This is a genomic window from Novosphingobium sp., from assembly GCF_020852455.1.
Taxonomy (GTDB): Bacteria; Pseudomonadota; Alphaproteobacteria; order Sphingomonadales; family Sphingomonadaceae; genus Novosphingobium.
Genome location: NZ_JADZAT010000006.1, coordinates 54,279 through 109,344 on the forward strand (window position 1 = coordinate 54,279; position 55,066 = coordinate 109,344).

A 55,066-nucleotide genomic window follows, 5' to 3' on the forward strand; every position below is an offset into this window, starting at 1 on the left:
CCTAGCCTGCCGGGCATGGCTGACACTCCGCATTACCACATCAACCTGTTCTGGTACCCGGTCGAGCGGTGTTGGGTGGCGGATGTGCCGGATCTGCGGCCATGCTCTGCGCAAGGCGCAACGCCGGCCGAAGCGGCAGCGGCGGTCAGCGCAGCGATTGAGGCGTGGATTGCGGCGGCGCGCTCGGCTGAGCTGCCGGTGCCGGAGCCGTGCTACAGCCCTGCGCTCTACGCTGCGGCCTGAGGGCAAGGCGGCAACCGCTGGGGATTGAACGAGGCTGGGCACCCTTCCCTCGGGCAATGCAGCGCTCTAGGCTGCGCACCATGAGCGACACCGCTGGCCCCACTTTTTCCCGCAGGACATTCGCGCTGGGCGGCGGGGCGGCCACTGCGGCACTACCGGCTGCACCTGCCATGCGCGGGATCGTCTCGGTTTCCGCCAATGTCGGCAGCGGGTTGGATCGGCTGACCGCCAGGGCCGCCCTCGCCGGGAGCGAAACCGCCTATGCCCTGCTGACCCACGCCGGCGCGACCGACCGGCAGGGTCGCCGCTCGGCCGATCTGGTCAAGGGTGTGCTGGGCGATCGGCTGGTGGCACTGCTGGCGCCCGAGCATGGCCTGTCGGGCCAGGCCGCTGCGGGTGAGAATGTTGGTGACGGGCATGACAAGGCCACCGGTCTGCCAGTCTACAGCCTGTACGGCGAACGCCGCGAGCCACCGGCTGACCTGCTCGCGCGGATCGGGTGCCTGATCATTGACCTGCAGGATGTTGGCCTGCGCCCCTTCACCTATGCCGCGACGATGGTCGATGCGATGCGCGCGGCTGCGGCCAGCGGCGTGCGCGTGCTGGTGCTCGACCGGCCGAATCCGTTGGGCGGGCTGAGGATCGACGGGCCGCTGCCCGAACCCGGCTTCAGCTCGCACGTCAGCGCACTGCAGGTGCCGTTCCGCCACGGGATGACCATGGGCGAGATCGCCCGGCTGGTGCACTGGCAGGAGAAGCTTTCCAACCGGCTCAACGTGGTGAAATGCATCGGCTGGTCGCGCCGGTTTGGCACCAATATCTTCCGCGGCAAGACCGCGATGGCCTTCACCCCGCCGTCTCCCAACCTGCGCAGCCCGCAGGCAGTGCTGGCCTATGCCGCCACGGTGCTGATCGAAGGCACCAACCTGTCCGAAGGGCGCGGCACCGATCGCCCGTTCGAGACCGTGGGCGCGCCGTGGTGCCAGGGTGAGGCGCTGGCCCGGGCGATGACCGCGCTTGACCTGCCCGGCGTCAGCTTCGCGCCGCTGCGCTTCACTCCCACCAGTTCAAAACATCAGGGCCAACCGTGCGACGGCCTGCGGATCGAGGTGCGGGTCGAACAGGTCTTTGACCCGCTGCTGACCGGCCTGTCGCTGATCGCCACGCTGCGCCGGATGCACCCGGAGCGGTTCGCCTTCCTGCCCGGCAAACCGCCGTTTTTCGATCTGCTGATCGGCAATGCCTGGGTGCGCGAGGCGCTGCTGGCGGGCCAGACGCCCGCCGCGATCGTCAGGCGCTGGCCAGGCGAAGTCAGCGCATTCGAGAAGCTGCGCCGGCCAGCGCTGATCTACTAGGGTTTGTCCTGTTTAGGTTGAAGCACTTGAGCCCTTCCCCCTGGGGAAGGGTTGGGATGGGGTACGGCTCTCCCGCCGGCGTGGAACCCCCACCCCCTACCCCTCCCCAAGGGGAGGGGAGTTTCCATTTTAACAGGACAAACCCTGGAAGGTTTCCGCTCAGGCCGCCTTGACGTGGCTGAGGAATTCGTCGGCCTGGCTGCGCAGCGCTTCGGCGCGCTGTTCGAGTTCCTTGGAGGAAACCAGCACCTGGCCGGCAGCGGCGCCGGTGGCCATGGCGGTTTCGCGGACCTGGACGAAATTGTCCGATACTTCGGCGGTGTTGCGCGCGGCGGTGTCGATCGAGCGGGCCAGCTCGCGCCCGGTGACCGACTGTTCGTCAACCGCGGTGGCGATCGAAATTGAAGTCGCTTCGAGCTCCTGGACTTGCCGGGCGATCTCGCGCAGGGCGGCGACGCTGGCGCTGGTGCTGTCCTGCATCGCGCTGATCTGGTCGGCCACGTTCTGGGTGGCGCGACCGGTCTGCATCGCCAGATCCTTGACCTCGGCAGCGACCACCGCAAAGCCACGCCCGGCCTCGCCCCCGCGCGCCGCCTCGATCGAGGCGTTGAGCGCCAGCAGGTTGGTGCGCTGGGCAATCTGCGAGATCATGTCGACCACTTCGCCCACTTGCGCGGCCGAACTGGCCAGGGCCGAAATCGTGATGTCGGCTCCGTTGGCGGCCTGCTTGGCCTTGCGGGCAAGGTCGGCGGATGAGGCGGCCTGACGGCTGATTTCACCGATCGACAGCGCGAACTGGTCGCAGGCCTGCGCCGCCTCGGTCACCCCTTGCGAAGCCTGGCCCAGGCTGTTGGTGGCCGCACCCGCCTGGCTCGATGACTGTTCGGCTGCGCTGGCCATCGATGATGCGGTGACCTGCAACTGGCTGGAGGCAGAGGCCACCCCGCCAACCACGTCACCAATGGTCGCTTCAAAGCGTTGGGCCAGCTCGCGCAGCATCTCGGCATGGACGTTGCGCTGCGCCTCGCGGTTCTGCGCGGCCTCGGCCTTGCGTTCCATCATGGTCACGAACTGGCGCGAGTATTGTTTGAGTTCTTCCAGCGCGCGGGCCACCTCGCCGATTTCGTCGTCGCGTTCGGCACCGATCACTTCAAAGTCCTGGCCGCCTGAAGTCAGGTGGACCAGTCCGTCGCGCGCGGCCACGATCGGCTTGACCAGATGGCGCCGTACCGCCCGGCGCGCACCGAAGAAGGTATAGATCGCTGCCAGCATGAGGATCGCTTCGAACGCCATCATCGCCTTGATGCTGGGCAGCAGTCCGTCGGCGGTGGCGGCATTCTGGCGGTCAATCGCCTGGCGGACCTTGCGCGCTTTTTCCATCAGGTTGAGCGCCTGAAACTCCACATCGTGGTCGATTGTTACTGCCCGATCGACAGTGCTTTGCATGAAGCTGACCTTTTGGCGCAGCGAGGCAAATTCGCTCTGGGCCATCCCCAATTTGTCAAGCTGGCGTCCAAGCGTCTCGGTGTCCGCAGCGATCCGGGCCGCGCGCTTTGCCAGCCCTGCTTGATCAGCCTTGGCGTTGCTACCGTTCGAAACCCGGGCCTGAATCAGGATGCCGGCCGCCTCATCCTCGATCTGGACAGCGGCCTGATTGGCGAAGCGCACAATCTCGGCATGGCCGGCTGCCTTCAACCCCCACAGCCCGCCAATCATCGCGAAAACGCCCATGATCAAGGCGAATGCAGTGGGAATGCCAAACAGGCGACTGGTCTTCTGATCGATCTTACCCTTGAGAAATCGATCGATCAGCGGGGTACGGTTTGCCATCTGCGAAGCCACCACGTTTCCTGAAAACGCGGCAGCTTAGGCTGAACTTGGTTAAGGCGCGGTAACCATGAGCAGCCAGGCTCTTGGCGGAAATCACACTTTCCCGAATTTCGCCTCGAAGCCGGCGACGTCCCCGGCGGCAAGGAACTTGGCCTGTTCGACCCAGCCATCGCGCACCGGGCGACCGGCAAACGGCCCCAGCTTGGGGTCGAGTTCGGCCAGATCGGCATCGGTCATGGCAGCGATCTGGGCAAAGCTGGTGATCCCCAGGGTGGGCAGCAGCGCCTGCAGCTTTGGCCCCAGCCCCTTGATCCGGGCCAGATCGTCGGCACCGGACGCTTCGGGCGGAGCAGGCTCGGGTTCAGGTTCCGGCTCGGGTTCAGGCTCGGGCTCCGGCTCTGGTTCGGGCTCAGGCTCAGGCTCAGGCTCAGGCTCTGGTTCGGGTTCGGGTTCGGGCTCGGGAACCTCAACCGGCGGCGGAGGCGGAGGCGGAGGCGGAGGCGGAGGCGGCGGCGGAGCAGGCTCTGCCACTTCCGGCTCGGCAGCGCGGGCCTCAAGCTCCTCGACCTCGTCCTGCGCGGCCACGGCGACGATCTCGCCAATTCCGCCAAGCGCATCCGAGGCTGGCGGTGGCAGAACCACTTCGGCGGCCGGCTTGGCATCGATCAGCGCCTGATTGCGCTGCGCTGGGCCGACCCCTTCGTCAAGCACATCGGGCTTGTATTCGCGCACCCGCGCGCCCTTGCTGGCACGGCCGAACAGCCACCAGGCGACCAGCAAGGCCAGCAGCAGGACCGCGCCGAAGCTGATCCAGTTGGTCATGATCCCGTCCAGCACGTCCGCCATCGCATGCACTCCTGCCTAGTGTGGCGAGCAGAGCATTATCGCGGCGGCAAATTCAAGTCCCGCGCCGGGGTTTGCAACAATTGCGGTCGCGGGTCAGAGATCGGCCTGGGCGGCAACGCGCTTGGCCCGGCCTTCGGCCGCGCTCTTTTCCAGCTTGCTCTGGAATGACAGCATCGCCCCCAGCGAGGTGACCGTCAGTGCCAGCGCCACCAATGCACCGATCCATTGGGCGGAAGTAAGGTTTTTCATCGCAGCTCTCCTGAATGTGGCCTTGATGAATGATATGTTATGTTATTATATTTGGCCTGTCGAGTCCGATTGCATCACGGTCGGTCCCGGCGGTTCAGCCGCTCACGTTCCGCCGGAACAGCACGCGATCCTCGGGCCCGAACCCGCGATGCCAGATCACGAAGCCATAAGTGGCGAGGATTGTCGGCAGCCCCACCAGCAGCGAAAGCCACCAGGGCTGAATTTGCTGGGTCAGCCAGCCGACCAGCACCGCCGGTGCCGCCGCCCAGATCAGCGGCCAGCGCCAGTTGTTGACGCTTGCACCCAGAATCCGCGACAGCAGCCAGGCCTTGGCCAGCGAGGCGACCCCCAGCGAAAGCGCCAGCGCGGCCGCAGCGGCCGCGGCCTGGAACTTGTCGTTCAGGCCCATGTCGCGCATCATCTCGATGCCCACAAAGGTCAGCACCGCCTGCAAGGCGATCGTTGCCAGACTGATCGCCAGATTGGGCATCCGCGCGACATAGACCAGCGCGGCCTCGCTCACCACGGCGGTGGCGGCAACCACTTCGGCGGCCAGCAGGAAGCTGAGCGCACCGGTGCCGCCAACGAAATCCTTGCCGACCAGCCGCATCACATCGGTGCCGGGGATCGCCAGCGCCAGCGCGATTCCCGCCTGCAGCGCGATGATCCAGAACCCGACCTGGCGGACCTGCGCGGCAATCGCGGCGAAATTGCGTTCCTTGAGGTTGCGGGTGATCACCGGGCCCAGGATCGGCTCGAAACTGGTCTTGAGCTTCTGCGGCAGCGAAGCGACCTGCTGGGCGGCGAAATAGACCCCCACCGCGGTTGGCGAGGTCAGGAAGCCCAGGATCGCGATATCAAGCTTGCGCGTGCTCCATTCGACCAGATCGGCCCCCGCCAGCGGGAACGAAAGCAGCGCCAGCCGCCCGATCCGCAACGGATGCGGGCTCCAGTTCTGCGGCAACCCGATCGAACGCAGCAAGGGCGCGAAGGCGACCAGCGCGGCGGCATATTTGGCAACGATGTAGGACAGCGCCAGCCCGCCATCGGGCACCAGCCAGAGGAAGGCCACCGCCGCCAGCGTCTGCACCCAGGGCTCAACCAGCGAGCGGGCGCGCACCGTCGCGCCGATGTTGTACGAATAGGCCAGCGCCGCCAGCGCGACATCGGTCAGCGCATTCGCCACGATCGCGATCGGCAACAGGTGATCGAACAGGCCATATTGTCCGCTGGGGAACATCGGCGCGGGAAACAGGTAGAGCAGCGCCGCGACGGTGGCGGACAGCATGAAGGTCAGCAGCAGCCCGTCGGCAATGACATGCGCCGGTTCGCGCGGATCTTCGGATAGCCGCTGGGCCAGGCCGCGACGCTGGCCGAGCGCGCAAAGCTGCGCCGCCAGTTCGACAATCACCAGCGCCGAGGCATAACGCCCCATCGCTTCGACCCCATAGAACTGTCCGGCGATGAACAGGAACGGCGCGGTACCGCCCAGTCGCAGCACGAAGCCCAGGAAATTGGTCCGCCCGCCCTTGGCCAGCGCCTGGATGTCCTGCTGCTGGCGCTCGCTCACTGGCCGGGCCCTTCGGCCTTGAGCGGGCGGGCCAGCAGTTCGGCGACCACTTGCCGCGCGGGTGCTTCGCCCTTGAGCAGGCGGTTGACCGCCGCGACGATCGGCAGGTCGATCCCGTCGGCTGCGGCAAGGTCGGCCAGCACCGGCGCGGTATGCGCGCCTTCGGCAACCGAATTCTTGCCATCAAGCGCCTCGGCGGCGGACAGCCCTTCGCCCAGCGCCTTGCCGAGCGAGAAATTGCGGCTGGAGGTGGACGAACAGGTCAGCACCAGATCGCCAAGCCCGCACAGGCCCGCCAGCGTTTCCGCCCGCGCCCCGCGCGCCAGGCCAAAGCGCAGCATTTCGGCATAGCCGCGCGCGATCAGTGCAGCGCGGGCGTTCTGGCCCAGTCCCAGGCCATCGACCACCCCGCAGGCGATCGCCAGCACGTTCTTGACCGCGCCGCCGATCTCCGCCCCGGTAACATCGTCCGAATAATAGGGCCTGAGCGACGGGCGCGAGATCGCCGGAGCCAGCCGCGCCCATTGCTCCTCCCCCCCGGCACAGGCCAGGGTTACCGCCGTGGGCAAGCCGGCGACGACTTCATGCGCAAAGGTCGGGCCGGACAGCACCGCCAGCGTGGCCTGCGGCGCAGCGGCAGCGGCGACATCGGCCATCAGCCGCCCGGTGCCAGCCTCGATCCCCTTGGAACACAGCACCAGATCGCGCTGCCCCGCTGGCAGGCCTGACAGCACGCGGGCCAGATGCTGGGCCGGGGTGACCACCAGCAGCACCGGCAGGTCAGCAAGATCGCCCAGATCGCTGGTCGCCCGGATCTGCGGCGCCAGACTGGCGCTGGGCAGGAACAGGCTGTTGGTGTGGCGAGTGTTGATTTCCTCGACCAGTTCGGCCTCGCGCGCCCAGATCGTCACCGCTCCGCCCTGACTGGCCATGGCCTGGGCCAGCGCGGTACCCCAGGCTCCCGCCCCGATGACGCCGATCGGCTTCATGCCTTGACCCCCGCGCCGCGCACCGGGGCGGCATCGGGATCGAGCGGCCAGCGCGGGCGCGCCATGAAATCGAGCGGATCAGACTGGCCCAGCCGTTCGATCCCGGCCCAGGCGATCATCGCCGCATTATCGGTGCACAGCGCCAGTGGCGGCGCCACGAAGGGCAGGCCGTGTTCGCCCGCCAGAGCTTCCAGCGCGCCGCGCACCGCCTGGTTGGCCGCAACTCCGCCCGCCACCACCAGCGCACTGGGCGCATCGGCCAGGCTCAGCGCCAGGCGGGTCCGGTCAATCACGCAATCGAGCGCAGCCTGCTGGAACGCGGCGGCGATATCGGCATCCTGATGGATTCCGGCCTGCTTGGCCCGCAAGACTGCGCTTTTGAGCCCGGCAAAGCTGAAATGCGGTTCGGCACTGCCCAGCAGCGGGCGCGGCAGCGGCACGGCGCGGGGGTTCCCCTCACGCGCCAGCCGCTCCACCGCCGGGCCGCCGGGAAAGCCCAGCCCCAGCACCTTGGCGGTCTTGTCAAACGCCTCGCCCAGCGCATCGTCGATCGTGGTGCCCAGCCGGCGATAGCGGCCCACTCCTTCGACCAGCAGCAACTGGCAATGCCCGCCCGAAACCAGCAGCAGCAGATAGGGAAATTGCAGCGCCGGATCGGCCAGCCGCGGCGACAGCGCGTGCCCTTCCAGATGGTTGATCGCGATCAGCGGCTTGTCGCTGGCCATGGCGAGCGCCTTGGCCGTCACCAGCCCGACCATCACCCCGCCGATCAGCCCCGGCCCGGCGGTGGCGGCCACGGCATCGACCTCGCCCAATGCCATCCCGGCATCGGCCAGCGTCGCCTCGATCAGGGGCGCGAGTCGCTCGGCATGGGCGCGCGCAGCGATTTCGGGGACCACTCCGCCATAGGGGCGATGAAAATCGTCCTGCGAAGCGATCCGCTGCGCAAGAATCGTGCGACCGCTATCGACCAATGCGGCTGCGGTTTCGTCGCAAGACGATTCAATTCCGAGGACAATCCCCATCCCCACTTTCCCTTAAAGAGATTGCGCACTAGCACAAGCGGCCATGCTTGAACGTCCACTAAGGCTCGGTACCCGCAAGTCCCCTCTGGCCATGGCCCAGGCCGAGGAAGCGCGCGACCGGTTGGTGGCGGCGCACCCCGGCCTGACGGTCGAACTGGTCCCGGTTACCGCCAGCGGTGACAAGGTGCTTGACCGCCCGCTGGCCGAAATCGGCGGCAAGGCGCTGTGGACCAAGGAGCTCGACGCCTGGCTGCTGGGGGGTGAGATCGACCTGGCGGTCCATTCGCTGAAAGACGTCGAAACGCTGCGCCCGGCGGAAATCACGATTGCGGCGATCCTGCCGCGCGAGGATGTGCGTGACGTGCTGGTCGGCGCGGCTTCGCTGGACGAACTGCCAGCCGGCACGCGGATCGGCACCAGCGCCCCGCGCCGCGCGGCACAGGCGCTGCATTTGCGGCCCGATTGCCAGGTGGTCGGCTTTCGCGGCAACGTCCAGACCCGGCTGGCCAAGCTTGCAGCCGGCGAGGCTGACGTGACCCTGCTGGCACTGGCCGGGCTCAACCGGCTGGGCAATGCTGCGGTCGGCACCCCGCTCAACCCGCGCGAGTGGCTGCCCGCGCCGGGCCAGGGCGCGATCGCGATCGAGTGCCGCGCTGCCGATGACGCGACCCGCCAGCTGCTCGCCGCGATCGACCATCTGCCCAGCCGCCAGGCAGTAGCGGCCGAACGGGCGCTGCTGGCCGCGCTGGGCGGCAATTGCCACAGCCCGATCGCGGTCTTTACCGAAGTGGTGGGTGACCGGCTGGCGATGCGCGCCGCGCTGCTCAGCCCCGATGGTTCCGACAAGGTGGAAGCGCGGCACAGTTTCGCACCCGGCGATCCGCAGGGCCCACGCGACCTTGCCACCCAGCTGCTGGCCCAGGCCGGCCCGGCGATCCGCGCCCATTTCGATCCACCGGAGGCGGGCTGAGCGATGGTGCCGCTGGTCATCATCCGCCCCGAGCCTGGCAATGCGGCAAGTGTCGCTGCTGCCCAGACGCTGCGGATGGAGGCCCACGGCTTCGCGCTGTTCGAAGTGGCGGCGAAAAGCTGGGAGGCGGTCCCGCCGGACCAGTTTGATGCGCTGCTGATCGGCAGCGCCAACGTGTTCCGCCACGGCGGCCGCGGGCTCTCCGCACTGAAGGGCCTGCCGGTCTATGCCGTGGGCGAAGCAACCGCCCAGGCCGCGCGCGATGCCGGTTTCACGGTCAGCCAGATCGGCGAGGGCAACATGCAGGCGCTGCTCGCCCAGCTCGATCCCGCACATCGCCGCCTGTTACGGCTGGCCGGCGATGAGCGCGTCCCGCTGACGCTGCCCCGGGGCGTGACCATGGAAGAACGCGTGGTCTACGCCAGCATCTCCCGGCCCTTCCCGCCCGAACTGGTCGAACTGCTGAGCGAACCGGCGATCATTGCCGTCCATTCGGTCGAAGCTGCCCGGCACCTTTCCGCGCAATGCGTCAGCCACGCGATCAAGCGTGCACCGCTGCGGATCGCCGCGCTGTCAAACCGGATTGCCAGCGCGGCCGGCGATGGCTGGGGCGAAGTGGCAGTGGCCAGCCTGCCGCAAGACAAGGCATTGCTGGCGCTCGCCCGCCAGATGTGCCAAGACCCCTGGCCTGCGGGTCGCACTGCAGGCCGTTAGACAAGCGAAACCATGCCCGAAGATTACTCTGCCCTTCCCCCTGTGCGCAAAGGCTCGTCGCTGAAGACGCTGCTGGCCACGGTGGTGCTGTCATTCGCCGGCGGGGCCGCGTTGCTGGGCTATCTGGTGTGGGATGGGCGGATCGATCTTGGCCAGTCCGCCGCGCCGCAGCCGGTGGCCAGCCTGCCGGCCAGCGGTTCGCAAACGCCCGCTGCGCTGCCCAGCCCGGCAACCACCACGCTGGAAACCAAGCTGGCCGATCTTGAGCGCCGGATGGCGCAGCTTGATTTGCAGGCTGCCGCCTTTGGCGGCACGTCGGCCCGGGCCGAAGGCTTGCTGGTGGCCATGGCCGCGCGCCGCGCGATCGAACAGGGCAAGCCGCTGGGCTATCTGGAAGGCCAGCTCAAGACCCGCTTCAGCGCTGCGCGCCCCGATGCGGTCAACACCCTGCTGGCCAGCGCCCGCGCGCCGGTTACGCTCGATATGCTGGCTGCGCAGTTGGATGACCTTGGTCCCGCCCTGCTGGGCACGCCGCGCAACGAAGGTGGCTGGGATCGCTTCACCCGCGAACTGTCCGGCCTGTTCGTGATCCGCCGCCAGGAAGGCCCGGTCCACAAGCCCACACAGCGGCTCGATCATGCCAGGATGTTGCTACGCGGCGGGCGGATCGACGAGGCAATTGCCGAAGTTTCCAAGATGCCCGGCAATGCCGCCGCCAAGGACTGGATCGTCCAGGCCCAGCGCTATGCCGCGGCCCAGGCCGCGCTTGGCCAGATCGAGGAAGCCGCGCTGAATGAGCCCGAGCGATTGAAGAGCGCCACAGGCGAGGCTGTGCAGCAACCGGGCCTGGCGGCCACGGCGACGCCGGCTCCTACGCTTACGCCTACGCCCTGAGCAGGCTGGGCAGGTCGCCCGACATTCCGCGCGCTTCGTCCATGAAGAAGCGTTTGAGCCAGCCCGAACGCTGGACCATGCCCATGCCGGTGCGGCGGACCAGACTGGGGATCCGCCCGCGCACCCCGAACAGGCGGACCAGCGCGTCGGTGGTGGCCATCACGGTGGTGGCATCAAGGCTGCGCCAGCGTTCGTACCGCGCCAGCAGCTGGGCATCGCCCGGGTCGAGACCCAGCCGCATGCCATCGGCCAGAACCTCGACCAGGCAGCCGACGTCGCGCAGCCCAAGATTGAGCCCCTGCCCGGCAATCGGGTGCATGCCGTGCGCCGCATCGCCGACCAGCGCCAGCCGGCTCTCAACGATCCGCGCGGCGTGGTGGAAATTGAGCGGATAGCTCAACCGCGGGGCGCAAAGTTCGGTCTTGCCGAAGATTTCGGCCATCCGTCCGGTGATTTCGGACAGGAACTGCGCATCGCTGAGCGCGATCACGCCTTTCGCGTCCTTCTCGTCAACCGTCCAGACCACCGCCGACCGGTGCCGCCCGTCGGGCAGGTCCAGCAAGGGCAGCAGCGCCAGCGGGCCGGTGGGGAAGAAGATTTCCCAGGCCACGCCGTGGTGCGGCAATTCGTGGGTGATCGCGGTGACCATGGCGCGGTGGCTGTAATCCCACTTGGCCGACTTGAGCCCGGCCTCTAACCGGGTCGGCGATTGCCGCCCCTCGGCCCCGACCAGCAGGCTTGCCGCCAGCACGCGCCCGTCGCTCAGCGTCACGCTCACACCATGTTCGCCGCGCTCACGGCTGACCGGCTCAACCCCGCTGGACCAGGCGATCAGCGGCTCTGCGCGCGCGGCTTCGAACAGCGCCAGGCGGATGTCGCGGTTGGCGTACATCCGGCCCAAGGTGCCTTGGTGCGGCTCGGGCTTGAAATCGATCCGGCCGGGCTTCATCGCATCGGTCACCGCGATCGCTTCGATCGCGCAGCCCAGCGGGGCCAGCCGTTCAGCCAGGCCGATATTGGTGAACAGGTTCCAGCTGGCGGTCGAAATCGCCGAAGCGCGGCCATCGACACCCTCGGCGGTCAGCTCCTCGGGCCGGGCCTTGTCGACCACGTGGCTGGAAATTCCCTGGCGTGCGGCGGCCAGGGCCAGGGTCATGCCGACCAGCCCGCCGCCCAGGATCGCCAGGTCACGCCGGTCGGTCATGATCCGCAAGTGTTCCCTTCGCCGCCATCGAGATCGAGGCAGCGCCCGTCGAAGGCGCCGTCGGGCACCCTTAGCCCAAGGATCGCCACCAGCGTTGGTGCGATATCAACCGTTTCGACCGGGTGCGGCTGTTCAAAGCTGCGCATGCCGCGCCGCCAGAACAGCATCGGCACCCGCCGGTCATAATCCCAGACGCTGCCGTGGGTGGCGATATAGGCGCCGGGCATCGGTTCGGGGATCGGGGTGATGCCGCGTTCCAGCAGGATCACCACATCGCCCGAACGGGCCGGATCGAACGAGGCCCGCGCGCGTTCCTTGATCGTCCAGTCCTGCGGGCTGCCGGCCGGAAGCGGGGTCTTGGCCAGTTCCTCGCTGGAATAGGCGGCGGCAACCTGCGGATTGGCGCGCACGATCGTCAGCAGGGCATCGACCACGCGCTTGCGCTGGTCGGCCGGAACCGCACGGTTTACATAGTAGTCGCCGCCATCGGCAACGACCAGCGGTCCGTCGAGCAGGACCACGCCAGACTTGACGCCGGCCGCCTTGGACAGCACTTCGGGGCTGAGCGAGGTATCGACCCGGGCAGCGCGCGGATAGGCCTGCTGATCAAGCCGTTCCGGCATGTCGAGCCCGCCATGGTCAGAGCTCAGCACCACCATATAGTCGATCCCCTTCTTGTCGAGGTGATCGAGCAGACGACCGATCTGCCAATCGAGCTGCGCCATCTGGATGCACATCTCACTGCCTTCGGTGCCGGTGGCGTGGCCGATATAGTCAGTTGCCGACAGACTGACCGAGAGCACATCAGGCGCCGCACCTTTGCCCAGGTTCATCTCATCGACCAGCGCGGTGGCCAGATCGACCGTGGCCGCATCCATCCGCGGTGAGGTGCGGAACAGGTCGGGCTTGTTGGGCGGCAGGGCGAAAGCACCGTTACCGGCGAAACCCTTGCCGACCGGAATAGGGCGATTGGCCGCAGTGCAGTTGGCCGGCAGGACAAAGGGTTTGGCTCCCTTGCCCAGCAGCGTGGTGACATTGGCGTTGACCCTGACTGCGGCAGGCGAAAGCTGGCGGCCGTTCAGCGTGACAAAGCCCGCTCCCTTCCACCAGTATCCGGCGTCGATCTGGTGCCCGCCCATCATCATCACCGCGCGGTCCTTGGCCGAAACCGCGACATTGCGCGAGGCCGGGTTGGCGGCCTTCATGTATTCGCCCAGCGTCGGCACCTTGAGGTGGAAAGCCGAGACTACCGGATTGCGCGGGCTGGAGGCCGGATCGCGTTCATCCTCGGCGCAATAGATCGGCTTGGTCTTGCGCGGACCATCGGGTTCGAACCAGGTGTTGGCGATGATCCCGTTGCGGGCCGGGCGCGTGCCGGTCAGCAAGGTGGAATGGCCCGGGCAAGTCTCGGTCGCGGCGTGCGACTGGAACCCGGCGGGAAAGACCGCGCCCTGCCCCAATCGCGCCAGGCCATAACGATAGGTGGGCCGGTATTGCGCATAGAGATCGCCCGAGAACTGATCGACCGAGATCGCAACGATCAGCCGTGGTGGTCCGGTCGGCGCGACCGGAACCGGCTTGGCCTGCCCCTGGACCGCGACCACGCCAAGCGCGGTGGTGAGCGAAAGGGCAAGCGGAGCAAGCAGACGACGCATCTCGGTTCCTTGAAAAGTTCGTGCGTAACGGGCAGAGCCTTGATGGCCGGGGCACGGGCAATAGGCAAGTGCGCCGTGGCCGGAAAATTGCGAAGGACCTGCCCGATGCGGCGCTATCGCCCGATCATTGCCGTTGTGTTGCAGATGCTGGCCATGCTGCTGGCCGCACCGGCGCTGGCCGCGCCCAGCCATATCAAGGCCGAACTGGTGGTCGAAGGTCCCGTGGCGCCCGGCGGTGAGGTGACGCTGGCGGTGCTGATGAAGCCCGAGGCCGGCTGGCATGGCTATTGGCAGAACCCGGGCGATGCCGGGCTGGGCCTGACGATCGACTGGACCCTGCCGGCCGGGGCCAGCACCGGGGCGCTGCGTTATCCGACGCCCGAAACGCTGCTGATCTCGGGCCTGATGAACCATGTTTACGAGCATGACTATGCCGTGCTGGTGCCGCTGAAAGTACCTGCCACCCTGCCAGCGGGTTCCAGTTTCACGGTCCGGGCCAAGGCGCAGTGGCTGGCCTGCACCGACAAGATCTGCGTGCCCGAACGCGGCGAACTGTCCGCAGTAGTCAAGCTGCGTCCACCGGGCAGGGGCGATCCCCGCTTCGACCAGTGGCGCGCCGCCCTGCCCGCGCCGCTGGGCAGCCCGGCCACTTTCGCGATCGTCGGCGGCAAGGTGCGTGTCGCGGTGCCACTGCCCGCCGGGGTCGCGCTGGAGCGCCCGCACCTGTTCGTCGCCGACGACCGCGTGGTCGATTACGCCGCCCCGCAGGCCTTCTTCCGCGATGGCGACCGGCTGGTGGTGGAACTGCCGCGCGGCAAGTTCGAACCGGTGACGCCCGGCGCGCTCCATGCCGTGCTGCGCCTCAACCAGGCGGGCGATGGGGTGAGCCTGGAGGCCGCACCGGGCGAAGTTCCGACAGGCGGGACGCCGCTGGCCGCTGGCACCGAAGCCGCCGGCCTGCCCTGGCTGCTGCTGTCTGCGCTGCTTGGCGGGCTGCTGCTCAACGTGATGCCCTGCGTCTTCCCGATCCTCAGCCTCAAGGCACTGAGCCTGGCCCGCGCCGGTGAGAGCGAGGCCCAGGCCCGCGCCGAAGGGCTGGCCTATACCGCAGGGGTGGTGCTGGCCTGCCTGGCGCTGGGCGGCCTGCTGCTGGCGCTGCGCGCTGGCGGCGAACAGGTCGGCTGGGCATTCCAGTTGCAGGAGCCGCTGGTGGTGGCGGGATTGCTGCTGCTCGCCACCGCGATCACCGCCAACCTGCTCGGCCTGTTCGAATTTGCCGTGCCCGGCTTTGCCAGCGAAGGATCACCGCAGGGCGCCTTCGCGACCGGGTTGCTTGCCGCCTTCGTTGCCACCCCTTGCACCGGCCCGTTCATGGCCGCGGCGATGGGCGCGGCGCTGCTGTTGCCGGTCGCTCCGGCGCTGGCGCTGTTTGGCATGCTGGGGCTGGGACTGGCGCTGCCATTCCTCGCGCTGGCCTTCGTGCCGGCGCTCCGCCGCATGCTGCCCCGGCCCGGCGCCTGGATGGACCGGTTCCGCAAGGCGATGGCCGTGCCGATGGCACTGACCGCGCTCGCGCTGCTGTGGCTGGCCAGCCGGGTCGCCGGCAACGGCTTCGCGCTCGCTGCCGGCCTGTTCGCCTTGATCCTGATCGCCGTGCTGGTGATCACCGGGCGGCGCCAGCGTCACGGACTTGCGGCGGGTGCGCCGGTCTGGGCGGCGCTGGGGGTTATGGCGCTGGCCTTTGCGCTGGGCATGCCGGGCATGGTCCGCCAGCCCCTGGCGGCCGAGGCCGATCTGCTGGGCGCGCAACCGTTCAGTCAGGCCGCGCTCGACAAGGCGCGCGCGACGGGCAAGCCGGTCTTCGTCTATTTCACCGCCGACTGGTGCCTGACCTGCAAGGTCAACGAGAAGGTCGCGCTGGAAGCTGCTGACACGCTGTACAACTTCAAGCGTGCCGGGGTGATTGTCCTGCGCGGCGACTGGACCCGGCGCGATCCGGCCATTTCACGCTTCCTCGCTGCTCACGGTGCGGCAGGTGTGCCGCTCTATCTGTGGTATCCGCCCAAGGGCTCCGCCGCGCAGCAATTGCCGCAGGTCCTCACCCCGCAATTGCTGGGCGATCTGGTCAAACAAACCAGAACCGGTTGACCCCGCGTTCGCCTTCCTCGATCCGCACCGGGCGGCCAAAGACCTTGCCCTTGCGCAGCTCGGCGCAGATCGCCGGGTCGGCCGAATTGGCGAGCACCCGGGCATCTCCCACCCGGGCCACCAGCGTGGCGGTCTCGCCGGTCTTGCCCGGCTGGATCGTGAAGGTTTCGGCCACGGCCTCACCATCATGGGCATCCAGCACGCGCCAGTGCGGCTTGATCTTTTCCAGGCTTTGCCAACGGCTTGCCGACCAGTCCGCAGGTTCTGTCGAATAGACCCCGGCGGCATATTTGCTCATGATCCCGCCGTTCGCACCGACCAGCACCTTGTCGCCCGGTTGGGCACGGCAGCGCTGGACGGCTTCGGCGATCGAGTGGCCGACGTAATTGTTCCCGGCTCCGCCGAAAAACGGCAGTCCGCCGGTCAGCGTCCAGCCGCGCGGATCGTCGCGATCGAGCCCGAAGGCATCGAGCAAGTTGAAAACCGGGATTGCAAAGCACGAATAAAGATCTGTCGCGGAAAGCTTTTCCCAGCTCGTCCCGGCAAGCTCAAGCGCGGTTGAGATTGCCGCGACTGCCGCCGGGCTCTTCTCGATGCTTTCGCGCGTCAGCATCGAGGGTTCGGCGCAGTCGGCGACCCCGTGCACATAGACCCAGCGGTCACTCGGCACCCCCAGACGGCGTGCCTCCCCGGCACTTGCGAGTACCACCGCAGCCCCCTGGTTGACCTGATCGCGCGACACCACCAGCCGGCCATAGGGTTCGGCGACCAGCCGGTTGCGATCGGTCAGCGTGGCAAGCTCTTCCGCGCTGCGTTCGGTCGGCGCGGCGCTGTGCGGATTGGCGGCGGCAACCCGGGTGAAGGGGGCAAACAGCTTGCCGATCTCCAGCCGATAGTCGGCCAGGCTCAGCCCCAGCCGTTCGCGCCGGACATTCTCGGCCAGGGCATAGCCGCCGATCGGCGCACCCACGCCGTGACGGATCGAGGTCATATCGACCACCCCGTCATAACCGGGTCCGCGATCCTCCAGGCTGCCGCGCCGCCGCTCGCTCCAGTCGCGGGTCTCGCCCCGGGCCAGCAGCGCGCGCATGGTCGAAATCGCTTCGGAGCCAACGATCGCGGCCAGCTTGCTGCGCCCGGCGGCGATCTCGGCCGCCAGTTCGCCGACCAGCCGCTGCGGCCCCTGCCCGCCAACCACTTCGAGGATCGCCCGGTCCGGATTGGCGCCGGCCCGCCGCGCAATCGCGCGCGGGGTGTTGTTGGCATGGCCGAACGGCGCGGTGTAGCGGGTGGCCGAAATTTCGAACTGGCGGATCGCGGCGATCGTATCGAGACTCTTCGCCAGACTGCGCTTGGCCCGGGCATCGGCAAAGGCCGCGCGCAGCGCAGCGCCGGCCAGGTCCATATGGCTCATCTCGGCATAGCCCGGTTCGCCCACGCGTTCCGAATATTGCCTGACCCCAATGATTACGGGGGTGTTGTCGGCTACGGTCATCACAGCACCTGCCCGTCATCTACGGTCAGCACCGACCCGGTGATATGCGCCGAGGCATCCGAAGCCAGCAGCAGCAACGGCGCGTCGAGCGCGTCGATCGGACACATCCGCTTGCGGTGGAAGGCCGCGATCTGGGCCTTGCCGCCCTCGCTCTCGAACCAGTCGCCATCGATCTCGGTGCGGATATAGCCGGGCTCGATCGTGTTGACGTTGATCCCCTGGCGCACCCATTCGCGCGCGAACTGCCGACCCAGGTGGGCAACCCCGGCCTTGGTCGCGGCATAGGCGGCATCGCCCTGCCCGGTCATCTGGGCAGTGATCGAGCCGATCAGCACCACCCGCCCGCGCCCATGCGCCTTGAACCCGGCCGCGATCATCCGTCGCCCGCCTTCGCGCGCAGTCAGATAGACCCCGGTGAAATTGGTGTTCACGACATTGGCCACATCGGCCAGCGGCAGGTCGATCGAGCGCCCGGCGGTCGCGATCCCGGCGTTGGCCACCACGGTATCGACCGTGCCCCACTTCGCCTCTGCCGCGTCATAGGCGGCCATGATCGAAATTTCGTCAGTCACGTCGATCGCCACCGGCAGCGCCGCTTCGCCGAGCTCTGCGGCCAGCGCCGCAACCCGGTCCACCCGCCGCGCGCCGATCACCACTTTCGCGCCTTCGCGCACGAACAGCCGCGCGAAATGCGCGCCGAAGCCCGATGATGCACCGGTAATCAGGGCGATCCGCCCCGTCATTGCCTGCCTGTCCACTGATCCCTCGCCTGATTGCCGTTTTCCCGATCAAGAGCGGAGAGCGGCCAGACGATCAAGCAAAATTGCGCAAGTTTGACATTGGTCAAGGCAAAGCCTGCTGCGGCGGATCAAATCTGCCCGCAAGGAACCGACAGGCTCCATTCCAAATTCACAGTTCTCCCCACCTGGAGCGGCCAAACACGTGATGGCCGCTCTCTTTTTTGTGCCGCAATGGCGAGTCAGGGATGGCTGCCCCTCTCCATTTTCGCGCAGCGCAAATGCGGAGGTGGATCGTCCGCAGGACGAGACGGAGGGGCCTTGAACGCTGATGCCGACACCCCTCCGTCAGCGGCTGACGCCGCTGCCACCTCCCCATTTGCGGCATTCGCCGAAAATGGAGAGGGTCTGGTGAGGCCTAGACCGCCGAACTGAACCGGCGAACCGAATCCTGGCGATAGGGATCGAACAGCGCCGCGACGGTGCGGGCATAGGGCAGGCCATCGGGCGCGATGGTCAGCGTGTCACCTGACAGGCTGGCAATGCCGCGTTCGATGAACGGGGCCAGCCGGGCCGCCGCCTCGCTGGCCAGATCGGGATCGAGACTGGCAGTGCCATGGCACAGCAGCGCCTCGATCACCGCGCCGCGGCGCTGGTCATCGCGCGAACGCCGCACCCCGTGCGCGGCGGGCAGCATGTCCTGCGACAGCAGCATGCGATAGCGTCCGGCGTTCTTCTCGTTCTGGACCAGCAGATCGGGGAAACAGCCGATTGCCGATGCGCCCAGCCCGACCAGCACTTCGGCCTGATCATCGGTGAAGCCCTGGAAATTGCGCCGCAGCGTGGCGTTGCGGACTGCCTTGGCCATCGGATCGCCGGGCTTGGCGAAATGGTCGAAGCCCACCGGCACATAGCCGGCCTCGGTCAGCAGGCGATAGCCGAACTGGGCCATGGCAAAGCGTTCGGCCTGGCCGGGCAGGTTGCTGCCATCGATCCGCCGCTGGCGCGGCAGCATGTGCGGGACATGGGCATAGCCGAACAGCGCGATCCGGTCGGCGCCCAGTTCGATCGTGCGCAGCAGCGTGGCTTCGAGTTCGACCAGCGTCTGGCCCGGCAGGCCATACATCAGATCGAAATTGAGCGAGGTTACGCCGTGGGTGCGCAGCAGGTCGGTCGCGCGGGCCAGCAACTCATCGGGCTGGACCCGCCCGATCGCGGCCTGCAATGCGGGATCGAAGGTCTGCACGCCCAGGCTGGCATAGCGCACCCCGACCGCGCCCAGCACCTGCCCCCAGTCGGGCGTCAGGGTGCGCGGATCAAGCTCGATCGAATATTCCGGGTTTTCGAGCGGCATGTGCAGCGTGAGCGCATCGAGCAGCCGCAGGAAATCGATCGGGCTGATCGCATTGGGACTGCCCCCGCCAAAAGCGACGCGGCGCACCCCGGCGGCGTGGCCCAGCCGGACCCCGGTGATCGCAATCTCCCGGTGCAGCGAATCGAGGTAGTTCGACAGCCGCTGGGTCTTGTTCGCGGCGCCGGTGTTGCAGCCGCAGTACCAGCAGATCTTCTCGCAGAACGGGATGTGGAGATAGAGCGACACATCGCCGCTGGCCTTGCGCAGCGCGGCATCGGCATCGGCCGCGCCGACATCGCCCTTGAATTCGGCAGCGGTCGGAAAGCTGGTGTAGCGCGGGACCGGCGTTTCGAGCAGTTCGGGATAATACTTCCACATGCTGGCTGGTTAAACGATTCCGGCCAAGCCAATCATTGCGATGGCTCAAAATCCTTCTGCATCCGTTTCCGGCTGGAACCCGAATGGCACCCCTTGGCGCAGCAGCCATTTTCGCCGCCTTGGGGGGCTGGCGGTTGCCCCGGAACCTCAACCATCCGCACCTGGCCATCCCCGGTGCACAGCGGCATCATCAGCCCGCCGGCCGCAGCCGGAGCGGCCACGTTGAGCGCGGCGGGAACGAGCGCGATCAGGCCGAACAGTGCGCGCCGCCTCATTCCACCTCATCCTCTTCATCGATCAGGATCCGTGCCGCCGCGCCGTCAAGATCTTCAAACTGACCGCGTTTCAGCGCCCAGAAGAAGGCCACCAGCCCCAGCAGGCCCAGGCCCAGCGCGACCGGGATCAGCACCGCCAGCCCGGTCATCTGCCCACTCCGGCCAGCCGCAGCGAATTGCCGATCACCAGCAGCGAGCTGGTCGACATCGCCACCGCCGCGATCAGCGGGGTCACCAGGCCGGCCATCGCCAGCGGCACTGCCAGCAGGTTATAGCCGATCGCCATCACGAAATTCTGCTTCACCACCCGCATCGTGGAGCGCGCGGTGCGCACCGCCAGCGGCAATGCTTCCAGCGAATCGCCCAGGAACACCAGATCCGCCGCCTGCCGCCCGACATCGCTGGCTGTGCCCGGCGCGATCGAGGCATTGGCGGCGGCCAGCGCGGGGCCATCGTTCAGCCCGTCGCCCGCCATCAGCACCTTGTGCCCGGCACCCTGCAGCCGCGCGATCGCTTCCTGCTTGTCCTGCGGCGAGGCATTGCCTTGCCCGGTCAGCCCGGTTTCGCGCGCAACCTCGGCCACCGCGCCAGGATTGTCACCCGACAGGATTGAAGGTTCGATGCCGAGGCGGCGCAGCTTGTCGAGCGCGGCTGCGGCATCGGGGCGCAGGCGATCGGCAAAGGGGATCAGCCAGACCGGCTGGCCTTCGATATCGAGCGTGGTGGCGATCCCGCTGGCGCTGTCGGGGCGGCGCAGTGCAACCTTGCGGCCCTGCCACAGCGCGGACAGGCCCTGCCCCGCTTCCTCACCCACTTCGGTCAATTCGGCCGGCTTGATCCCGCGGGCAGCCAGCGCCTCGACCAGTGCGCGCGACAGCGGGTGGCGGCTGTGCGAGGCCAGCCCCAGCGCCACGGCGGCGGCATCGGCGGGCAGCGCATCAAGCGTGACCGGATCGGGCAGCGGGCGGCCCAGCGTGAGCGTCCCGGTCTTGTCGAGCAGCGCGCGATCAATATCGGCGATCCGTTCAAGCGCGGCGCCATCCTTGACCATGACTCCGCGCTTCATCAGTGCCGAACAGGCCACAACCTGCGCCACCGGCACCGCCAGCCCCAAGGCGCAGGGGCAGGTGATGATCAGCACCGCGATGGCATAGACCAGCGACTGGTAAACCCCGGCCCCGGCCAGCATCCAGCCCGCGAAGGTCAGCGCGGCAAGCGAATGGACCGCCGGAGCATAGAGCCGCGAAGCGCGATCGGCGATCCGCACATAGGCCGAACGGACCTGGCCAGATGCCTCCATCAGCCGCGCGATTTCAGCCAGCGTGGTGCCCGAACCGGCCGCCGTCACGCGGACATCGACCGGGTTTTCAAGGTTGAGCGTCCCGGCCAGCACCGGATCGCCACTGGCAGCGGCAATCGGCGCGCTTTCGCCGGTCAGCAGCGACTGATCGAACCGGCTTGCGCCGCTCACGACCTCGCCATCGGCGGCGAGCCGTTCACCGGCGGCGACACGCATGACCATGCCGGGGACGAGATCAGTCGAAGGAAGCCATTGCAGTCCCCCTTCCTTCGCCACGACCATCGCCCCCGGAGCTGCCTGGCGCAGCAGCGCATCGACACCGGCGCGCGCGCGATCACGCATCGCCGCGTCGAGCGCGCGCCCGGCGAGCAGAAACAGCAGCAGCATCAGGGTTCCATCGAACCAGGCATCCTGCCCGTGATTCATCGTTTCATAGAGCGACAGCGCGGTCGCCAGTGTGACCCCGATCGAGATCGGCACATCCATGTTGGTGGTGCGCTTGCTCAGCGCAGACCAGGCCGAGCGGAAGAACGGCATACCCGAATAGATGATCGCCGGCACACCGATCGCGGCGGACAGCCAGTGGAACAGTTCCTTGGTGGCCCCTTCGGCGCCCGACCAGATGCTGACCGACAGCAGCATCACGTTCATGCAGGCAAAGCCCGCCACCGCCAGCGCCGGCAGCAGCGGCTTGACCGCCGAGGGCGGCGGCGCAACCTCTTCGCCGCGCGGCTGGCTGGCAAAGCCGACCGCGCTCAGCGCATCGACCAGCGCCGGAACCTCAAGCGCGGGATCGTGCTCAACCCGCACTTGCCGCGCGGTCAGGTTGACGCGGGCTTCCTCCACTCCGTCAAGCGCGGCAAGCGCGCGTTCGACCTTGGCCATGCAGCCCGCGCAATGCATGCCGGGCACGACCATCACGGTCGTGACCGGGGCAGCATCGGGCTGAAGGCGCGCGGTGGCGGTCACTTGAAGTCCTGTTCCTCACGCCAGCGCTGGTTGCCCAGCTGCGCCTCGATCCGCAGCTTCCAGCGTTCGATCGGCAGCGGCTGGTTCGAAACGAAGCTGCCGTCGGCCTGGCGCTGGAAGGTCAGCGCCTGATCGGGCATCTGGCCCAGCGGATGGCGGGCCAGCGCGCTCAGCGTCAGACCGCTGCCCGGCACCCCGGCCATGGTAATCGCCACCCGGCCATCGGCCAGACGGCTGCTTTTCGCGGTCCAGCCCAGCGCTTTCTGGCGTTTGGCTTCTTCCAGCCAGCGGTTGTAGTGCTGGCTGGCGACATAGGAGTTATCGACTACCACCCCGCCAAAGGTGCGGATCGCGGCCCGCGCCATCACCAGGTTGACCCCGATCACCACCGCGAAGAAGGCAACGATGATGATCGCGATATGCTTGCCGGTGAACGGCCCGGTGGTCAGTGCGCGGATCATTGGTTGCCTCCCTCGGCGTTTTCTTCAGGCGCATCGAAGCGCACTTCGCTCATGTCACCGCCGCCTTCCTTGTCGGTCGCGACCAGGTTGAAGCGGATTTTCTGCGGCGCGGTGGTGCCCGGCGCGATGACATAGACTCTGAGCGGTTCGACCTGATCGGCCGGTACCTGAACGTCGATCATCGCGGCCGCCTTGTCGCGCGGCATATCATCGGTCCACATCAGCCCGCCCTTCAGGCCTTCCAGGCTGACCCGCATCGGCCGCGGACGGCCTTCCATGTTGAGCAGCTTGACGGTGTAGTCGTTGCGCACCTCGCCGGAGGGTTCGGTGGTATAGGGCGGATTGCGGTCCTTCTGCACCGAGATGTCGATGTGCTTGCGGGCGCCCAGTGCGAACAGCAGGGCAAAGCCGATCGACGCCCAGACGCCGACATAGATCAGCGTGCGGGTGTGGAACAGCGCCTTGCTGATCGGCCGCGGTTCACCGCCCTCACGCTCGATCTTGCAGTCTTCGAGCGTGGCATAGTCGATCAGGCCGCGCGGACGACCCAGCTGGGTCATCACGCTGTCGCAGGCATCGATGCACAGCGCGCAGGTGATGCAGGCGATATCGGGCCCGTTGCGGATGTCATAGCCGGTCGGGCAGACATTGACGCACTGGTTGCAATCGACGCAGTCGCCGATCCCGCCGGGGTTCTTTTCCTTCTTCTTGGCACTGCCGCGCGGCTCGCCGCGCCAGTCCTTGTAGGTAACGATCAGGCTCTTTTCATCGAGCATCGCGGTCTGGATCCGCGGCCAGGGGCACATGTAGATGCACACCTGTTCGCGCATGAAGCCGCCGAAGATGAAGGTGGTCGCGGTCAGCACGCCGACGGTGGCATAGGCCACCGGATCGGCCTGGCCGGTCCAGAAATCGACCGTCAGCGTCGGCGCATCGGCAAAGTACATGATCCAGGCGCCGCCGGTCCAGAAGCTGATCGCCAGGTAGATCGACCACTTGAGGGCGCGCTTGAAGATCTTCTGCGCCCCCCACGGGGCGTTTTCCAGCCGCTGCTGGGCATTGCGATCGCCATCGACCAGCCGGTCAACGTGCTGGAACAGGTCGGTCCAGACCGTCTGCGGGCAGGAATAGCCGCACCAGGCGCGCCCCACCGCGCTGGTAATCACGAACAGGCCGATCCCGGCCATGATCAGCAGGCCGGCCACGAAATAGAATTCCTGCGGCCAGATCTCGATCCCGAACATGTAGAACCGGCGGTGGGCCAGATCGACCAGCACCGCCTGGTTCGGGGCATAGGGTCCGCGGTCCCAGCGCAGCCATGGCGTGATGTAATAGACGCCCAGAGTGAGCGCCATCACCAGCCATTTGAAGCGGCGGAAGCGGCCGTCTACCGCTTTGGGGAAGACGGCCTTGCGCTTCGCATAGAGACTTGCAGATACGGACTTCTGATCAGGGTTTAGCATTTCCGGTACCATCCGCAGGAGGTGCAGCAGCTGCAGGCGCAGCTGCCTGGAACTTCTCACCGCCCCCCAGCGAGTGGACATAGACTGCCAGCATCTTGATCGTCACCGCATCAAGCTTGCCCGCCCAGGCCGGCATCACCCCGGCATGCGCCTTGGAAATGCTGGCCGAGACCTGTTCCTGGCTGCCGCCATAGAGCCACACGCCATCGGCCAGGTTGGGTGCGCCAAACTGGCGCAGGCCCTTGCCGTCGGTGCCGTGGCAGGCCACGCAGTTGGCGGCAAAGACCGCTGCACCGCGCTGGGCCGCCGCGTCATTCGGCGCCTTGCCCGAAAGCGAGCGGACATAGCTGGTAACGTCAGCGATCTGGCCGCCCTGCAGCACGCCGTCCTTGCCGAAGCTGGGCATCAGGCTGGTACGCGTGGTATCGACACCAGGCGAGCGGATCCCGTGAGTGATCGTGAACTCGATATCCTGGGCGCTGCCACCCCACAGCCAGTCGGCATCCTTGAGGTTGGGATAGCCGATCCCGCCGGCCGCACCCGCACCGTGACACTGCACGCAGTTCTGCTTGAACGCGGCCTTGCCGCCGGCCTTGGCCTGGTCAAGCATCTTGGGATCGGCCAGGATCGCGTCAAGCGAAGTGGCGGCGATCGCGTCGAGCACCGGCTTGCGCTCGGTCGCTGCCTTGTCCATTTCCGCGGCCAGCTGACCACGGCTGGACCAGCCCCACATCCCTTCGGTGCCGCTCTTGAGCAGCGGGATCGCGGGATAGACCACCATGTAGCCGATCGAGAACACCACACAGAGCCAGAAGGTGGTCACCCACCAGCGCGGCAAGGGGTTGTTCAGTTCCTCGATGCCATCCCATTCGTGACCGACGGTTTCGATGCCGGTCGGCTCGTCAATGCGCTTATTCGCCATTGTCGTCACCTTTGAAAATCATGTTCGCGGCCGCTTCGTTGTCTTCCCTGGCGCCCGGCCGGAATGGCCAGGCCGCCAGGATCACGAAGACAACGACCATTCCGGCCAGCCCCCAGCTGTCGGCAAAGTGCCGCAGCGTCTCGTAGGTCGAATGCGGGCTCAACGCCCCTTCTCCTTGGCGAGGTCTTCCTGCGCCGCGGCGGAGTTGACATCAACCATGGTGCCCAGGACCTGCAGGTAAGCAACCAGCGCATCCATTTCGGTCAGGCGATCGGGATTTCCGTCGAAATCGCGCACCTGCGCCTTGGGATAGCGCTTTTGCAGATCAGTGGCATCGGCCATCGGATCGGCCTGGTTCTTCAGGTCGTCGTTGGCCTTGTCGATGTCGGTCTGGGTGTAGGGCACCCCGACCACATTGAGCGTCTTGAGTTCGGCAGACATGTCGCCGGCATTGAGATCGCGTTCGGCCAGGAAGGCATATTGCGGCATCACCGAACCGTCGACCATGGCCTGCGGATTCTTGAGATGCTGGACATGCCATTCGTCCGAGTACTTCAGGCCGACGCGTGCCAGGTCAGGCCCGGTCCGCTTCGAGCCCCACTGGAACGGGTGGTCGTACATCGATTCCGCAGCAAGGCTGTAGTGGCCATAGCGTTCGACCTCGTCCCGGAACGGACGGATCATCTGGCTGTGGCAAACATAGCAACCTTCACGGATGTAGATGTCGCGACCGGCCTGTTCGAGCGGGGTGTGGGGGCGAACCCCCGCAACCTTCTCGATCGTGTTGTCGATCCAAAACAGCGGAGCAATTTCCACGATCCCGCCGACGATCACCGCACCGAAAGCCAGAACACCAAGCAGAGCGACGTTCTTCTCGATCTTCTTGTGGCCCGCAAAGGGTACCTTGGTGGTTTCTGCAGTCATTGAAAGGTCCCCCTTATTCAGCCGGCGCCGCAGCGAGCGGACGGTCGGCGTTCGGGTCATAGGCAGCCTGACGCAGCGGCTCTTCCTGACGGAGCTTGCCGGCGATGGTCTGCCACACGTTGAAGGCCATGATCAGCGCACCGGAGAGGTAGAGCACCCCGCCAAAGGCACGCAGCAGGTACATCGGGAACTTGGCCGCAACGGTTTCAACGAAGCTGTAGAGCAGGTAGCCGTCAGAGCCATATTCCCGCCACATCAGGCCTTCCATGATCCCGGTGACCCACATCGCGGAAGCGTAGAACACGATCCCCAGGGTGGCGAGCCAGAAGTGCCAGTTGATCATCCGCAGCGAATACATCCGCTCACGACCCCACAGACGCGGCGCGAGATAGTAGATCGCCGAGAAGGTGATCATCCCGTTCCAGCCGAGCGCACCGGAGTGCACGTGGCCGATCGTCCAGTCGGTGTAGTGCGACAGCGAGTTGACCGACTTGATCGACATCATCGGCCCTTCGAAGGTCGACATGCCGTAGAAGGCCACCGACAGCACCATCATGCGGATGATCGGATCGGTGCGAACCTTGTCCCAGGCGCCGTTCAGCGTCATCAGGCCGTTGATCATCCCGCCCCAGCTGGGCATCCACAGCATGATTGAGAAGACCATGCCGAGGGTCTGCGCCCAATCGGGCAGCGCGGTATAGTGCAGGTGGTGCGGACCAGCCCAGATATACAGGAAGATCAGCCCCCAAAAGTGCACAATCGACAGTCGATAGCTGTAAACCGGGCGTTCGGCCTGCTTTGGGACAAAGTAATACATCATCCCCAGGAAGCCGGCGGTCAGGAAAAAGCCCACCGCGTTGTGGCCGTACCACCACTGCACCAGCGCACCCTGGACCCCACCCCATACCGGATAACTCTTTGAACCAAACAAGCTCACCGGAACAACAGCATTATTGACCAGATGCAGCATTGCCACGGTCAGGATGAAGCTCAGGAAGAACCAGTTGGCCACATAGATGTGGGGTTCCTTGCGCTTCAGGATCGTGCCGACAAAGACCGCAAGGTAGGCAACCCAGACCAGCGTCAGCCACAGATCGACGTACCATTCAGGCTCGGCATATTCCTTGCTCTGGGTGACGCCCAGCAAATAGCCGGTAGCAGCCAGCGCGATGAACAGCTGATAGCCCCAGAACACAAACCGGGCGACACCTGGCAGGGCCAGGCGGGCGCGGCAGGTGCGCTGGACAATATAGAAGCTGGTCGTGATCAGCGCGGTGCCACCGAAGGCAAAGATAACCGCCGAGGTGTGCAGCGGCCGCAGGCGCCCGAAGGTGGTCCATTCCAGCCCCAGGTTGAGTGCCGGGAAGGCCAGCTGGAGCGCAATATAGAGCCCCACCAAGAACCCGACGCAGCCCCAGAAGGTGGCCAGGATCACGCCGGTCCGGATCAGGTCGTCGTCATAACGCGACTGATCGGGCAGCGCCGCGCCGCCAGTGGCAAGCGCCTTGTAGTCGGGCTTGCGCAGGCTGATCACCAGCCCGGCAAGTGCCGCGAGTCCGAAGACCCCCATGTGTATCGCAAACGGGGCATCGACCGCGTTTACGTACATGAAAATAGCAAAAAGAAGCGCGACGAACCAAAGGCCGGCGCGGGTTACCAAAGATTCCATGAGTATGTTCCCCCCTCATGCACGGGCTAAATCAGTAACGGCTAATATACCTGTCACACTCGCATTTCAACTGCCTAGTGCAACGCGGCATTGACCGCGATCAAATTGCGTGCACCGCAACGAAAATTCCCGGAAATCCGCGAAAAATTGCGCGGGATCAATGTTTGCACCTGCAGCATTGGCGCAAAGGCGCAGCGACGTCGCAAGAATCCTTGGCCGCACAGGGTGGCCGCTGCGGCGCAGGATGAGGGAACGATGAAAAAGCTGACGATCGCCGCGGCGCTTGCAGCCGCGACCATGCTCGCCACTCCGGCCTGGGCCGGTTCGGACGAAGGCAAGATCCAGATCAAGGTGCTTGCCACCGGCGTTCTGCCCGATGGCAAGATCGACACGGTCAAGACCGACCTGATCGGCCTGCCGGTTGGCAGCCAGACCGCCGCCAACGACAATGTCGTGCCGACTGTGGCCGTTGAATACTACTTCAACAACAACATCTCGCTCGAAACGATCTGCTGCGTGACCAAGCACAAGGTGCGCGGTGCCGGCGCGCTGCTTGGCACCGACCTGGTCAAGGACGTGCTGATCGTTCCGGCCACCTTCACGCTCAAGTATCATATGCCGCTTGGCCCGGTTAAGCCCTACATCGGGGCCGGCCCGTCGGTGTTCATCATGCTTGATTCGAAGCCGGACGTCGATGCCGTTGGCCTGGGTGCAACCCGCGCCAAGCTGTCGAGCAACATCGGCGTGGCCGTGCAGGCCGGTGTCGATATCGGCATGGGCAATGGCATGGGCATCAGCCTTGACGCCAAGAAGTACTGGATGGGCACCACTGCCAAGTTCTACGCCGGCAATACGCTGGTGCTGGAATCGAAGCACAAGCTTGATCCGTGGGTGCTGTCGGGCGGGATGTATTTCCGCTTCTAAGCTGGAACGGATTTCCGCTTCCCCTCTATAGGAGCGGGATGGGAAGGGTCGGCCGATTTGCTTTCGCAGGCGATCGCCGGCCCTTTCTTGTGCCTGGTATCTGTTGAAGGCGGCGCGGCGCCTCAACCGGCTTCGGCCATCAATCCTTCGCGGTCGAGGATCACCACCTCACGGCGCGAAGGCAGGTCGATCAGCCCATCGGCCTTGAGTCTGGTGAACTGGCGGCTGACCGTTTCGATCGTCAGGCCCAGCACGTCCGCCACCTGCTGGCGCGAAAATGGCAGGGCGAACCGCCGCAGCGCCGAATCGGGCTGATCGATGCAGCCAGGCTGGACCAGCCGTTCCGACATTTCGAGCAGGAAGCTGGCCAGCTTTTCACCGGCCGACTTGCGGCCCAGCAACAACATCCAGCGGCGCGTGCGATCGAGTTCGGCCAGGGTGCGCTGCAACAGCTTGTGTTCAAGCCCGGGATGCTCGCGCGCGAAGGCGTCGAAATCCTTGCGGCTGAACACGCAGACCCGCGCCTCGGTCAGCGCGGTCACGCCGTGGCCGCTGGTCGATCCGAACGGGCGGCCGATGAAATCGGAGGGATAGACCACGCCGACGATCTGCTCACGCCCATCCTCGGTCCCGGTCGACAGTTTGAGCACGCCATCGATGACATTGGCGACGAGGACCGAATCCTCACCTTCCCACATCAGCGACTCGCCGGGTTCAAGCACCCGGCGGCGGCCAATGGCGTTCAAGGCTTTGAGTTCATCGGTATCAAGCGACGAACAAATGGCGCGATTGCGCACAACACAGGTTTCGCAGGCGATCATTTCGGCTCTGCAATGCCCGCGAGGGCCGCAAAGTGCAAGTCAGATGATGTCGGCGATGTCCGCAAGGCTGGTGCGCAGCTTGTCCAGCGCCTGGGCCTTGAGCTGGTGCACCCGGGGGACCGAGACCTGCAGCGCCTCGGCAATTTCGGCCAGATTCAACTCTTCGACGAAGTAGAGCTGGATCACCAGTTGCAGCCGATCGGGCAGCAGCGCGATCGCCCCGGCCACCGCTTCGCGCAGTTCCGTATCAGCCAGGATCGCAAAACCGTCGGGCCGTTCATCGGCAAAGGCCATGTCGGCATCGGAATAGGCCAGGTCGATCGATTCGAAGCGCAGCGGTTCGCTCGATCCGCGCAGCGCTTCCAGTTCGGCTTCGCCAATGCCCAGCGCCTCTGCCAGTTCGCGGGGCTGCGGATCGCGGCCCAGCTGGCCGCGCAGCGCAGTCTCGGCCTCGCGCAACTGGCGGCGGCGTTCGACAGCGCCGCGGCTCAGCGGCACATGGCGGCGAATCAGGTCAACCATCGCCCCGCGCACCCGCAGCTTGGCATAGGCGGCAAAGCCGTCCTCGGTCGGCCCGGCGTGTTTCTGGGCGGCTTCGGTCAGCGCGACCATCCCCGCCTGGATCAGGTCTTCCAGCTCGATCCCCTGGCGTCCGCCGCCATGGACATGCCAGGCCAGCCGCCGGACCATCGGCACGAAGCGGCGGATCCGCTCGGCACTGGCGCCGCGATAGGCCTCGGCGGCGGAAAAGCTCTTTTGATCGTGGATCATGCCAGCACACTTTCGATTTCAGGTTCGGGTGAAGGTTGCGGAAGCGCCGGTGCACCGATCACGGCCAGCACCTCGATCGGCTGGGCGGCGGGCAGTTCGGCAATTGACAGGACGGTGCAGGCCGGTGCGCGCAGCCGCAGCAACGCGGCCAGTGCACGGCGGGCGCGCGGCTGGACGATCAGCGCGGGCGGGCCGGCACCGGGGCCGCGCTCGGCAATCAGCGCGGCGACATGATCGCCGATGCTGCGCGCCAGATCGGGCTCGATCACCGGCTGGCCAGTCGCCGGATCGGCCAGGCCCTGGACGATCGCTGCCTCCAGCTGGGCGTCGAGCGTCAGCACCGGCAGGCGTTCGCCCGGCGCGCAGATCCGCCCGACGATCATCCCGCCCAGTTCGGCGCGGACCAGATCGACCAGCCGGTCGTGCTCCTGCGTCTGCTGCACGCCCTGCGCCAGCGCGGCCAGGATCGGCAGCGGGTGGCCGATCGGCAGCCCGTCTTCCAGCAGCGCGCGAAACAGCCGGGTCAGCGCGGCGAGCGACAGCGGCGCGGGATGCACCGCCTCGACCAGTCCGGCAGCATGGTCCTTGACCGCATCAAGAATCGCCTTGAGCTCATCCGGCCCGAACAGCGCCTGCGGGCGGTCACCCAGCAGCTGGTTGAGCTGGGTGGCGATCACGGTGCTGGCATCCACGGTCAGGTAACCCTCGGCGATCGCCAGATCGCGCTGCGCCGGATCGATCCACACCGCCGGGCAGCCAAAGCTGGGATCGCGGGTCTCCTCGCCCGGCAGCTGCACGCCGGGACGAACGTCGCCGGCATCGATCGCCAGGATCCGCTCCGGACGCACCGAGCCGCCACCCAGCGGAACCCCGCCCAGCGTGATGCGATAGTCGCCCGGCGGCAGGTCAAGGCTGTCGCGAACCCGGAATTGCGGAACGATGAAGCCGAACAGCTGGCTGAGCTGCTTGCGCACCCCGGTGATCCGCGCCACCAGCGGCGATCCGCGTCGGTCGTCGACCAGATGAACCAGACCATAGCCCAGCTCGATCGTCACCAGGGTGTGATCGGACACTTCCTCCAGCAGGATCCGGCCCGGCTCGGCCGGCGGCTCGGTGGCGGCCACCGGGGCGGGCCGCGCGGCGCGTTTGGCCAGCGCGTGCCACAGCCACCCGGCCAGCGCGGCAGCGGGCAGGAACACTGTCTGCGGCATCGCCGGGATCATCCCGATCGCGCCCAGGATCACCGCCACCGGCAGCCAGGTGCCGGGATTGGCGAGCTGCCCGCCGATCTGCCCGGCCAGATCGCGGCTGTCGGATACGCGGGTGACGATCACCGCCGCCGCGATCGACAGCAGCAGCGCGGGCACCTGCGCCACCAGCGCATCGCCGACCGCGAGGGTAATGTAGTTCTCGGCCGCTTCGCCCGCTGTCAGGCCGTGGCTGATCATCCCCAGCGCGAAGCCGGCAACGATGTTGACTGCCAGGATCAGCAGCGCGGCGATCGCATCACCCTTCACGAACTTGCTGGCACCGTCCATCGAGCCGTAGAAATCGGCCTCGGTCGCCACTTCGCGGCGGCGCGCCTTGGCTTCGTCGGCGGTGAGCAGCCCGGCGGCCAGATCGGCATCGATCGCCATCTGCTTGCCCGGCAAGGCATCAAGCGTGAAGCGCGCCGATACTTCCGAAACGCGCCCCGCGCCCTTGGTGATGACCACCATGTTGATGATCATCAGGATCATGAAAACAAACAGCCCGACCGCGAAATTGCCGCCGACGAGGAAGGCACCGAAGGCCTCGATCACGTGCCCGGCCGCCGCCCCGCCTTCATGGCCGTTGACCAGCACCACGCGGGTCGAGGCGACGTTGAGCGCCAGCCGCAGCAGCGTTGCGAACAGCAGGACTGACGGGAACGCGCTGAAGTCGAGCGGCTTTTCGGCATTCATCGCCGCCATCAGGATCGCCACCGACAGCGCGATGTTGAGCACGAAGAACAGGTCGAGCAGCACCGCCGGGGTCGGCACCACCATCAGGCAGATCAGCGTCAGGATCCCGGCCGGCAGCGCAAAGGCGCTGGGCTTGATGCGCGCCAGCCAGTTCACAGCCCGAAGACCCGCAGCTTGCCATAGGCCTGACGGACATGCGCCGGCATCGCCTCGCGCCCGGCGCCAAACGTGGCGGCCAGGGTATCGGCCATCGAGGGGCGGCTTGTTGGTTGTGAAAGCCCTTCCCCGGTGGGGAAGGGTTGGGATGGGGGTTCAACGCCGACATGGTTCCCCCACCCCCAGCCCCTCTCCCCTGGGGAGGGGAGCCAGTCATCGGGACCGGCACTCCCCATCGCCCGCGCCATCTTGCCGCGCAGCAATTCCATCACCCCGCCCAGTGAGCGCGGCGCACCGCTGGCGTCATAGAAAATCGCCCGGTTCGCGCCTGCGGCCTTGGGGAACAGCGCCGCAGCGCTCTGCCCGGGATCGGTGGCCAGGGCGGTCAGGAACCGCCCGGCCCCATCGGCGCCCAGGAAGTGCGCCATGTACAGCTCGGCCGGATCGGGCTCGCGGCCCAGCACACTGGCCAGGTAATTGCGGTTGTCGCTGGCCAGCTCGGCAGCCATCAGCGCCGAGGCATCGGGATCATAGCGCAGCGCCAGCACTTGCTGGCGCAGGGCCGGATCGCGTACCCGCCCGCCCTGGATCGCCGCATCGGCCCAGCCCAGCCCGTGCTCGCTGCCGTGCCGGTCCAGCGTGGCCAGCCAGGTTCCCCGGGTGAACTGATAAAGCCCGGCCGCACTCGACGTGCCGGCCCTGGCATCGGGATTGAGGCTCGATTCAAGCCGCGCTTGTCCCAGCAGATAGGAAAAGTCGATGCCCGTGGCCTGGCTGGCCCGGGCGATAGCCGCGTGGACTTGCGGTGTGGGCGCCGTGGCACCGATCGATCTGGCCTCGCTCAAGCGGAACTCCCGCAACGGGTTGACGTTGCAGGGTGTTCAGCAAGGGGCGTGCCAATTCAGCAGATGCGCTTAGCGAGCGCCGGCATAGGCATAGCCGGCACTGCCCGCGCGGTAGAGCGCGGGCGTGCCGGTCAGGGCATCAAGCCGCGCCGCGACATTGGCGGCAATCAGGTTGCGAACCTGGCGGTTTACCTCGTTCAGCCGCCGCGCGGCATCAAGCAGGCCGCGGCATTCCTCGTCGATTGCACCGGCGTCGGCAAAGGGGCCGGCCAGGTCGATCGTGCCGCACAGCGCGACCTTGTCCTGCGCGCAGCCCATGATCGCATCAAGGTCGAGCCCGGCAAGCGCCTGCCGTTCTTCCTGCAGCACGGCAACCATCTGCCGCAAGGTATCGCGCAATTGGGCAGAGGTCATTTCCCGCTCCTCAGCAAAAATCCGGCGGCAATCATCGCGTCGGCAACCTTCATCGGCAGCACCGGATAGCTGCCGCGCTCGATCGCCTTGCGGATTTCCGCGACGCGTTCGGCGTTGACCGGGGCCTCGCCGGGATCGAGCGCGGCGCTGCGCTGCACCGCCGATTGCGGCGCGGCATGCGCCCGCGCGGTATCACTGGCCACCGGGGTGGCCTTGCCTTGTGCCACCGCGCCAGTGCCGCGGGGCGTCTGGGGACCAAGCGGTCCAAGTTCGATGGGGGGCATGGTGCCGCTCCTTGCTAGTTCGTCAGACCCAAGAACGGCACCGGCATTCCGGCTTTAAGGGCAGGCGGCAGCAAAATGCCGGATCACGGCAATGCAATGCCGACCAGCCCCGGGCGCAGCACCCTGCCGCGCAGCGCCGGTGCGGCGGGATTGGCGGTGCGGACCTTGATCCAGGCACCGATCGGCCCGCTTTCAAGCGCTTCGCCCGATTGCGCGACGGTGAAGCCCTCACCGCTGACCGCGATCGAAACCGCATCGCCGCGCGCCACGGCTACGGGTGCGGCCTCGCCCCGGGCTTGGCCAGCCAGCGGCACGAACAGCTTCCAGCCGCCCGGCACCGGGCACGCCACCTCAACCGTATCCTGCCGCGCGCCGTACCAGCCGGTCGCCAATGGCACGCGGCAGGGCGCCAGTCGCAGGCGCCGGTCAACCGGCAAGGCCGCGCCGCCGGGCTGGCCCTGCGGCAGGCCGGTGAACTGGGCCACAGCGCGATCGACCGCGTCGAGATCGGCATGGCTCTGCGCCAGCGCGGGCGCCGCGAGGGCCAGCCCAAGCAGGAAGATGGGGTAACGGATCATGGCGCCTTCTCCTTGGCAGGTTGTCCGGTCATGGGTTGCAAGCCGCGTGCCACCAGCGCCTGGTCATAGGTCAGCGTGGCGAGCGGCGGCCCCTGAGCATCGGGTTCGATCAGCACCCGCGCGGGCCGCCCGGCACTGCGCGCCAGCTGCAAGGCAGCTTCGGCCTCCACTGGGGAGGCGACGATAGTCACCCGCAAGCGCGGATCATGCGCGGTGGTCGCCAGCCATTCGGCCAGGTCCGGCCCGCCCGCCGCCGCGCTCCACACCGCAACCGGCTCGCCCAGCGCGGGCAAGGCCGGGCGGGCGGGCAAAGCGGGCGGCGCTGGCCGGGCGGTTCCGGGATCTTCGCTGACGACCGCAGCGGTGACCATGAACAGGATCAGCGACAGGTCGGCCAGCACGGTCTGCCAGCCGCTGCCGGCGCGCGCGATCATATCGCCTCGGCCGGCACGGCGGCGAGCCGTTCGGCCCGGGGGCGCGGCGGCATGGCCTTGGCAACTTGCCCGGCCAGCCAGTCGATCACCTTCTGACGCTCGACTTCCTCGGCCTGCGCCTTGCGCTCAACCATCCGCGAGAGCGGCGCGAGCAGCAGGTTCGCGCCGAGCAGTCCGTAAAGCGTGGTCACCACCGCCATCGAGATCGCCGCAGTAAACGAACCGCGCGCGATCCCCTCGGCGGGCAGCTGGCTGAGCGAGATCAGGGTGCCCGCCAGGCCGAAGACCGGCGAAAGCTCGGCCGCCTGGGCCAATGTGCGCACCGCCCGCTCGGCCTCGCCAAGGCGGCGGGCGCGGTGAGCTTCATGCGCGCTCATCAGCGCCGGCAACGATCGCTGGGTGATCAGCGCATCGGTTGCCTCGTCGAATTCGCTGTCGCCAAAGCGATGCGGCTGGGCGCGGAACAGGCCGTCCTGCTGGATCTCCTGGATCTGCAGCGCCAGTTCGGCCCGTGCCGCCTCGGGATCGAAACCGTCCTCGCCCAGCGCGCGCAGCTTGGTCCAGGTCAGCCGGCAATCGCTCCAGCCGGCGCGCAGCACGGTGGCCAGCGCGGTCCCGCCGAACACGATCAGCGCGGATGGTCCATCGACCAGGTTCAACAGGTTCATCGGCGCTCCCTTCGCACGCGTTCGACCAGTTAGAACGTGTGCCCCGGCAAGCATTTCAGGCGGCGGACGAAATTTGCCGGATGCGGCAGGATCTTGCCGCCTTAACGGGACAGCAGCCCGCACAATTCCGCCATTTGCGCAGTTGGCACGGCGCTTGCTGAACACCTGGCACGCACGGATGCGAAGGAGTGTGCCATGGCCACCAGCCTGTTCGGAATTCACGGGGATGCGCTTCAGCTGCGCTCGCAGCGGCTGGGGCTGATCACCTCCAACATCGCCAATGCCGGGACCCCCGGCTACAAGGCGCGCGACATCGATTTCGCTGCGGCGCTGAAAGCGCGGCAGGGCGGTCAGTCGCTCGATATGTCGGCAGCGGGGGCGATGCGCTACCGCGTGCCGGTGATGCCCAGCCTTGACGGCAACACCGTCGAGATGGCCACCGAGCAGACCGCATTTGCTGAAAATGCAATCGGTTACCAGGCAACACTCAGCTTCATTCGCGGACGGGTCGATACCCTGACCCGCGCGCTGAAGGGCGATTGAGCGTGGCCGCCCCTGCCCCCCTCACCCTGTTCGGGGTCGCCCAGCGCGGCATGTCGGCCCAGCTGGTGCGGATGAACGCGGCCAGCTCGAACCTGGCCAATGCCGGTTCGGTCGCGGCCAGCGAACAGGAAGCCTACCGCCCGATCCGCGCGGTCTTTTCCGAGCAGTACGACCGCGCCAGCGGGCTTTCGACCGTCAATGTTTCCAATGTGTTGCGGACCAATTCTGCGGCGATGAAGGAATACAATCCCAACCACCCGCTGGCCGATGGCGAGGGCTACATTTTCACCGCCCCGGTCGATGCCAATGCCGAGATGGTCGAGATGCTCGATGCCTCGCGCCAGTACCAGAACCTGGTCGAGGCGATTTCCACCGCCAAGCAGTTGATGCTCGATACCATGAGGATGAAATAATGGCTGTTTCTTCAGTAACTTCCGCCGCGCAGCAAGGCGCCTCCCGGCCACCTTCGCAGATGCTCGGACAGGCCGATTTCATCCGCCTGATGACCACCCAGATGAAGCTGCAGGACCCGCTTGAGCCGGTCGATAACAAGGAAATGATCGCCCAGATGGCGCAGTTTTCCTCGCTCTCGGGGATCGAGAACATCAATTCGACGCTGAAGGCGATCTCGACCCAGCTCGACCAGGTGCTGAGCGCCCAGGGCGCACCCCAAACCGTCACACAGGAGTAACCCCGATGTCCTTCTACACCTCCCTCAACGGCCTCAAGAACGCCCAGACCGAACTGTCGGTGATCGCCAACAACCTGGCCAATGCCGAAACCACCGGGTTCAAGAAAAGCCGGGTCAATTTCGCCGACATCGTCTCCAGCTCGGCCGCGACCAATCCCAAGCTGGTCAAGGGCATCGGTTCGACCGTGCTGTCGATCGACCAGAACTTTTCGCTGGGTCCGGTCCAGCAGACCGGCGCCGCGCTGGACCTGGCGATCGACGGCGAAGGTTTCTTCACCAAGGTCAGCCCGATCACCGGCAAGACCTTCTACACCCGCAACGGCAATTTCAGCCTCGACGGGGCCGGGTTCATCACCGACTCGGTTGGCAGCCGGCTCCAGATCCTGCCAGTTGACGCCGCCGGCGCGGTCACCTCGCTGACCCCGCAGGACGCCGCGATCCCGCTGACCAATGGCGCGGGTTCGGACTTTGTCGGGGTGACAGTCAACACCGACGGCTCGCTGATCGCCTCCTATGCCGATGGCACCACCCAGTCGGTCGGCAAGGTCGCGCTGGCGGCCTTCGTCGCGCCAACCGGGCTGCTTCAGCTGGGCAACCAGGATTGGGGCTCGACCGGGATTTCCGGTCCGGCCAGCTACAACCAGCCCGGCGCGGCGCGGTTCGGCAATATCCGTTCGGGCAGCCTTGAGCAGTCCAACGTCGATATTGCCGAGGAAATGGTCGGGCTGATCACTGCCCAGCGCTATTTCCAGGCCAATGCCAAGGCGATCGATACCGCGACCCAGCTGTCGCAGACGATCGTCAACCTGCGCACCTGATGAACCCTCGCTTCCCAACCCCGTTCGTCCTGAGGAGCCGGAGGACTGAGCGGTTTTGGAAGTTGGCTGGAAAGGTAGGCATACAATGGACCGCCTGATCTGGACCGCCGTCACCGGCATGAACGCCTCGATGGCGCGCGAACGGATGATTGCCAGCAACATGGCCAATGCGCAGACCCCCGGCTTTCGTGCCGAGGTGATGGCGCAGACGCCGATGACACTGGAGGGCCCCAGCCTGGAAGTGCGTTCGATGAACGATTCCTCGGTCTATGGCGCGCAGATGGATGCCGGAGCACTGGTCGAAACCGGCCGTCCGCTCGACCTGGCCTTGCAGGGCGATGCGCTGCTGAGCGTCCAGGCCAGCGACGGCACCGAGGCCTATACCCGCCGCGGCGACATTTCGATCTCGCCGGCGGGCCTGCTGGTCAATGGCGAGGGGGTGCCGGTGCTGGGCGATAGCGGCCCGATCAGCGTGCCGCCGGACGGCGCGGTTGCGATCGGTCAGGACGGCGCCGTACTGGTCCGCGACAAGGCCCAGCCCGAAGCTCCGCCCCAGCAGATCGGCCGGATCAAGCTGGCCAGCTGGCGCGGCAGCCGGATCGAGAAAGGGCTCGACGGGCTGTTCCGGGTCTATGGCGGCGGTGTGCTGCCGCAGGATCTGGAAGCACGGGTGATCCCCGGCGCGCTTGAACAATCGAACGTCAAACCCAGCCAGGTGCTGATCGAAATGGTCGAGGCCCAGCGGCTCTACGACATCCGCACCAAGCTGGTCGCGACCGCCAAGGAACTCGACGAAGGCGGCGCCAGCCTGATGCGGCTGGGCTGACCAGAAATTCCCAAGGAGTAACCCATGCCCACCTCAGCTCTCCACGTCGCCCGCACCGGGCTTGAAGCGCAGGATGCGCGGATGCGGGTGATCGCCAACAACCTGGCGAACATCGGCACCACCGGATACAAGCGCGACCGCGCGAATTTCGCCACCCTGGCCTATCAGGATGACCGGATCGCCGGGCAGCAGAGCTCGACCGAAACCGCCTATGCCACCGGGCTCAATCTGGGCACCGGGGTGTCGGTGCAATCGACCACCGCGATCACCACCCAGGGCACGCTCAATCCGACCGGCAACGGGCTCGACCTCGCGCTGGATGGCGATGGCTATTTCCAGGTCCAGCTGCCCGGCGGCAAGCTGGGCTATACCCGCGCCGGCAATTTCAGCCGTTCGGCCGAAGGCCAGCTGGTCACCGCGCAGGGCTATGCCGTGCAACCGGCAATTGCGATTCCCGAGGATGCCGCTGCGATCACCGTTGGCAACGACGGCACCGTGACCGTCACCACCGGGGCCAGCGCGGTCCCGACCGAGATCGGCCAGATCACGATCGCCAGTTTCGCCAACCCGGCCGGACTGCAGGCACTGGGCGACAACTTCCTGAGCGAAACCGCCGCCAGCGGCCCGGCCCAGATCGGCGCCGCGGGCGACGGGGTGCGCGGGGCGATCCGCCAGGGGATGCTGGAAAGTTCGAACGTCAACGTGGTCGAGGAGCTGGTCGACATGATCGAATGCCAGCGGGCCTACGAAATCAATTCCAAGATGATCAGCGCGGTCGATGAAATGCTGCGCAACGCCAACCAGACATTGTGAGGTAAACTGCGATGCCTTCTGCAATCTGCAAGCCGGCCGGCCTGGTGCTGGGGGTGCTGGCCTTCGCTACCCAGGCCTGCGCCGGACCCAAGCCGCAAGCCGGGTTCGAAGCCGCGCTGCCGCCGCCGGTGGCCGCGCCCAGATCGGCCGATGGTTCGATCTTCAACCCGCAGGCCGGCTATGCCGCGCTCTATACCGGGCACCGCGCGCAGGCGGTGGGCGATCCGCTGACCATCGTGCTGGTCGAACAGACCAGCACCAGCAAGAGCGCCGGATCGAAAAGCGCCAAGAGCGGCAGCTTTGGCGTCACCCCGCCCGCGTCCGGCCCGCTCAGCTTCATCAAGCCCGAAAGCCTGGCCGCCAGCGGCAACACCGCGTTCAAGGGCGATGGCAGCGCAACCCAGGCCAGCACCCTGGCCGGCGAACTGTCGGTCACCATTGCCGAAGTCCGCCCCAATGGCACCGCGCTGGTGCGCGGACAGAAGCGCCTGATGCTGAGCCAGGGCGAGGAATGGGTGCAGCTGTCCGGCATCGTCCGCCTGTCAGACCTTGATGCCGACAACCGCGTCGCCTCCACCCGGGTGGCCGATGCGCGGATCACCTATGCCGGCAACGGCCCGGTCAGCCGCGCCAGCCGCGAAGGCTGGCTGTCCAAATTCTTCAACATGATCAGTCCGTTCTGAGGATACGCCGATGCTGAAAGCCATTTTCAGAGCCCTGCTTTGCGCGCTGGCGGTGCTGGCCTTGCCAGCACCTTCCCACGCCGAACGCGTGCGCGATCTGGGCGCATTTCAAGGGGTGCGCAGCAACCAGTTGACCGGTTACGGCATCGTTGTCGGCCTGGCTGGTACGGGCGATGACAGCCTGGAATACCTGACCCAGGCGATGCACGGGGTGTCGGGCCGGGTCGGCGTGCAATTGCCGCCCGGAGTCAATCCCGCGCTCAAGAACGCGGCAGCCGTGATCGTGACTGCCGACCTGCCGGCCTTTGCCAAACCCGGGCAGCGGATCGACGTGACCGTTTCGGCGCTGGGCAAGGCCAAATCCTTGCGCGGCGGGGCGCTGATCCTGGCGCCCCTCTATGGCGCGGACGGGCAGATCTATGCCATGGCCCAGGGCAACCTGGCGGTTGGCGGGCTGGGCATTTCGGGCGCCGATGGATCGAAGCTGACGGTCAATGTGCCCACTGTCGGCCGGATCGCCGATGGCGCCAGCGTGGAACGCAGCGTCGCGACCGGGTTCGACAGCGGCGAAGTGCTGCGCTGGAACCTCTACCAGTCCGATTTCCTGACCGCGACCCGGGTGCGCGATGCAATCAACCGGCGCTGGCCGGGCACCGCCACGATCGACGATGGCATCACCCTGTCGCTGCGCCTGCCAGCGGGCCCTAATGAACGCGCCAGCATGATGGCCGCGATCGAGATGATCGAGGTGACCCCGGCTGAAGCCGCCGCCAAGGTGGTGGTCAACAGCCGCACCGGGACGGTGGTGATCAACACCGCGGTCAGGCTCTATCCGGCGGCGATCAGTCACGGCAAGCTGACCGTGCGGATCGATGAAAATCCGCAGGTCGTCCAGCCCGCCCCTTTAAGTCGCGGCCAGACTGCCGTTCAGGAAGACAGCAAATTGAGCGCCGAAGAGGATGGCCGGTCGGTCATGCTGTTCAAGCCGGGGGCATCGCTGGCCAAGCTGGTCGATGCGCTGAACCTGCTGGGGGTCGGCCCGTCCGACCTGGTGGCGATCCTCGAGGCGCTGAAAGAAGCCGGTGCCCTGAAGGCGGAGATCGAAGTGATATGACCCCGATCAGTTCCCCGATGCTGGCCACCGGCAGCCTGCCCGCCAGCCACGGCAGCAACCGCGAACAGCTGGCCAAGGCGGCGCAGCAGTTCGAGGCGATCTTCGTGCGCCAGATGCTGGCCGCCGCGCGCAAGAGCAGCTTTGGCGGCGATGTGCTGGGCAGCCAGGGGCTCGATACCTTTCGCCAGATGCAGGACGAACACTTTGCCGACCTGGCCGCGCAGCAGGGTTCGTTTGGCCTGGGCAGGATGATCGAGCGGCATTTGGCGGCTCAAGTTTCCCCCCTCCCGCCTGCGGGAGGGGCCGGGGGTGGGCCAGTCGGTTCAACCAGCAATTCGCGATTTCAGACTCACCCACCCCTAACCCCTCCCGCAAGCGGGATGGGGACCCTTGTTGCGATTACGCCAAAGGGTTCTGACTGATGTCCTCCGACCTCCTCAACATTGCCGCCAGCGGGGTCCGCGCCGCGCGTGCCGGGCTGGACGTGACCAGCCAGAACATCGCCAATGCCGGCACCGAAGGCTATGTCCGGCGCAGCCTGCGCCAGTCCGAAGTGGCGCTGGCCGGGGGCTATGGCCGGGTTGGCGACCTGTCGCTGTCGGGCGTCAGGATCGACGGGCTGCAACGCAATGCGGACGGCTTTCGCCAGGCCGAAGTGCGCCGCACCAGCGGCGATGCCCGGCGTGCTTCGGAGGAGCTGCAGACCTGGCAGAATGTCGAGGCCGCGCTGGAACAGGCGCGGGTCTTTCCGGCGCTGACCCAGTTTGAAAACGCGCTGCAACGCCTGGCGACCGATCCGGTCGATCCGTCGCTGCGCACGGCGGTGCTGGAAGATGCGCGGACGCTGACCAAGACCTTCAACCTGGCGGCCAGCGGGCTGGATACCGTGGCCGAAGGGCTGCATTTCGATGCCGATGCCGGGGTTGCGCAGGTCAACCTGTTTGGCCAGCAGCTGGCCCAGCTGAATGTCCAGCTGGCCCGCGCGACACCGGGCAGCAGCGATCAGGTTTCGCTGCTCGACCGGCGCGACGCACTGCTCAAGAACCTGTCGGACTATACCGACCTGTCGGTCAGCTTTGCCGCCGACCAGACCGTGACGGTGCGGATTGGCGGCGCGGCCGGGCCGCAGCTGGTGGCCGGCAACACCTCGGGCACGCTCACCTCGGCCACTGCGGGCGATGGCACCCTGTCCTTTGCGCTGGGCGCCAGCGCGGTGACGCTGTCATCGGGATCGCTGGCCGCCGCCGCGCAGGGACTGGTGATGGTCCGCGATACCCGGACCAGCCTTGATGCGGTTGCGGATTCGCTGATCGCCACTGCCAATGCCGCGCAGGCCAGCGGGGTCGCGCTGGATGGAACACCAGGCCAGCCGATGTTTTCGGGCAGCGGCGCGGCAGGGATCGCGCTGGCGCTGGGCAGCGGCGCCCAGCTGGCCACCGCGCCGGCGGGCGCCCCTGCGGGCAGCCGCGATCCGGCCAACCTTGCGGCGATGCGCAACGCCTTTTCCGCCGCCGACATTTCCGGCCAGGCCAGCGGGCTGCTGTTCCAGGTCGCCAGCGCGACCCAGGGCCGCAAGCTGACCAGCGAAGCGCTTGACGCGATCGCCGGGGCCGCGCGGCTCGCGCTCGACAGCCAGGCCGGGGTCAACCTTGATGAGGAAGCGGTCAATCTGGTCCGCTTCCAGCAGGCCTTTCAGGCCAGCAGCAAGGCGATCCAGGTCGCCTCCGACATGTTCGATACCCTGCTGGCGATCCGCTAGCAGCCCGGGAGCCATGCCATGACCTCTGTCAGCACCAGCGCCTTCTACGATCGCTCGAACCAGGATCTTGCCACCCTGCGCGCACGGGCCGATGCCCTGCAGGCAGCGATCAGCAGCGGCCAGCGACTGGCGACCGGTTCGGATGATCCGGTTGCGGCGGCGCGGCTGCGCACGCTGGGCCGGGCTGACAGCTTTGCCGAGATCGACAAGGCCGTCGCCGCGCGCGCCAGCAGCGATCTGACCCTGACCGACCAGGCGCTGTCGAGCTTTGCGGATTCGCTGATCCGGGTGCAGGAACTGGCCACCCAGGCCGCCAACGGCGTGCTGACCGCCAGCCAGCGCGCCGGGATCGCGACCGAGCTTGACCAGCTTCGCGACGAGATCGTGCGCATGGCCAACACCCGCGACAGCGCCGGTCATGCCCTGTTCGGCGGCGACGCGCCGGGTGATGCCTATACGCTCGATCCGGCGGGCAACCCGCTTTACATCGGCACGCCCACCGCCAGCGACCTGCCGCTGGGCGACGGGCAGAGCGTGACCCGCGGGCTGACCGGGCCGGAAGTGCTGAACTTCACCCATGGCGGCACACCGACCGACCTGTTCGCGGTGATCCGGACCCTCAGCGATGCGCTGAAAGGCGCCGTGCCCGACCCGGCGCAGGCCGCGCGCGATGCAATGGGCGCGCTCGACACCGGGCTGGAGGCGATCACCACCCAGCAGACCGTGGTCGGCGCGCGGCTCAACTGGATCGACCTCAACACCGAGCGCCGCACCCAGATGGGCCAGCTGCGCGCCGAGGAGCAGGCCGACGTCGGCGGGACCGATCTGGCGCTGGCGATCTCGCAGCTCCAGCAGACCATGACCGTGCTCGAAGCCAGCCAGGCCAGCTTTGCAAGGCTGGCCTCGCTGTCGTTGTTCGACGTGTTGCACTGACACCTAAGCTACTGAATTCCAGGGGGTAAGAATGTACGCCGCAATCGGTATCGTGATCCTGATCGTAATGGTCTTTGGCGGCTTCGCCATAACCGGCGGTGCGCTGGGCCCGGTGATGCACGCAATCCCGCACGAAATGCTGATTATCTGCGGCGCCGCGGCGGGCGCGATCGTGACCGGCAACAACCTGCACGGAATCAAGGCTTTCGGCGGCGGTTTCGGCAAGGTGTTCAAGGGCCCCCGCCACACCAAGCAGGATCATATCGACGCGATCATCCTGACCACCAAGCTGATGAAACTGCTCCGCGCCGAAGGCCCGGTGGCGCTGGAAAGCCACGTGACCGAGCCGCAGAACTCGCCGATCTTCGCCGAATTCCCGCGCCTGCTGGCCAACAAGCCGCTGACCGCGCTGATCTGCGATACGCTGACCCTGATCGTGGTCTCCTCGGGCACGCTGGAAGTCCACGCGGTCGAGGAAGTGATGGACAATGCGATGAAGCAGCACTTCCATGAAATGCACGAACCGCAGCACGCGCTGCAGAACCTGGCCGATGCCCTGCCCGCGCTGGGGATCGTTGCGGCGGTGCTGGGCGTGGTCAAGACCATGGGCTCGATCGACAAGCCGCCTTCGGTACTGGGCGGGATGATCGGCTCGGCGCTGGTCGGGACCTTCATGGGGGTGCTGCTGGCCTATGGCATCGTTGCACCAATGGCCGGGCGGCTGAAGCAGATCATCGAGGCCGACGAGCAGATCTTCCACGCGGTCAAGCAGGTGGTGATCGCGTCCTTGCACGGCTGGCCGCAGCCGCTGGTGGTCGAAGGCGCGCGCTCCGGCCTGGGGCACGATTTCCGCCCCGGCCTGTCCGAACTGCTCGACGCGCTGCGCGGGCGCTAGGCCATGGCTGCTGCCAAGAATTCGCGCGGCAAGAACGAACTGCCGCCGCCGATCATCGTCAAGAAGGTCACGGTGGTGGCCGGCGGCCACCACGGGGGCGCCTGGAAGGTGGCCTATGCCGATTTCGTGACCGCGATGATGGCCTTCTTCCTGCTGCTGTGGCTGCTGGGCGCAACCACCGAAAAGCAGCGCAAGGGCATTGCCGACTATTTCACCCCCACGCTGGTCAAGCTGAAGCAGGAAAGCGCGGGGTCCAATGGCATGCTGGGCGGCAGTTCGATCACCGATGTTGACAGCTATCCCAACCGCGCCGGGCAGACCGGAACGCGCTCGATGACGATCCCGCGCGATACCACCGGTGGGCCCAAGGAGGGCGCCGACAAGATCAAGAAGATGGGCCAGATGCAGCAAAAGCTGGCAGCCAAGCTGGCCGCCAATGCCCGCCTGTCGAAGCTGGCCAAGCAGGTGCGGATGATCGATACCTCCGAAGGGATCCGGATCGATCTGGTCGATGATGCCGATTTCTCGATGTTCCAGCTGGGCACCACGGTGCTGACCCCCGATGCGGCCGGGCTGCTTGAGGCGATTTCGGCCATGCTGTCTAGCGAACTGGGCGGAATCTCGATCCGCGGCCACACCGATGCCCTGCCCTGGAACGGCGGCGCGGGGGCCAACAACTGGTCGCTGTCAGCCGGTCGCGCCGAAGCGACCCGCCAGGCGCTGATGCAGCACGGCATCGCCGAAAACCGCTTTCGCAAGATCGAGGGCGTGGCTGACCGCGAACCGCTGGTCAGGGACAAGCCCGAGGATCCGCGCAACCGGCGGATTTCGATCCTGCTGATGCGTTAGGCGGATCGTCCGGCCCGCCAGGCCGCCAGATCGCGCGCCATCCACGATTGGCGAAAGCCCTTGCCGGCCAGAAGCCGGCGAAAATCGGCCTTGTTATCAAAATGCTGCAATTGGCGGTGATAGTAATTTATGTATTCAAGCAGGGCGAGCACCGCGCTGACGCTGGCCGCAATCTTGTCTGCGGTGCCAACTGCAAGACCCGGCACCAGCCATCCGGCGACGGCGGTCGCACATCCCGTCAAGGTGAGGACAAGCGCTCGCTCTTGGAGGTAATCGATCACTTCCAGAGTTCTTGACGAATTATGCGCCTTGCCGCGGAGCTGGCGGACCTTTCCACGCCAATACAGCGCACCGATCACCAACAGCATGACCATCGCGGACATCGGGATCAGACTGACCCAACCGAGTTGGCCTTTGCTGAGCGCAAACATCAACAGCGGCAGCGCGATCGCGTTGCCCGCCTCCATCTTCCAGTAAGGCTCCAGCCGGGCGAGAAGATTTGCCCGGCTACGGTTATCGGCAGCCATGTCGAACTTCTTTGCCACGCCTCAGTCCACCCAGTCCCGGCTGCGCGCCACGGCCTTGTTCCATTTGGCATAAAGCGCAGCACGGCGATCCTCGGGCATGGCCGGGTGCCAGCGCTTGTCGACGCCCCAGTTCGCGGAGATATCGGCGGTGGAGGACCAGTAACCGACCGCAAGACCTGCGGCATAGGCGGCGCCCAGTGCAGTCGTTTCGATCACCTTGGGGCGCATCACCGGCACGCCCAGGATGTCGGACTGGAACTGCATCAGCAGCTCGTTGACCACCATGCCGCCATCGGTTCTGAGTTCGGTGATCGCCACGCCCGAATCCCTGGTCATGGCATCCAGCACTTCACGGGTCTGGAATGCGGTTGCCTCCAGCACCGCACGCGCCAGATGGCCCTTGCCTGCAAACCGCGTCAGCCCGGCGATTACCCCGCGGGCGCTGTCATCCCAGTGCGGCGCGTAGAGCCCGGAAAAGGCCGGGACGAAATAGACATCGCCATTGTCCTCCACGCTCGCGGCCAAGGCCTCGATCTCGGCGGCATTGGCAACCAGCCCCAGATTGTCGCGCAGCCATTGCACCAGCGCTCCGGCAATCGAAATCGAACCTTCCAGCGCATAGACCGCAGGCGCCTCGCCCAGCTTGTAGCCCAGCGTGGTCAGCAGGCCGGCCTCAGACGGGAACGGCTTTTCGCCGGTGTTCATCAGCATGAAGCAGCCGGTGCCATAGGTGTTCTTGGCCTCGCCCGGCGCAAGGCAGGCCTGCCCGAACAGCGCGGCCTGCTGATCGCCCAGGATCCCCGCCAGCGACACCCCTTCAAGCACGCCGGTGCATTTCCCATAGACTTCACTCGACGAGCGAATCTCAGGCAGGCAGGCGCGCGGAATTTCAAGCAGGCGCAGGATCTCCTCGTCCCAATCGAGCGTCGCCAGGTTCATCAGCTGGGTGCGCGAGGCATTGGTCACGTCGGTCACGTGCAGCCCGGTCAACTGCCAGGCCAGCCAGGTATCGACATTGCCGAACAGCAGTTCGCCCGCTTCGGCCCGGGCCCGCGCGCCGGGCACGGTGTCGAGCAGCCAGCGCAGCTTCAGTCCCGAGAAATAGGTGGCGAGCGGCAGGCCGGTGGCCGCGCGCAGCCGGTCCTGCCCGCCATCGGCGGCCACCCGGGCAACCAGATCGGCGGTTCGGGTATCCATCCAGACCAGCGCGTTATGGACCGGGTGGCCGGTGGCCTTGTCCCACAGCACGGTCGTTTCGCGCTGGTTGGTGATCCCCACCGCAGCCAGGTCGGTCAGCGCCAGTTCGGCCTTGGCCAGTGCGCCGACGATCACCTTTTCGGTGTTGGCCCAGATTTCCAGGGCGTCATGTTCAACCCAGCCAGGCTGCGGCATGATCTGGGCGTGTTCCATCTGATCGACCGCGATCGTCCGGCCAGCCTGATCGAAAACGATGAAGCGGGTGCTGGTGGTGCCCTGGTCGATTGCGCCGACGTAATGTGTCATGGTCTCTCCCTCTTGCCGCTCTGGCTATTTCAGCCGCGCCGCGCCCGCAAGGTTGAAGCGCGATCTGATTTGGGCATAGTGCCGTAATGCACATCGCCTTCCTGCTGTTTCCCGGGGTCACTCAGCTTGACCTGACCGGCCCCGCCCAGTTCCTGTCACGGCTGCCCGATGCCAGGGTCGATCTGGTCTGGGAGAGCCGCGATCCGGTGCCGACCGATGCCGGCTTTGCAATCCTGCCAACCGCGACCTTCGGCGAAGTCCCGCGCGCCGATCTGCTGTGCGTGCCAGGCGGCATGGGCATTGCCGGGGTGATCGACCACGCGCCAGCGCTCGACTGGGTGCGGCAGGTGGGCACAGCGGCGCAATGGGTAACCAGCGTCTGCACCGGCGCGCTGGTGCTGGGGGCCGCTGGGCTGCTCAAGGGCTACCAGGCGACCACGCACTGGGCCTGGCATGACAAGCTGGCGCTGTTCGGGGCCGAGCCGGTCCATGCCCGCCACGTGATCGACCGCAACCGCGCAACTGGCGGCGGGGTAACTGCCGGGATCGATTTCGCGCTGGCGCTGATGGCGCGGATCGCGGGTGAAGATCATGCTCGCGCGGTGCAACTGGCGCTCGAATACGATCCCGCCCCGCCCTTCGATGCCGGCAGCCCGGCCAAGGCCGGTGAGGATCTGGTGGAGGTCTACACCCAGCGCGCCCGGCGGCTGGCACCCACCCGCATGGACGACCTGCTGGCATCGGCGCGGCGGCTGGGCTTTGTTACGGAAGGACAGGAATGAGCACCGGACATTACATCCTCTGGGGGCTGCCGCATTCGCTCTATGCGGGCAAGGCGCGCAGCTATCTGATCAAGAAGCGGGTGCCCTATCAGGAACTGATGGCTTCGGATCCGCGCTTCATGGGTGAGATCGTGCCGCAGATCGGCCATATGGTGATCCCGGTGCTGGAAACCCCGGCGGGCGAGCTGATCCAGGACACCACCGATATCATCGACCATATCGAGGCACGCCACGGCGAGGTTGTGCTGGAACCCGAAGGCCCGGTGCAGCGGGTGGTGGCGCATATACTCGACTCCTTCGGATCGAACTATCTGCTGCCGATCGCGATGCACTACCGCTGGTCGTACCGGGCCGAGCAGGAGCTGTTCCTGCAGGCCGAATTTGCCCGCGCGGTGCCTGTGTCGCTGCCCTATGAACAGCGGCTGGCTGCGGCGCAGATGGTGATGGCCCGGTTCAACGGCATGCTGCCGCCACTGGGCGTGGAGCCTGCAACTATCCCCGCGCTGGAATCCGCCTTCCTTGAACTGCTCGACGTGCTGGAAGCGCATTTCCGGCTGCATCCCTATCTGCTGGGCGGGCGGCCCAGCCTGGCCGATTTCGGGATGATGGCGCCGCTCTATGCCCACCTGGCCCGCGATCCGGTTCCCGCCATGCTGATGCGCACCCGCGCGCCCAGCGTGGCGCGCTGGACCGAACGGATGAACAGCGCGGAAATCGTCGATACCGACTATGCCGATACCAGCGGCGCCTATCCGGCCAATGACGCCATTCCCGAAAGCCTGGCGGCGGTGCTCAAGGTCGCCTTCGCCCAGTGGGGACCGGGGCTGGCTGCCGATGCCGCGCAGTTCGATGCCTGGCTGGACGCGCTGCCCGATCCGGCGCCCGGCACGCTGGTTTCGCAGGACGGCAAGCGCCAGGTCCATCCGCATGTCGGGCGGATCAGCTATCCCTGGCGCGGGGTGACGATGCAGCGTGCCAGCCACGTCCACTCGCTGTGGCACCTGTCCCGCGCACAGGCCATGGCCGACGCGTTGGCGGGCGAAGACCAGGCCCGGCTGGCCAGCCTGCTGGAAAGCACCGGGGGCACTGCGGTGATGGCCACACGCACCGCCCGGCCGATCACGCGGGAGAACAACGTGCTGGTGCTGGGATGAAGCGATTGGTGGCGGCCCTGGCCCTGGCGCTGGCAGCGCCGGGGCTGGCCGCGCCCGCGGCCAAGGAAGCCGCCAGTCCCGAGGTCTATCTTTCTGAAGATGGCCAGACGGTCTATCTGATCGGCACTCTGCGCGAAGGCAGTTTTCTGAAGTTCGACGCAGCCTTGCAGGACGCGCCGAAGGCCCGCTGGCTGTTCCTCGCCTCGCCCGGCGGACTGACGATCGAAGGCCGGCTGATCGCCGCGCTGGTGCGCAAGCGCGGGCTTGATACCTATGTTGAATACTACTGCGCTTCGGCCTGTACGCAGGTGTTCGTGGCCGGGCGCCAGCGGGTGATCGGCAAGGAGGCGGCGCTGGGGTTTCATCAGGCTGCGGTGGTCGATGCCAAGGGCCGCACCAAGGGCGTGCGCCTGCCGACCACGCGCAAGCTGACCGCGACCACGGTGTTCGGGATCAACGGCAACGATACGCTGCGGCTGGCCTATGAACTGGCGGGGATTGATCCGCAATTCATCGACAAGGTGTTGCAGCAAAGCCATTCCGACATGTGGGAGCCGGCCGCGCCCGAACTGCTTGCAGCGAAAGTCGTCACCCGGCTTGCCGAGCGTCCCGAATTGCTGTTGCCACCGCGAGCGGTCAGCCGGGCCGAAGTGACTGCGCGGATCGCCCAGCTACCGCTCTGGCGCCAGGTCAAGCAGAGCTATCCGAGCGAATTCGAGCGAGCCGCAGCCGATACCTGGCGGCTGGCCAACAGCGGGGCCGGGCTTGAAACCGCGATCAGCCTGACCCGCGCTGACCTGACCAGACTGATCAACCCCAGACTGCTTACCGCCAGCGACGATCTGCTGGACCGGATGCTGGCGCTGCACGCCCGCACCGCCCGCGAGCAGCGTGAGCGCGATTACCCGCTGTGTGACCGTGACCGGCTGATCGACAACCGGCCGCCCGATCCCGCCCAGGCCGCGTTCGAACGGAACGAGGACCTGCTGCTGGCCGAAGCGCTGGGCTCACCCGCAGTTTCCACTCCGCCTCCCCGGGACGTGGCGATCAACCTGCTGGCGAACGAAGTGATGCCCCTGATCGGCAAGAGCTATCGCCGGGGCGATGCCGATAGCGGCGCCGGCGGCTGCCGGATGAGCTATCGCACCTATGAAGCGATCGGTGACTTGCCCAAGGAAAAGCGCGTACGGGTCTTCCGGGCGCTACTGGCCTACCCCAAGCTTATCTAGCCGGCTGCGCGGCAAAGCTGCGTTCGTGTGCGTCGCGGCGGATCAGCGCCTTGAGATAGCTCTTGGCCAGCGCGCGCGGCTTGTCCTCGTCTTCGTCCCAGCCCTGTTCGCTCAGGTATTCAGCGAAGCCTTCGATGTCCTCGTTGCCATAGCCGCTTAGCTTGCGCAGGCGGGCCTGGTGATCGTGAAAGAAGCGTTCGATCGGCTTGAGCGAGTGGCTGCCGTCCGATTCCACGGCCTGACCGACCGCTTCGAGCGTGAGCGCGCTCATCGCATAGTCATAGGCAAGGCGGCCCTTGCTCCGGTCCCAGCCATAGGCGGCGCGGCATCGCGAACGGGCGGCATCAAGCAGGCGGTTGGCCACCACCAGATTGCGCCCCCATGATTCCGAGAGTTTTTCTTCGCTATCGGTGCGCACGAAGATCAGCAGCAGCGCAATCTCGCGGTCTTCCTGGCTGAGCGTATCGTAAGTGCAGCGCACCGTATTGGCGGCCACCGGCGGCGGTGCTTGCGCCAGCGCCGGTCCGGGCAGCAGGGCCAGGGCAACAGCCATCGAGCAGGTTCGCCAAAACATCTCCTCATGACCTTGCCGCGCGGCTCCGGCGTTGTCGAGCCTGCATGCCAGCCGGACAAGAAAATGGCCCGGCGGTCAGGGGGGACCGCCGGGCCGTGCCTGGAAGGGACAGGCAGAGGGTAAAGGCTTAGCGCAGCAGCGACAGCACGTTCTGCTGGCTCTGGTTGGCCTGGGCGATCATCGCGGTCGAAGCCTGCGAGAGGATCTGGGCCTTGGCCATCGCGGTCGTTTCGGCCGAATAATCGGCGTCTTCGATCCGGCTGCGGGCATCGCTGAGGTTGGTCGCGGTGTTGGTCAGGTTGTTGACCACCGATTCAAGCCGGTTCTGCCCCGCACCCAGCGAAGCGCGGGCCGAATTGATCGTATCGAGTTCGGTGTCGATCGTCCCCAGCAGGGTGTTCGAAGCGGCAGCAGTCGAAACGTCATAGGACCCGGCAGCACCGCCGCTGGCAGCCAGCGCGGTCAGGTCGGCCATGGCCAGATCGACCGTATCGGCCCCGTCGGCACCGGTCTGGATGGTGACGGTGGCAACCGTGCCGTCGAACAGCTGGACGCCGTTGAACTTGCTGTTGGTGATGACCTGGTCGATCTGGCTGGTCAGCTCGTCAACTTCGGTCTGCATATAGGCGCGGTCGGTGGCGTCCTGATAGGTGCCCGAAGCCGACTGGACCGCCAGTTCGCGCACGCGCTGCAGCATGTTGGTGACTTCGCTGAGCGAACCTTCGGCGGTCTGCGCCAGCGCAATGCCATCGTTCGAATTGCGGATCGCCTGGTTCATGCCCTTGACCTGCGCGGTCATCGAGGTGGCGATGGCGAGGCCGGCCGCATCGTCCTTGGCGCTGTTGAGGCGCTTGCCGGTCGACAGGCGTTCCATCGCGGTGCCCAGCATCTTGCTGGCCGAGTTCGAAGCGTTGGCAGCGCGGATCGCGCTGATATTGGTGTTGATGACAGTCATGGATAACTCCCGTGGATAGTCCCGTAAGGCCAGCCGGGCGGACCATCCGTCGCGGCTTGCCCCACAAAGAGCGGATGCGGCGCGCGAAATTTAAGGGTGGTATCGTTTTCAATATTCGATTCCAGAAAAATTCAGCGTAATTCAGAATAGTTCGGTTGAGACAGGACGTTGCATCCGTATTTATACAACGTATATTGCATATTGCGATATATTAACGTCGATATATGAATTGATTTTTAGACTAGAATAACCTTCATACACGTGCGTCTAAGACAGCAATTTACTTACAGAAATCTGACACTATTTTTTACTGTCGATTAATTACCGCAGGCTACAAGTTTCCCGGAATTTCGGGAACTCTGCCATGGCCGACCAGGAAATTATTTCGAAACTTCAAACCCTTCTTGTCCGCAGCTATGCGCGGCGAGTTGGTGATGTACTGAAGGGACTCGCCCAAGACAGGCCCGTCAGCGCCGCGTGATGTGGATCACGGCGGGGGCTTTGCTGCTCAGCCTAATCCTTGCCGCATTGCTGGTCTTCGCGCTGCGCGCCCGCGCAGAAGCCGAACGCCAGCGCGCCGAGGCGGAGGGTCTTGTGGAGTTCATGCTGACTGACCTGCGCGACAAGCTCAAAGGCGTCGGCCGGCTGGACGTGATGGATGCGGTGAACCTGACAAGACTCATCCCTTTAATCTCTATGTGTTGATTGCCCAAGACAAAGGACCTGCCCTGCCAGTCCGCTTTGATCCGGACGTTGACAATCCGCCCATATAAGCGCCAGCTGGATTGGAAATGTCATCGTCCGTGTCTTCGACCCTCCCCGCTTTGACCGCACTTGCCCGCGCGGGTGCCGTGGGGCGCGGGTGGGAGCTATTTGCCATGGCAGGCCATGCACAGCGGAGCGACGATCCTGCGGCGTTGGCAGTAAAGGGCCGCTTGCTCAAGGGCAGGGCCCGGCTCTGCGCCGGAATCGAGCAAGCCGGACTTTTTGCCGAAGCGGCAGCGGCCTACGCGTCGGCCAATACCCTTGCGCCCGCTCCCTACCTGGCGATCAACGCCGCGAGCCTGAACCTGTTGGCCGGGGATCACACTGCGGCGGCAGAGGGCGCGCGGGGCGTGCTGGCACGGCTCGATGGTCCGGAACAGCCAGAAGACACGCCCTATTTCCTCGCGGCCACCCGCGCGGAGGCCCTGCTCCTGCTAGGCGACCGCCCCGGTGCCGAAGCGGCGATGGCGCAGGCGGCAGCATTCGATCCCGATGGCTGGGCCGACCGCGCCGCGACGATCGCACAGCTGCGCGAAGTGGCCGAGGCCAGGGGCGATGATGCCGCATGGATCGATCGCTTTGCTCCGCCCGCCAGCCTGCATTTTGCAGGGCACATGGGACTGCGATCGGGGGGAGAGAGCGAAATGGCGCTGGTCCGCGCGCTCGATTCCTGGCTCGACCGCAGCTCGATCGGGTTCGCCTGGGGTGCGCTGGCCGCCGGGGCCGACATTGTCATTGCCGAACGCCTGCTGGCTCGGTGTATTGAGTTGCATCTGGTGTTGCCTTGTCCGCCTGCGCAGTTTGAAGAGCAATCGGTCAGTCCGGCTGGTGCGGACTGGGTGGCGCGCTATCGCCAGGTGCTGGACCGGGCCACTTCGATCCGTCAGGCCGCCGACAGCGCGACCTCGGTCCACGACCCGCTGGCTACGTTGCATGCCGGCGAACTGGCGATCGGCGGCGCACTGAGCAACGCTGCAACGCTTGCCTCTGCCGCTTGCCAGCTGATCGTGACCGATGCCGAGGGCGGTGGGGCCAACACCGCACGGCAGGCCCGGTTGTGGCAAGCAGTCTGGGGGCAGCAACACTGCCTGACGATTGCGCGCGATACCGCCGTCGAAGCGATGTTTCCCCCCGAACAGCCCGATCCGGCGCGGATTCTGGCGGTGCACCTGGCGATTGGGCTCGACGCCCTGATGGCCCCTGCACCGATGACCTCAGCGGCAATCCAGGAACTGACAGCACCGGTCAACGATGTTCTTGCCGAACTGCCACCGGGCGCCGTGCGGGCTTCGCCGGGTCGCTGGGACGCGGTGATCGAGGATCTCGACCTGGCCCTGTCAACGATCGCCCGGCTGGCCGGACACCCTGATCTGGCAGTCGGCGCGCACCTGGCCATCGCGCCAGTGCTGCATGACCGGCCCAGTCAGGCCATGGTACCCTTTGGGCCAGCCCCTGCCCTGGCCCAGCGCTTGATGACACTTGCGCCGCCCGGCGTAACGCTGGCCAGCGGTCACCTGGCAGCGGCCATGGCGGTACGTGGCTCAGGGCTGCTGCGCAGCGAGTTCTATCATCCCGGCGAGGAAACAGCGGCCGGGGCGATCCATGCCCTGATCGCTCAATAAACCAGCTCTTCCAGCCGGTGCGGTGCCACCAGTTCCAGCCCGCCCGCAATCCGCCGCAGCACTCCGCGCTTCTCCAGCCCCGAAACCGTCCGTGAAACCGTTTCGCGGGTGGACTGCACGTCGAGCGCCAGTTCCGAAAAGACCGGGATCGGGCTGATCGTACCGCCCCCGGCCCGGGCCCGGCGAAGCAGTTCTGCAGCGATCCGGCCCGTGGCGGACAGCAGTGCCGTTTCAACCATCCGCTGCCGCATCGCCGCAATTCTGACCGAAAGAAACCGGGCCATGGCCAGGGCAACCGCTGGATAGCTTTCCATCAACCGGACCATCACCGAGGCGGCGAAATGCAGCGCCGCGCCCTCGCCCAGCGCCTCAACCTGGGCGCCTGACTGATCGGTACCGCTGCCAGCCAGATCGCCAAAGAACTCCCCCGGGCCGATGGTATGCAGCACCAGGCTCGCCCCTTCTCGGCCATAGGCAATTTCAGCGGCACGGCCCGCGGTCAGCAGGCTGGCAGCATCGTCGCCTTCGGCGCGGGGCCACAGCACTGCGCCGCG

59 protein-coding genes (1 of these 59 running past the window's edge) are annotated in these 55,066 nt (G+C 66.5%); 25 read left to right on the plus strand and 34 right to left on the minus strand.

What is annotated here, in order from left to right:
* Positions 1 to 15 precede the first annotated feature (15 nt).
* Positions 16 to 243 carry a type II toxin-antitoxin system HicB family antitoxin gene (locus IT549_RS01840; RefSeq protein WP_292969553.1) on the plus strand — a complete coding sequence of 76 codons (228 nt, stop codon included), beginning with the start codon at positions 16 to 18 and terminating at the stop codon, positions 241 to 243.
* An 80-nt stretch (positions 244 to 323) separates the two neighbouring features.
* On the plus strand, positions 324 to 1,598 hold the full coding sequence (locus tag IT549_RS01845; protein ID WP_292969554.1) for a DUF1343 domain-containing protein: 1,275 nt from the start codon (positions 324 to 326) through the stop codon (positions 1,596 to 1,598).
* Between the two features lie 159 nt (positions 1,599 to 1,757).
* Here IT549_RS01845 and IT549_RS01850 read toward each other — a convergent pair whose 3' ends face one another.
* The 6 genes from IT549_RS01850 to tsaD all read right to left on the minus strand — a co-directional run bounded on the left by IT549_RS01850 (position 1,758) and on the right by tsaD (position 8,107).
* Positions 1,758 to 3,428: a methyl-accepting chemotaxis protein gene (locus IT549_RS01850; RefSeq protein WP_292969555.1), complete on the minus strand. Its 1,671-nt coding sequence runs from the start codon at positions 3,426 to 3,428 to the stop codon at positions 1,758 to 1,760.
* Between the two features lie 93 nt (positions 3,429 to 3,521).
* A complete protein-coding gene (locus IT549_RS01855; RefSeq protein WP_365776032.1) occupies positions 3,522 to 4,250 on the minus strand; it encodes a hypothetical protein in 729 nt (242 codons plus the stop codon).
* Between the two features lie 117 nt (positions 4,251 to 4,367).
* Positions 4,368 to 4,523, minus strand: a complete 156-nt coding sequence (locus tag IT549_RS01860; RefSeq protein ID WP_292969558.1) for a hypothetical protein — start codon at positions 4,521 to 4,523, stop codon at positions 4,368 to 4,370.
* A gap of 94 nt (positions 4,524 to 4,617) precedes the next feature.
* Positions 4,618 to 6,093, minus strand: a complete 1,476-nt coding sequence (locus tag IT549_RS01865; RefSeq protein ID WP_292969560.1) for an oligosaccharide flippase family protein — start codon at positions 6,091 to 6,093, stop codon at positions 4,618 to 4,620.
* Entirely contained in the window at positions 6,090 to 7,082 is a 993-nt protein-coding gene (locus tag IT549_RS01870) for an NAD(P)H-dependent glycerol-3-phosphate dehydrogenase (RefSeq protein ID WP_292969562.1), read from the minus strand. Before IT549_RS01870 ends, IT549_RS01865 begins: the two co-directional genes overlap by 4 nt.
* Positions 7,079 to 8,107, minus strand: coding sequence for a tRNA (adenosine(37)-N6)-threonylcarbamoyltransferase complex transferase subunit TsaD (gene tsaD / locus IT549_RS01875; protein WP_292969564.1), 1,029 nt, complete (start codon positions 8,105 to 8,107; stop codon positions 7,079 to 7,081). The genes IT549_RS01870 and tsaD overlap by 4 nt, the downstream gene beginning before the upstream one ends.
* Before the next feature lie 43 nt (positions 8,108 to 8,150).
* On the opposite strand from tsaD, the gene hemC reads away from it, so the two are divergent.
* Genes hemC through IT549_RS01890 form a run of 3 tightly spaced genes read left to right on the plus strand, consistent with a single transcriptional unit; the run spans position 8,151 to position 10,685 of the window.
* Positions 8,151 to 9,077, plus strand: coding sequence for a hydroxymethylbilane synthase (hemC, locus tag IT549_RS01880; RefSeq protein ID WP_292969565.1), 927 nt, complete (start codon positions 8,151 to 8,153; stop codon positions 9,075 to 9,077).
* A 3-nt stretch (positions 9,078 to 9,080) separates the two neighbouring features.
* Positions 9,081 to 9,791 (plus strand): uroporphyrinogen-III synthase, encoded by a 711-nt coding sequence (locus tag IT549_RS01885; protein ID WP_292969566.1) that lies wholly within the window; start codon positions 9,081 to 9,083, stop codon positions 9,789 to 9,791.
* Positions 9,792 to 9,833: 42 nt separating this feature from the next.
* Positions 9,834 to 10,685 (plus strand): hypothetical protein, encoded by an 852-nt coding sequence (locus IT549_RS01890; protein ID WP_292969567.1) that lies wholly within the window; start codon positions 9,834 to 9,836, stop codon positions 10,683 to 10,685.
* Here IT549_RS01890 and IT549_RS01895 read toward each other — a convergent pair.
* Positions 10,675 to 11,889, minus strand: a complete 1,215-nt coding sequence (locus tag IT549_RS01895) for an FAD-dependent monooxygenase (protein ID WP_292969568.1) — start codon at positions 11,887 to 11,889, stop codon at positions 10,675 to 10,677. The two genes, IT549_RS01890 and IT549_RS01895, sit on opposite strands and share 11 nt — an antisense overlap.
* Positions 11,886 to 13,544, minus strand: a complete 1,659-nt coding sequence (locus IT549_RS01900; protein ID WP_292969569.1) for an alkaline phosphatase family protein — start codon at positions 13,542 to 13,544, stop codon at positions 11,886 to 11,888. Before IT549_RS01900 ends, IT549_RS01895 begins: the two co-directional genes overlap by 4 nt.
* 105 nt (positions 13,545 to 13,649) lie before the next feature.
* Between IT549_RS01900 and IT549_RS01905 the strand changes: the two genes are divergently transcribed.
* Positions 13,650 to 15,692, plus strand: a complete 2,043-nt coding sequence (locus IT549_RS01905) for a protein-disulfide reductase DsbD domain-containing protein (protein WP_292969570.1) — start codon at positions 13,650 to 13,652, stop codon at positions 15,690 to 15,692.
* On the opposite strand, the gene IT549_RS01910 is transcribed toward IT549_RS01905, so the two are convergent.
* The 12 genes from IT549_RS01910 to ccoN all read right to left on the minus strand — a co-directional run bounded on the left by IT549_RS01910 (position 15,670) and on the right by ccoN (position 27,639).
* Complete coding sequence (locus IT549_RS01910; protein ID WP_292969571.1) at positions 15,670 to 17,187, minus strand: acetyl-CoA acetyltransferase; 1,518 nt, start codon at positions 17,185 to 17,187, stop codon at positions 15,670 to 15,672. The genes IT549_RS01905 and IT549_RS01910 overlap by 23 nt on opposite strands.
* Positions 17,187 to 17,945: an SDR family oxidoreductase gene (locus IT549_RS01915; RefSeq protein ID WP_365776002.1), complete on the minus strand. Its 759-nt coding sequence runs from the start codon at positions 17,943 to 17,945 to the stop codon at positions 17,187 to 17,189. The genes IT549_RS01910 and IT549_RS01915 overlap by 1 nt, the downstream gene beginning before the upstream one ends.
* A gap of 397 nt (positions 17,946 to 18,342) precedes the next feature.
* Complete coding sequence (hemN, locus tag IT549_RS01920; RefSeq protein WP_292969572.1) at positions 18,343 to 19,656, minus strand: oxygen-independent coproporphyrinogen III oxidase; 1,314 nt, start codon at positions 19,654 to 19,656, stop codon at positions 18,343 to 18,345.
* Positions 19,657 to 19,688: 32 nt separating this feature from the next.
* The gene (locus IT549_RS01925; protein WP_292969573.1) at positions 19,689 to 19,931 is read right to left on the minus strand and encodes a hypothetical protein; all 243 of its coding nucleotides are present in this window, start codon (positions 19,929 to 19,931) and stop codon (positions 19,689 to 19,691) included.
* Positions 19,928 to 20,080, minus strand: a complete 153-nt coding sequence (ccoS, locus tag IT549_RS01930) for a cbb3-type cytochrome oxidase assembly protein CcoS (RefSeq protein ID WP_292969574.1) — start codon at positions 20,078 to 20,080, stop codon at positions 19,928 to 19,930. Before ccoS ends, IT549_RS01925 begins: the two co-directional genes overlap by 4 nt.
* Positions 20,077 to 22,149, minus strand: coding sequence for a heavy metal translocating P-type ATPase (locus IT549_RS01935; protein ID WP_292969705.1), 2,073 nt, complete (start codon positions 22,147 to 22,149; stop codon positions 20,077 to 20,079). Before IT549_RS01935 ends, ccoS begins: the two co-directional genes overlap by 4 nt.
* A 47-nt stretch (positions 22,150 to 22,196) precedes the next feature.
* Entirely contained in the window at positions 22,197 to 22,661 is a 465-nt protein-coding gene (locus IT549_RS01940) for a FixH family protein (protein WP_292969575.1), read from the minus strand.
* A complete protein-coding gene (gene ccoG, locus IT549_RS01945) occupies positions 22,658 to 24,124 on the minus strand; it encodes a cytochrome c oxidase accessory protein CcoG (RefSeq protein ID WP_292969576.1) in 1,467 nt (488 codons plus the stop codon). Before ccoG ends, IT549_RS01940 begins: the two co-directional genes overlap by 4 nt.
* Positions 24,111 to 25,046 (minus strand): cytochrome-c oxidase, cbb3-type subunit III, encoded by a 936-nt coding sequence (gene ccoP / locus IT549_RS01950; protein ID WP_292969578.1) that lies wholly within the window; start codon positions 25,044 to 25,046, stop codon positions 24,111 to 24,113. The genes ccoG and ccoP overlap by 14 nt, the downstream gene beginning before the upstream one ends.
* Positions 25,036 to 25,209 (minus strand): cbb3-type cytochrome c oxidase subunit 3, encoded by a 174-nt coding sequence (locus IT549_RS01955; protein WP_292969579.1) that lies wholly within the window; start codon positions 25,207 to 25,209, stop codon positions 25,036 to 25,038. Before IT549_RS01955 ends, ccoP begins: the two co-directional genes overlap by 11 nt.
* Entirely contained in the window at positions 25,206 to 25,970 is a 765-nt protein-coding gene (gene ccoO, locus IT549_RS01960; RefSeq protein WP_292969580.1) for a cytochrome-c oxidase, cbb3-type subunit II, read from the minus strand. The genes IT549_RS01955 and ccoO overlap by 4 nt, the downstream gene beginning before the upstream one ends.
* A gap of 13 nt (positions 25,971 to 25,983) precedes the next feature.
* Positions 25,984 to 27,639, minus strand: coding sequence for a cytochrome-c oxidase, cbb3-type subunit I (ccoN, locus tag IT549_RS01965; protein WP_292969582.1), 1,656 nt, complete (start codon positions 27,637 to 27,639; stop codon positions 25,984 to 25,986).
* A gap of 255 nt (positions 27,640 to 27,894) precedes the next feature.
* Between ccoN and IT549_RS01970 the strand changes: the two genes are divergently transcribed.
* A complete protein-coding gene (locus IT549_RS01970; RefSeq protein WP_292969584.1) occupies positions 27,895 to 28,563 on the plus strand; it encodes an OmpW family outer membrane protein in 669 nt (222 codons plus the stop codon).
* A gap of 122 nt (positions 28,564 to 28,685) precedes the next feature.
* On the opposite strand, the gene IT549_RS01975 is transcribed toward IT549_RS01970, so the two are convergent.
* From IT549_RS01975 to IT549_RS02015, 9 genes are all read right to left on the minus strand, one after another.
* A complete protein-coding gene (locus IT549_RS01975) occupies positions 28,686 to 29,384 on the minus strand; it encodes a Crp/Fnr family transcriptional regulator (RefSeq protein ID WP_292969585.1) in 699 nt (232 codons plus the stop codon).
* A gap of 39 nt (positions 29,385 to 29,423) precedes the next feature.
* The gene (locus tag IT549_RS01980; RefSeq protein ID WP_292969587.1) at positions 29,424 to 30,155 is read right to left on the minus strand and encodes a sigma-70 family RNA polymerase sigma factor; all 732 of its coding nucleotides are present in this window, start codon (positions 30,153 to 30,155) and stop codon (positions 29,424 to 29,426) included.
* Positions 30,152 to 32,182, minus strand: a complete 2,031-nt coding sequence (locus IT549_RS01985) for a flagellar biosynthesis protein FlhA (protein ID WP_292969706.1) — start codon at positions 32,180 to 32,182, stop codon at positions 30,152 to 30,154. The genes IT549_RS01980 and IT549_RS01985 overlap by 4 nt, the downstream gene beginning before the upstream one ends.
* Before the next feature lie 68 nt (positions 32,183 to 32,250).
* Complete coding sequence (locus IT549_RS01990; protein ID WP_292969589.1) at positions 32,251 to 33,099, minus strand: lytic transglycosylase domain-containing protein; 849 nt, start codon at positions 33,097 to 33,099, stop codon at positions 32,251 to 32,253.
* Between the two features lie 69 nt (positions 33,100 to 33,168).
* The gene (locus tag IT549_RS01995) at positions 33,169 to 33,513 is read right to left on the minus strand and encodes a flagellar protein FlgN (protein ID WP_292969590.1); all 345 of its coding nucleotides are present in this window, start codon (positions 33,511 to 33,513) and stop codon (positions 33,169 to 33,171) included.
* Positions 33,510 to 33,797, minus strand: coding sequence for a flagellar biosynthesis anti-sigma factor FlgM (gene flgM / locus IT549_RS02000; protein WP_292969592.1), 288 nt, complete (start codon positions 33,795 to 33,797; stop codon positions 33,510 to 33,512). The genes IT549_RS01995 and flgM overlap by 4 nt, the downstream gene beginning before the upstream one ends.
* Before the next feature lie 83 nt (positions 33,798 to 33,880).
* Entirely contained in the window at positions 33,881 to 34,375 is a 495-nt protein-coding gene (locus IT549_RS02005) for a flagella basal body P-ring formation protein FlgA (protein WP_292969594.1), read from the minus strand.
* Positions 34,372 to 34,809, minus strand: coding sequence for a hypothetical protein (locus IT549_RS02010; protein WP_292969596.1), 438 nt, complete (start codon positions 34,807 to 34,809; stop codon positions 34,372 to 34,374). Before IT549_RS02010 ends, IT549_RS02005 begins: the two co-directional genes overlap by 4 nt.
* A complete protein-coding gene (locus IT549_RS02015; protein ID WP_292969597.1) occupies positions 34,806 to 35,477 on the minus strand; it encodes a MotA/TolQ/ExbB proton channel family protein in 672 nt (223 codons plus the stop codon). The genes IT549_RS02010 and IT549_RS02015 overlap by 4 nt, the downstream gene beginning before the upstream one ends.
* Before the next feature lie 195 nt (positions 35,478 to 35,672).
* Between IT549_RS02015 and flgB the strand changes: the two genes are divergently transcribed.
* From flgB to IT549_RS02080, 13 genes are all read left to right on the plus strand, one after another.
* A complete protein-coding gene (flgB, locus tag IT549_RS02020; protein WP_292969598.1) occupies positions 35,673 to 36,020 on the plus strand; it encodes a flagellar basal body rod protein FlgB in 348 nt (115 codons plus the stop codon).
* Positions 36,021 to 36,022: 2 nt separating this feature from the next.
* Positions 36,023 to 36,433, plus strand: coding sequence for a flagellar basal body rod protein FlgC (flgC, locus tag IT549_RS02025; RefSeq protein WP_292969600.1), 411 nt, complete (start codon positions 36,023 to 36,025; stop codon positions 36,431 to 36,433).
* Positions 36,433 to 36,711, plus strand: a complete 279-nt coding sequence (locus tag IT549_RS02030) for a flagellar hook capping FlgD N-terminal domain-containing protein (protein ID WP_292969601.1) — start codon at positions 36,433 to 36,435, stop codon at positions 36,709 to 36,711. Before flgC ends, IT549_RS02030 begins: the two co-directional genes overlap by 1 nt.
* A gap of 5 nt (positions 36,712 to 36,716) precedes the next feature.
* The gene (locus tag IT549_RS02035) at positions 36,717 to 37,529 is read left to right on the plus strand and encodes a flagellar hook basal-body protein (RefSeq protein ID WP_292969602.1); all 813 of its coding nucleotides are present in this window, start codon (positions 36,717 to 36,719) and stop codon (positions 37,527 to 37,529) included.
* 85 nt (positions 37,530 to 37,614) lie between these two features.
* Complete coding sequence (gene flgF / locus IT549_RS02040) at positions 37,615 to 38,355, plus strand: flagellar basal body rod protein FlgF (RefSeq protein ID WP_292969603.1); 741 nt, start codon at positions 37,615 to 37,617, stop codon at positions 38,353 to 38,355.
* Between the two features lie 24 nt (positions 38,356 to 38,379).
* A complete protein-coding gene (flgG, locus tag IT549_RS02045) occupies positions 38,380 to 39,168 on the plus strand; it encodes a flagellar basal-body rod protein FlgG (RefSeq protein WP_292969605.1) in 789 nt (262 codons plus the stop codon).
* A gap of 11 nt (positions 39,169 to 39,179) precedes the next feature.
* Positions 39,180 to 39,851 (plus strand): flagellar basal body L-ring protein FlgH, encoded by a 672-nt coding sequence (locus IT549_RS02050; protein ID WP_292969607.1) that lies wholly within the window; start codon positions 39,180 to 39,182, stop codon positions 39,849 to 39,851.
* Positions 39,852 to 39,861: 10 nt separating this feature from the next.
* A complete protein-coding gene (locus IT549_RS02055; RefSeq protein ID WP_292969609.1) occupies positions 39,862 to 40,965 on the plus strand; it encodes a flagellar basal body P-ring protein FlgI in 1,104 nt (367 codons plus the stop codon).
* Positions 40,962 to 41,387: a rod-binding protein gene (locus IT549_RS02060; protein ID WP_292969611.1), complete on the plus strand. Its 426-nt coding sequence runs from the start codon at positions 40,962 to 40,964 to the stop codon at positions 41,385 to 41,387. Before IT549_RS02055 ends, IT549_RS02060 begins: the two co-directional genes overlap by 4 nt.
* Complete coding sequence (flgK, locus tag IT549_RS02065; RefSeq protein WP_292969613.1) at positions 41,387 to 42,724, plus strand: flagellar hook-associated protein FlgK; 1,338 nt, start codon at positions 41,387 to 41,389, stop codon at positions 42,722 to 42,724. The genes IT549_RS02060 and flgK overlap by 1 nt, the downstream gene beginning before the upstream one ends.
* Before the next feature lie 18 nt (positions 42,725 to 42,742).
* Entirely contained in the window at positions 42,743 to 43,657 is a 915-nt protein-coding gene (locus IT549_RS02070; protein WP_292969614.1) for a flagellar biosynthesis protein FlgL, read from the plus strand.
* Positions 43,658 to 43,688: 31 nt separating this feature from the next.
* The gene (gene motA, locus IT549_RS02075; RefSeq protein ID WP_292969615.1) at positions 43,689 to 44,552 is read left to right on the plus strand and encodes a flagellar motor stator protein MotA; all 864 of its coding nucleotides are present in this window, start codon (positions 43,689 to 43,691) and stop codon (positions 44,550 to 44,552) included.
* A 3-nt stretch (positions 44,553 to 44,555) separates the two neighbouring features.
* Complete coding sequence (locus IT549_RS02080) at positions 44,556 to 45,401, plus strand: flagellar motor protein MotB (protein ID WP_292969616.1); 846 nt, start codon at positions 44,556 to 44,558, stop codon at positions 45,399 to 45,401.
* On the opposite strand, the gene IT549_RS02085 is transcribed toward IT549_RS02080, so the two are convergent.
* Positions 45,398 to 45,946 carry a hypothetical protein gene (locus IT549_RS02085; protein ID WP_292969617.1) on the minus strand — a complete coding sequence of 183 codons (549 nt, stop codon included), beginning with the start codon at positions 45,944 to 45,946 and terminating at the stop codon, positions 45,398 to 45,400. The two genes, IT549_RS02080 and IT549_RS02085, sit on opposite strands and share 4 nt — an antisense overlap.
* A gap of 3 nt (positions 45,947 to 45,949) precedes the next feature.
* Positions 45,950 to 47,431 (minus strand): glycerol kinase GlpK, encoded by a 1,482-nt coding sequence (glpK, locus tag IT549_RS02090; protein WP_292969618.1) that lies wholly within the window; start codon positions 47,429 to 47,431, stop codon positions 45,950 to 45,952.
* Between the two features lie 86 nt (positions 47,432 to 47,517).
* Here glpK and IT549_RS02095 point away from each other — a divergent pair, with 86 nt between their 5' ends.
* Genes IT549_RS02095 through IT549_RS02105 form a run of 3 tightly spaced genes read left to right on the plus strand, consistent with a single transcriptional unit; the run spans position 47,518 to position 50,596 of the window.
* A complete protein-coding gene (locus tag IT549_RS02095; RefSeq protein ID WP_292969619.1) occupies positions 47,518 to 48,213 on the plus strand; it encodes a DJ-1/PfpI family protein in 696 nt (231 codons plus the stop codon).
* Positions 48,210 to 49,367, plus strand: coding sequence for a glutathione S-transferase family protein (locus tag IT549_RS02100; RefSeq protein ID WP_292969620.1), 1,158 nt, complete (start codon positions 48,210 to 48,212; stop codon positions 49,365 to 49,367). The genes IT549_RS02095 and IT549_RS02100 overlap by 4 nt, the downstream gene beginning before the upstream one ends.
* On the plus strand, positions 49,364 to 50,596 hold the full coding sequence (locus IT549_RS02105; RefSeq protein ID WP_292969621.1) for a hypothetical protein: 1,233 nt from the start codon (positions 49,364 to 49,366) through the stop codon (positions 50,594 to 50,596). The genes IT549_RS02100 and IT549_RS02105 overlap by 4 nt, the downstream gene beginning before the upstream one ends.
* Here the strand turns inward: IT549_RS02105 and IT549_RS02110 are convergent.
* Together IT549_RS02110 and IT549_RS02115 are read right to left on the minus strand one after the other, a co-directional pair.
* Positions 50,589 to 51,149, minus strand: a complete 561-nt coding sequence (locus IT549_RS02110) for a hypothetical protein (protein WP_292969622.1) — start codon at positions 51,147 to 51,149, stop codon at positions 50,589 to 50,591. The two genes, IT549_RS02105 and IT549_RS02110, sit on opposite strands and share 8 nt — an antisense overlap.
* A 148-nt stretch (positions 51,150 to 51,297) precedes the next feature.
* A complete protein-coding gene (locus tag IT549_RS02115; RefSeq protein WP_292969623.1) occupies positions 51,298 to 52,125 on the minus strand; it encodes a flagellin in 828 nt (275 codons plus the stop codon).
* Between the two features lie 480 nt (positions 52,126 to 52,605).
* Here IT549_RS02115 and IT549_RS02120 point away from each other — a divergent pair, with 480 nt between their 5' ends.
* The gene (locus IT549_RS02120; RefSeq protein WP_292969624.1) at positions 52,606 to 52,830 is read left to right on the plus strand and encodes a hypothetical protein; all 225 of its coding nucleotides are present in this window, start codon (positions 52,606 to 52,608) and stop codon (positions 52,828 to 52,830) included.
* Positions 52,831 to 53,003: 173 nt separating this feature from the next.
* Positions 53,004 to 54,512: a hypothetical protein gene (locus tag IT549_RS02125; RefSeq protein WP_292969625.1), complete on the plus strand. Its 1,509-nt coding sequence runs from the start codon at positions 53,004 to 53,006 to the stop codon at positions 54,510 to 54,512.
* Here the strand turns inward: IT549_RS02125 and IT549_RS02130 are convergent.
* Positions 54,506 to 55,066 carry the 3' portion of a Crp/Fnr family transcriptional regulator gene (locus IT549_RS02130; RefSeq protein WP_292969626.1) on the minus strand. The gene runs 105 nt beyond the window's last position, so only the last 561 of its 666 coding nucleotides appear in the window; its start codon lies off the right edge, out of view; its stop codon occupies positions 54,506 to 54,508. The two genes, IT549_RS02125 and IT549_RS02130, sit on opposite strands and share 7 nt — an antisense overlap.

Bases quoted from the DNA above. Each gene is read 5' to 3' on its own strand.
- IT549_RS02100 (WP_292969620.1), top strand. From the start codon at position 48,210: ATGAGCACCGGACATTACATCCTCTGGGGGCTGCCGCATTCGCTCTAT.
- ccoN (WP_292969582.1), bottom strand. From the start codon at position 27,639: ATGGAATCTTTGGTAACCCGCGCCGGCCTTTGGTTCGTCGCGCTTCTT.
- IT549_RS02080 (WP_292969616.1), top strand. From the start codon at position 44,556: ATGGCTGCTGCCAAGAATTCGCGCGGCAAGAACGAACTGCCGCCGCCG.
- IT549_RS01970 (WP_292969584.1), top strand. From the start codon at position 27,895: ATGAAAAAGCTGACGATCGCCGCGGCGCTTGCAGCCGCGACCATGCTC.
- IT549_RS02070 (WP_292969614.1), top strand. From the start codon at position 42,743: ATGACCTCTGTCAGCACCAGCGCCTTCTACGATCGCTCGAACCAGGAT.
- IT549_RS02005 (WP_292969594.1), bottom strand. From the start codon at position 34,375: ATGATCCGTTACCCCATCTTCCTGCTTGGGCTGGCCCTCGCGGCGCCC.
- IT549_RS01870 (WP_292969562.1), bottom strand. From the start codon at position 7,082: ATGAAGCCGATCGGCGTCATCGGGGCGGGAGCCTGGGGTACCGCGCTG.
- ccoG (WP_292969576.1), bottom strand. From the start codon at position 24,124: ATGCTAAACCCTGATCAGAAGTCCGTATCTGCAAGTCTCTATGCGAAG.
- flgB (WP_292969598.1), top strand. From the start codon at position 35,673: ATGGCCACCAGCCTGTTCGGAATTCACGGGGATGCGCTTCAGCTGCGC.
- IT549_RS02095 (WP_292969619.1), top strand. From the start codon at position 47,518: ATGCACATCGCCTTCCTGCTGTTTCCCGGGGTCACTCAGCTTGACCTG.
- IT549_RS02050 (WP_292969607.1), top strand. From the start codon at position 39,180: ATGCCTTCTGCAATCTGCAAGCCGGCCGGCCTGGTGCTGGGGGTGCTG.
- flgM (WP_292969592.1), bottom strand. From the start codon at position 33,797: ATGCCCCCCATCGAACTTGGACCGCTTGGTCCCCAGACGCCCCGCGGC.
- tsaD (WP_292969564.1), bottom strand. From the start codon at position 8,107: ATGGGGATTGTCCTCGGAATTGAATCGTCTTGCGACGAAACCGCAGCC.
- IT549_RS02035 (WP_292969602.1), top strand. From the start codon at position 36,717: ATGTCCTTCTACACCTCCCTCAACGGCCTCAAGAACGCCCAGACCGAA.
- motA (WP_292969615.1), top strand. From the start codon at position 43,689: ATGTACGCCGCAATCGGTATCGTGATCCTGATCGTAATGGTCTTTGGC.
- IT549_RS01940 (WP_292969575.1), bottom strand. From the start codon at position 22,661: ATGATCCGCGCACTGACCACCGGGCCGTTCACCGGCAAGCATATCGCG.
- flgK (WP_292969613.1), top strand. From the start codon at position 41,387: ATGTCCTCCGACCTCCTCAACATTGCCGCCAGCGGGGTCCGCGCCGCG.
- ccoS (WP_292969574.1), bottom strand. From the start codon at position 20,080: ATGACCGGGCTGGCGGTGCTGATCCCGGTCGCGCTGGGCCTGGGCCTG.
- IT549_RS01975 (WP_292969585.1), bottom strand. From the start codon at position 29,384: ATGATCGCCTGCGAAACCTGTGTTGTGCGCAATCGCGCCATTTGTTCG.
- ccoO (WP_292969580.1), bottom strand. From the start codon at position 25,970: ATGACTGCAGAAACCACCAAGGTACCCTTTGCGGGCCACAAGAAGATC.
- IT549_RS01895 (WP_292969568.1), bottom strand. From the start codon at position 11,889: ATGACCGACCGGCGTGACCTGGCGATCCTGGGCGGCGGGCTGGTCGGC.
- IT549_RS02030 (WP_292969601.1), top strand. From the start codon at position 36,433: ATGGCTGTTTCTTCAGTAACTTCCGCCGCGCAGCAAGGCGCCTCCCGG.
- IT549_RS02120 (WP_292969624.1), top strand. From the start codon at position 52,606: ATGTGGATCACGGCGGGGGCTTTGCTGCTCAGCCTAATCCTTGCCGCA.
- glpK (WP_292969618.1), bottom strand. From the start codon at position 47,431: ATGACACATTACGTCGGCGCAATCGACCAGGGCACCACCAGCACCCGC.
- IT549_RS02110 (WP_292969622.1), bottom strand. From the start codon at position 51,149: ATGGCTGTTGCCCTGGCCCTGCTGCCCGGACCGGCGCTGGCGCAAGCA.
- IT549_RS01910 (WP_292969571.1), bottom strand. From the start codon at position 17,187: ATGACCGTAGCCGACAACACCCCCGTAATCATTGGGGTCAGGCAATAT.
- IT549_RS02015 (WP_292969597.1), bottom strand. From the start codon at position 35,477: ATGAACCTGTTGAACCTGGTCGATGGACCATCCGCGCTGATCGTGTTC.
- ccoP (WP_292969578.1), bottom strand. From the start codon at position 25,046: ATGGCGAATAAGCGCATTGACGAGCCGACCGGCATCGAAACCGTCGGT.
- IT549_RS01860 (WP_292969558.1), bottom strand. From the start codon at position 4,523: ATGAAAAACCTTACTTCCGCCCAATGGATCGGTGCATTGGTGGCGCTG.
- IT549_RS01845 (WP_292969554.1), top strand. From the start codon at position 324: ATGAGCGACACCGCTGGCCCCACTTTTTCCCGCAGGACATTCGCGCTG.
- IT549_RS01885 (WP_292969566.1), top strand. From the start codon at position 9,081: ATGGTGCCGCTGGTCATCATCCGCCCCGAGCCTGGCAATGCGGCAAGT.
- IT549_RS01995 (WP_292969590.1), bottom strand. From the start codon at position 33,513: ATGACCTCTGCCCAATTGCGCGATACCTTGCGGCAGATGGTTGCCGTG.
- IT549_RS01855 (WP_365776032.1), bottom strand. From the start codon at position 4,250: ATGACCAACTGGATCAGCTTCGGCGCGGTCCTGCTGCTGGCCTTGCTG.
- IT549_RS02060 (WP_292969611.1), top strand. From the start codon at position 40,962: ATGACCCCGATCAGTTCCCCGATGCTGGCCACCGGCAGCCTGCCCGCC.
- IT549_RS02105 (WP_292969621.1), top strand. From the start codon at position 49,364: ATGAAGCGATTGGTGGCGGCCCTGGCCCTGGCGCTGGCAGCGCCGGGG.
- hemC (WP_292969565.1), top strand. From the start codon at position 8,151: ATGCTTGAACGTCCACTAAGGCTCGGTACCCGCAAGTCCCCTCTGGCC.
- IT549_RS01980 (WP_292969587.1), bottom strand. From the start codon at position 30,155: ATGATCCACGATCAAAAGAGCTTTTCCGCCGCCGAGGCCTATCGCGGC.
- IT549_RS02125 (WP_292969625.1), top strand. From the start codon at position 53,004: ATGGCAGGCCATGCACAGCGGAGCGACGATCCTGCGGCGTTGGCAGTA.
- IT549_RS01985 (WP_292969706.1), bottom strand. From the start codon at position 32,182: ATGGTGGTGCCGACCCCGGCGGTGCTGCTCGACCTGTTCTTCGTGCTC.
- IT549_RS01900 (WP_292969569.1), bottom strand. From the start codon at position 13,544: ATGCGTCGTCTGCTTGCTCCGCTTGCCCTTTCGCTCACCACCGCGCTT.
- IT549_RS02115 (WP_292969623.1), bottom strand. From the start codon at position 52,125: ATGACTGTCATCAACACCAATATCAGCGCGATCCGCGCTGCCAACGCT.
- IT549_RS01905 (WP_292969570.1), top strand. From the start codon at position 13,650: ATGCGGCGCTATCGCCCGATCATTGCCGTTGTGTTGCAGATGCTGGCC.
- IT549_RS01850 (WP_292969555.1), bottom strand. From the start codon at position 3,428: ATGGCAAACCGTACCCCGCTGATCGATCGATTTCTCAAGGGTAAGATC.
- IT549_RS02010 (WP_292969596.1), bottom strand. From the start codon at position 34,809: ATGATCGCGCGCGCCGGCAGCGGCTGGCAGACCGTGCTGGCCGACCTG.
- flgG (WP_292969605.1), top strand. From the start codon at position 38,380: ATGCCCACCTCAGCTCTCCACGTCGCCCGCACCGGGCTTGAAGCGCAG.
- IT549_RS01840 (WP_292969553.1), top strand. From the start codon at position 16: ATGGCTGACACTCCGCATTACCACATCAACCTGTTCTGGTACCCGGTC.
- IT549_RS01935 (WP_292969705.1), bottom strand. From the start codon at position 22,149: ATGGTCGTGCCCGGCATGCATTGCGCGGGCTGCATGGCCAAGGTCGAA.
- flgF (WP_292969603.1), top strand. From the start codon at position 37,615: ATGGACCGCCTGATCTGGACCGCCGTCACCGGCATGAACGCCTCGATG.
- IT549_RS02055 (WP_292969609.1), top strand. From the start codon at position 39,862: ATGCTGAAAGCCATTTTCAGAGCCCTGCTTTGCGCGCTGGCGGTGCTG.
- IT549_RS01925 (WP_292969573.1), bottom strand. From the start codon at position 19,931: ATGAGGCGGCGCGCACTGTTCGGCCTGATCGCGCTCGTTCCCGCCGCG.
- hemN (WP_292969572.1), bottom strand. From the start codon at position 19,656: ATGTGGAAGTATTATCCCGAACTGCTCGAAACGCCGGTCCCGCGCTAC.